We start from the raw sequence: 57,671 nt of genomic DNA on the forward strand, positions 1-57,671 counted from the left end.
CGCTGTTGGTGTTGTAGGGGATGCCCGCTTCGATATTCATGATCCGATTGTCCGGGCCGATGAAGATGATGTCGAGCGCAAGCGGCGTGTTCTTCATCCAGAATGATCGCATTTGCGGCGTATAGGAGGGGAAGAGCATTCCTTCATCATCGCCCATCTCGGTTCGGAACATCATGCCTTGGGCTTGCTGATCCTGTGTCGCGGCAAGCTCAGTCTTGAAAGTGTGAGTGGCCTCCCCGCTTCGCACCACAACCTCGATCAATTGCAGTCCGGCTTGCGATTGAGTGGGCGATTCAGCCGATGTCGTCTCAGATGCCGTAGTGTTGGGCGGCGCATCCTGAGCGACGCTCCCCGCAGGCGAGCAAGCGGCCAGCGCCAAACCGGTTATCGCAGCAAACACTCTGAGCATTACGTTTCGTTCCATTCCTCTTGGCCGTCCCATTCTTAATTGCGGCCCCAATCGGCGCCATCATCGTCCGCCTCTTCGGCTTCTTCAAGCCATTCATCCACATCGCGCGAAGAGGCTGCATCAATGATGAACCCCGCGTGGGAATAGGGGTGGCCTGCGCGCAGCATTGCGGCAACCTGTTTTTCGCGGCGTTTGTGGCGCACCTCTGGTCCCTCGTCCTCAGGTGCTCCGTCCGGAGGATGCCCAAACGGCCCAAAGCGGCGCTTCTTGGCCAGCAGGATCGCAGCGCGGCGGCTCTCGGCTTCATTCGGAGCGTGATCCTCTCGAACCTGCTCCTCCACGCCTGCCGCCCACAGCGCCTGCTCGACCCGCCGCGCGCCATAGCCGCGCGCGGTCAGGTCGCGCGATTTTGCCCGCGCATAAGCATCGTCATCTACATATCCAAGCTCAATCAGGCGCGTCACCAAGCCCGCCACATCGAGGTCTTTCGTCCGCCCATCTTCATCCTCAGCCACGCCGCGCTCGCGGATTTTGCGGGCAAGATAGGCTTCAAGCTTGGCTCCAGTCGTGGAAAACCTCGCGGCATAGGAAAGCGCCAAATCCTTGAGCATCACATCATCAAGCGGGCGTCGTTTCTTGGATTTTTGACGCGCACGCCCACCGCGAGAGCGCCCGTCGCCATCCCGCTCCTCCGAACCCGGACCGTGACCGGGTGATGATGAATTGCTTTCTCTTGAAACCATTTTGCCTTATTCGTGCCACAGTCCTTATCAAATGGGAAATCTTGGACCGAAATGGGCGTGAGCTTATCTCGGGTGGGAACACAAAGAATAACGCGCGGGGGATCGCGCAGCAAATGACAGGTATCGCTGACCATATGATCGACGCACAGCTGACGCCGACGCCGAACGATTGTGACTTGCCGCGCATCCGCGCGCAGTTCGCAACCTTCAACGAAGCCATCGATTATGCCGCCCGCAGCAAAAAGGGCCTCAACTTCCACGATATGCGTGGGGCATTGGAGCGGGTCTATCCCTATTCCGAAATGCGCGATGATGCGCTGGAGATGGCCTATCGCCTGATCGAATGGGGCATCAAACCACAGGACCGGGTTGCTCTGATCGCAGAGACGGGCGCTGACTTTGCCGCTGCCTTTTGCGCCTGTGTCTATGCTGGCGCGTGGCCCGTGCCCCTGCCGCTGCCGACCACGTTTGGTGGCAAGGACAGCTATATCGATCAGCTCGCCGTCCAGTTGAACAGTTCTGACCCCAAAATCCTGCTCTTCCCGCAAGAGATCAGCGATATGGCGAGCACTGCGGCGCAGCGTCAGGGATGTGCGGGCGAAAGCTATGAGGACTTCGCCCAGCGCGCCGCACCTCAGGTCGAGCTGCCTGAGACCACGTCACAAGACATTTGCTATCTGCAATATTCCTCCGGTTCGACCCGTTTCCCGCAAGGCGTCGCGGTCACGCATGAGGCGCTGCTGCACAACCTTTATGGTCATGCAGAGAGCATGAACCTGTCGACCGGCGACCGCTGTGTCAGCTGGCTGCCATGGTATCACGATATGGGTCTGGTTGGCTGTTTCCTGTCGTTGATTGCAAACCAGTTCTCTGTCGACCTTTTGAAGCCCGACGCGTTTGCGCGCCGTCCGCTCGCATGGCTCGATATGATCAGCCGCAATCCGGGCAACACCTGCTCTTACTCACCGACCTTTGGCTATGACATTTGCGCACGCCGCATCTCCAGCCAGACCAATGTGGCGGAGCGGTTTGACCTGTCGCGCTGGCGGATTGCGGGCAATGGCGCGGATATGATCCGCCCGGACGTGATGCAGAATTTCGTCAACGCCTTTGCCGATGCAGGCTTCAAGGCGTCCGCTTTCACGCCCTCCTATGGTTTGGCCGAGGCGGTGCTCGCTGTCACGGTCATGCCGCCCGGAGAAGGCATCCGGGTTGAACTGGTTGAGGAAGAGCGCCTGTCAGGCACCCCGCGCGACATCTCGCGCCCGGCCCGCTACCGTGCGATCGTCAATTGCGGCAAGGCCCTGCCCGACATGGACGTCGAAATACGCGGCGAAAACGGGCAGCCCAAAGGTGACCATCAGATCGGCAAGGTCTGGTGCAAGGGCCCCAGCGTCATGCACTCCTATTTCCGCAACCCCGAAGCGACCGAGGATTGTCTCGTCGATGGTTGGCTGGACACTGGCGACATGGGCTATGTCGCCGATGGCTATCTGTTCATCGTCGGCCGCGCCAAGGACATGATCATCATCAACGGCAAGAACCATTGGCCGCAGGATATTGAGTGGGCTGTCGAGCAATTACCTGGCTTCAACCACGGCGACATTGCCGCCTTTGCGGTGGAGACCGAAGGCGGTGAGGAAGCGCCCGCAGTCCTCGTCCATTGCCGCGTCGCTGACCCTGTAGAGCGCACAAAACTGCGCGAACAGATCAGCGACAAGGTGAGGTCGGTGACAGGCATGAGCTGCGTCGTCGAACTGGTCCCCCCACGCACTCTGCCGCGCACCAGCTCAGGCAAACTGAGCCGCGCGAAAGCGAAGAAGCTGTACCTGTCAGGTGAGATCGTACCGCTGGAATTGGCGGCCTGAGAGCTTCCGCCGATCAGTTCTCGCCAAAGGGTGAAGCTGGTGGCTCATCAATCGGAAGGTCGCCCGCCGGTAAGGTAATGCCGCTGGCCTCAAGAACCGCACCAGGATCATCGAAAACCAGCACTTCACGCAAGGCCGCGTGCGGGTCAGCTGCGTTTTCGACATAGGCGGCAACGATCTGCATGCCGACCCAATATCCCAGCTCAGACGGCCAACCCTCAGGAGCTTCGGAGGCATTGGCGAACCATCGGAAATAGGCTTCGTTGCGCATTTCGTTTGGCAATGTTTCGTCGCGGATGATTGCGTAGTCTCTTGCGAATGCACGCCAGACATAATCTGAATTGGCACGGGCCCATGCATCGCGGTCAGGCATCGGTACTTCGCCGGACACCAACGCGGCGATGTAATCTGCCGTCCCTTCATTAATCGTGGAACTCAGCATCGGATCAGCATCCACCAATGGTCCGCCAAAGCGCTGGAACGTGTGCACCGTTTCATGGGCATAGAAGCTGCGCAAATAGCCCGGAAAGAGGCCTCATCGGAGGATATCTGGCACAGCACCTCTAGTCCCAGCACCTGCATTGTCTCGTCAGCGGTGCCGCCGCTGTTCCCGGCCCCGAACACAACCGCAATCCGAGGCAACGGCTTCTCAGGGAAAAGGCCGCGAAAGCCAAGATAGATGGAGCGCAGATCGCGGCGAGTATCAGCCACAATCGGAAGGCAGCGTTCTATCGCGTCACGGTAAAGCTCTGAATTCTGCGCAATCTGTTCGGCCAGATACTCAGCGCTTTCGATACGATTGGGAGTAAACACCGCGATCGCATCGCTGCCGGGATCTAGGTAAAATTCCTGAATCTGCGCTGCTGTTGGCGCGCCGCCGGTGCGAGCAAACAGAGCGGCAAACCGCTCAGCATCAGCTAGCTCGATATCGGCAGCAAGAGCGTCAGTCACCTGCGCATGCGCCGGCGCAATGACAGCGAAAAGAGCAAGAGCTGCTCCAACAGCAGAGCCGCGTAGGCAGTCCATCGCTACTATCCGCCCCACTCGGCCCTTAGAGGCCCGGGGGAACGGCGTACCGTCACGCTCACACCCCGGCGGGCGAGAAGTTCAGCGGCTTGGCTTGCTTCGTCTTCGGGGCCGATCAGGACGATGGGCAGGTCGATGCGCTGGGAGGCCCATTCGATAACCGCCAGCGCCTGCGCGCCCTCTGGCGTCGGGCCATCCTCATCAAAGGCGATCTCCTGCGGTAGCTCAACAATTGGCGGAAGCAGCTCGATCACCCAATCCGGCTCGCTCGCCGAGATACGGTTTTCGAGCGCCTTGTACGCCGCCAAGGTCGCCCCATCGAGCACCTGCGCGCGCACGGTTGCGCGGCGGCGGGTGCGGTCGACTGTGACCTCATCCTCGCTCACCCCTGCGACCAGAGCCAGACGGGTCGCCAGATCCTCGGCCCGCTGAAGCGCTGCGGCTTCTTCATTTGCGCGCGCGGCGGAAAGCTGTGCTCGCTCTGCCGCGCTGGCGCTGGTGTCGACCTTCAATTGCGCCAAGGTCAGCTCAACCGGGCGTCCCAAGCGGCTTTCAAGCGCGCGCTCAATCTCCACCTCGGCATCAGGGCGCAGACTGGAAGTCAGCATCTTGGCACTGACCGCCATAGGCTCCAGCCCGAACTCAATCTGCAATTCGTCGAGGATGGAGTTTGTCTCGAATTTCTCGACGATTTCAGCCCGCACGATGCGCTGCGCATTCGTCTGGAACACGATCTGTTGCAGTGAGAGCGTCAGCGGAACGGCAAGCGCCACAAAGACACCCGCAACGGCAATGTTCTGGTATAAGCTGTTGCGCGCGCTCAGCGATGTCTCGAAGCCATAAAGGCGTGCCATGATCATCGCGGTAAGCGCGATGGTGATGAGGTTGGTCACATAAAGCAGCAATGCGCCGGAAAAGACCGTCCAGTTCCACGTCGCAAGGCCAAAGCCTACGGTCGCCAGCGGCGGCATCAAAGCGGTCGCGATGGCAACGCCGACAATCGTCCCCTCACGTCCTCGGATCATGGCGTATGCGCCTGCCAGCGCTGAGAACAGGGCGACCAGCAAGTCAAAAAGGTTGGGCTGCGTTCGCGCAGCGATTTCCGGGGTGATGGTCTGGATCGGCGAGAAAAACACCAGCGCTGCCGTAAGCCCGATCGCCATTGCCGTCCCCCAGGCAAGGCTGCGAAAAGACTTCTTCAGCCACTGATAATCGCCAATCGCCAGAGCAAAACCCAGCCCCATGATCGGGTCCATCAATGGCGAGAGCAACATCGCCCCGATCACAACCGCAGGCGAAGACAAGAGCAGGCCAAGCACGGCAATCCCGGCGCTCATGGCTGTCATAAACAGATAGCGCTCGGACAAAGCGCATTCCACACGCCGCTTTTCGATCACCTGCGCCTGATCGACTGTGCCAACGACATCATCGCGCCACCAGCCACGCAGGCTGGCCAGCACACGTTTGATGCCAAACCGGCTTTGCCTCGCCGCGGCAACAGCCTCAGCGGCGGAATCGACCTTGCCAAATACAACAGGTTTCTCGGGTCCGTAGGGGGTGGAAGGACCGTTTGACGGATTGTCTTGAGGATCTGACACGGATGCTGTGCTCTTTCACATAAGGTGCGCGCGTTTACTCGCAATCCTAGAGGAACATCAAACAAATTGCACATTGGCCTAGGCTGCCGAAACGCGCTAGCCTGCGCATCATATGCCACAAGCTTGAAGAACGTGTTTTAGATCACTAATACAGTAAGTGTATCGCCGAGGTGGGAGGCAGGAGACCCTGCCCTTAGCCCTCAGCCAGGGAGTAAAACGGACCGCATGAGCACTGAGATGACACCGGAAGCCACCCCGGAAGCCAAAATCGCCACCGCCACCAAGGAAGCGACCGATTTCACGCTGACCCCGCCTGACCCCGTCCCTGCGGTTGAGGTTGAGAAGGCAGCGGGCCTGGTCCCCGTTTCCGAAGAGGACAAGTCAAAGCTCGACACCAAGGTCGATCAGTTCGTCAACGAGCTGGTCGCGGTCGACTCCAATTCTCCCGAATTTGGCCAAAAAGTCGATCAAATCACTCGAATGGGTCAGGAGCAGATTCGCGCTGCGGCGGCGATGTCCAATCGTTTTCTCGACCGGCCAGTGCGCGCGATGGATGACGAAAGCAGCGTGGGCAAAGACCTGGCCGAACTGCGCCGCACGGTCGAAGACCTCGATCCGGGCCGCAAAGAACGCCTGCTGGAGCCGCGCAAACTGTTCGGCATCATCCCCTTTGGCAATCGGCTGAAGAATTACTTCGACAGCTATGCATCGTCACAAGATCACATCCAATCGATCCTCAAGTCATTGGAATCCGGCAAGATCGAACTGCACAAAGACAACGCCGAGATCGACGTTGAGCGGCAGAAACTGTGGGCGGCCATGGGCGAGTTGGAGCAGATGATCCACATCGCCAAGGCGCTCGATGCACGACTCGAAGCGAAAGCCATCGAGCTGGATTCGAGCGATCCGGAAAAGGCCAAGGCTCTGCGCGAATCTGCGCTGTTCTACGTCCGCCAGCGCACGCAAGACCTGCTGACGCAGATGGCAGTGACGGTGCAGGGCTATCTCGCGCTGGATCTGGTCAAGAAGAACAATGTCGAGCTGGTCAAAGGCGTCGATCGTGCTGGCACCACCACGGTCAGCGCGCTGCGCACTGCGGTAACGGTGGCGCAGGCGATGACCAATCAGCGGTTGGTGCTCGACCAGATCACTTCGTTGAATGAAACGACCAGCAACATCATCGACTCGACCAGCACTTTGCTGCGTGAGAACACCGCGACGATCCACGAACAAGCAGCAAGTTCGACCATTCCGCTGGAGACGCTGCAACGCGCTTTCCAGAACATCTACGACACGATGGACGAGGTCGACGATTTCAAACTGCGCGCACTCGATTCGATGAAGCAGACGGTCACAGTGCTCAGCGATGAGGTCGAGAAGTCGAAAGGCTATATCGCGCGGGCTGAAGGCCAGGCGCAGGCGCAGCAAAAGGTCTCCGCCGACCCGTCGCTGCTGGCGCTGGATAGCTGATGAACGATACGACCCGCGACTCCGATCAGATCATGGGCGCTGCCAAGCAGTCGCTCGTGACCAACCGCGATTACGGCGGGACGCATCGGTCAGCTGAAAGCATTGGCACGCTTTCCGCCAACGCCAAGTTCAAGAACCGGTTGAAACGCGCGGGCTATTTCGGCGTAGCGGTGCTGGCCATCTTCATGGCATTCTCGGTCGCGGGAGCTATTCTCAACGGAATCGGTTTCTGGGGCCTTGTCGCCGGTTTCTTTGCGATTGTCGGAGCAGCGGTGCTGTTTTCGCAATTCCCCAAGGTCAAAGTGCCAAAGCGCGCAGACCTCAAAATCGGCAACCCCAAACAGATGGTCGCCAAGGTTGAGCTGTGGCTCGAAAGCCAGCGCGATGCCCTTCCCCCAGCAGCAGCAGCCATTGTTGAAAAGATGGGCCTACAGCTGGACGCGCTTGGTCTCCAGCTGGAAAGCATGGATGACGATCATCCTTCGATGTCCGAAGTGCGCGAGTTGGTGGGCGAATACATCCCCGAAACAATCGACAATTACCGCAAGATCCCCGAGCATCTGCGCAAAGAAGAGCATGCTGGCGGCACCGCCGATGACCGCTTGGTCACAAGCCTGACAAAGCTCTCCGGAGAGATTGAGCGCGTGACACGGCGGCTGGCGGAAGGCGCGCTCGACGACCTTGCGATCAAGTCACGCTATCTCGATTACCGCTATGGCGGGGATGAGTTGATTGCAGACATGACCGGTACTCCAGATACCGGCGTACCGCTGCCTGATCTGACCCCCGCTACCAAGGCGCCGCGCTGATGCGGGTCTCGCTCCCCCACAATCTGGGCGCGGAAGAAGTGCGCCGCCGGATGCACAAACACGGCCACGAAATCGGCAGTTACTTCCCGCCCGGCATGGCAACGGTTGAGACCAACTGGCCGCATGAAGACCGCATGGACCTCCACATCCTCGCCGCCGGACAGACCATCGAAGGCGGGATCAATGTCGGCGAAGACACGGTTGAGATTGAGCTAGACCTGCCTGCAATGCTCGGCTTTCTGCGCGGCACTTTGGAACGCGCTGTACGCAAGCACGGCGGCAAGCTGCTCGAAAAGAGCTGAAGCGGCTCTAAACGGCGATTGCCCGCCATCACCAAAATGTGTAAAGATCAGTAGACTTCGCTTGTGTAAGTCGCGTCTGACATCCAGTGCCCGGCTGGAATAGCAGTGCGCGCATTAAGCAACTGAAAACAGGCTGATAAAGGCGCATGACACACTCCGAACAATCCTTGAGGCACCATTTGCGGGCAGCCACAGCGCGCTCGCACGATGTGCTCGACCATGCGATGCGTGATGAGGGTGGTTGGGAAAAGGCCGAGGATTATGCCCGCTTCCTGCAATTGCAGATGGCGGCCCGCATCCCGGTTGAGGCTTGGCTGGACGCTCATGCGCCTGACGCCCTTCGTCCGCCGCCACAATCCCCCATGATCGCCGAAGATCTTGCCAAGCTTGGCGTCGACACCCCTGAAAGCGCGGGTGATTTTGCCATGGACGACAAGAGCGAAGCGGCGTGTCTGGGGGCCGCTTGGGTGCTCGCCGGATCATCTTTGGGCAATCGATCCATCCTGGCTGAGCTCAAAAAGCGCGGGTCACCCGCCTCTGAATGGCCGCATGCCTTCCTTGGTGATGAAGCAATGCTGGCATTCTGGAAACAGCTTCGAGGGCAGATCGAAAGCGCTGCTTCAACCGGCACGCAAGAGGCCGCAGCGCGCGGCGCAACCGCGGTGTTTGATCACTTTATCTCCAACACAATGCGGCGCGATGCAGGCGATGAGCCCATGGTATTAGCCTCTTAAAGCAACCGCGATGAACATTGCCCAGCCCATCTCTGACCTAACCGATTGCGACCGCGAACCGATCCACCAGATCGGCTCGGTCCAAGGGTTTGGCGGCCTGATCGCGCTGGATGATGATTGGATCATCACACACCATTCGGACAATTGCCGAGCGCTGCTGGAACTCAACACCGAGGCATTGCTGAGCCACAAGCTGAGCGACTTTGTGCTCCCCTTTGCGCTTGATCGGCTACAGCAGACCGCCAAGTCGCTGGCACCCGACAACCCGGTAGAGCACGCCTTTGGCTTGCGTCTGCGCGACGGCTTGGCCGCATTCGACTGCACCTTACATCGTACGCAAGCGGGACTGATCCTGGAGTTCGAGCCCTATTCGGGCAGCAGTTTCGAAGACCATCTTGCGACCGCCGGTTCGATGCTGGCGCGGCTATCAAACGTCAGCGATGTGGACGAGCTGTGCACCAAAGCGGTGAGCGTTGTGCGCGAGGCTTTGGGCTATGATCGCGTCATGATCTACCGCTTTCGCCGCGATCACAGCGGCGAAGTCATAGCCGAGGACAAGAAGAGCGAACTCGAACCCTTCCTGGGTCTGCGCTATCCCAAAGACGATATTCCAGCCCAGGCGCGCGAGTTGTTCAAACGCAATCGCATCCGGGTCATCGGCAATATCGAAAGCGAGCCGTCGCCCATCCTCTCGCTCGATGGCAACCCGCTTGACCTTTCGATGAGCATCATGCGCTCCTCTGCCCCGGTGCATCTGCAGTATTTGCGCAATATGGGCGTCGCCGCATCGCTGACCATCGCGATCGTGCGGCAAAATGCGCTTTGGGGCCTGATCTCATGCCATCACGACACCGCGTTCCTTCCCCCCCGCTCGCTGCGCACTGTGGCGGAGATGTACAGTCAGGTCTTCTCATTGATGCTCGACAGGCTGCTGATTGAGCATTCTGAGAGGCTGCGGAGCGAGGCGCGCGAGCTGCATGAGAAGCTGCTCAAGAATTTTGCCGGCGATGCAACGCTGATCCACGACATCCCTTTGATCGAGGACACTCTGGGCGACATTATTCCGCATGACGGCCTGTCGGTCTGGATGGGCGGCAATTACCGCGCGCGCGGCACAGCACCCAGCTTGAACCAATTCCGCGCTCTTCTGCCCGAACTCAGCGCTGCGCCCACTGACTGTGTACTGGCCAGCGATACGCTGAGCGAGATTATTCCAGCCGCTCAAGAATTCGCTGATACGGTTGCTGGCGCCTTGGTACTGCCGATCTCTCGCTCCCCGCGCGAATTCCTGGTTTTGTGGCGCGTGCCGCTCAATCAGACCGTTCGATGGGGCGGCGACCCGACGAAGAATTTTGAACCGGGCACTGACCGGCTGGAGCCTCGCAGCAGCTTTGCTGCTTGGGCGCAGGAGGTTGAGGGAACGGCGGAATCCTGGAGCGATGACGAGCTTGCCATCGCAGAGGGGCTACGCGTAACGCTGCTCGAAGTTGTCCTGCGCATGACGGATGAGATCATGCGGGAACGTACCCGCGCGCAGGAGCAGCAGGACTTGCTAATCGCGGAGCTCAATCACCGGGTCCGCAACATTTTGAACCTCATCCGTAGCCTAGTCGCCCAGTCACAGGACGAAGCGATGAGCGTCGAGAATTTCTCTCAGATCATCGGCGGGCGGATCGCTGCGCTGGCCAATGCGCATGACAACATCACCCGCCAGAACTGGTCGCCTGCTCCGCTCAGCGCGCTGTTTCAGACCGAGTTGGCCGCCTATGTCAGTGGCAAAGAAGGCCGCTTCCGCCTGATCGGCGATGAAGTGCAGATCAAGCCAGAGGCTTACACTGTCATCGCTCTGGTGGTTCACGAACTGGTGACAAACTCGGTCAAATATGGCGCTTTGCGGGGCGAGGAAGGGCAGATAAATGTCCGTATCTCCAGCACCGATGACGGCGACCTTGCGCTCGCTTGGCGCGAGATTGGCGGTCCTCCGGTCAAACCTCCTACGCGGCGTGGTTTTGGCTCTACGATTATAGAACGCTCGATCCCCTATGAGCTCAAGGGCGAGGCCGATTTGCGTTTCAAACTCAATGGGCTTGAAGCGGATTTCATCATTCCAGCCCGCTACGTCCAGATCGGGGGGGACGCGAGCACAACGCAAACGCCGCTGAATGAGCTTGCTGCAAGCTTGAGCCTAAGCGATCCGAAAGAGGCAGATCGCAGGGCCAAACTGCCCAGCCAGGTCTTGGTGGTTGAGGACAATATCATCATTGCCCTTGATGCAGAGGAATGCCTCAAATCACTCGGCGTCGACGACGTCGATGTCGCAGGGGACGTGGATGCGGCCAAAGCCAACATCGCCAGCAGCCCGCCCGACTTTGCGATAGTCGACTTTAATCTGGGCCATGAAACGAGTCTGCCGGTGATCGAAGAGCTGAAGCAGAGGAAAATCCCCTTCGTGATCGCAACCGGCTATTCCGAAATGGACATGGAGATCGACCAGATCGGTGCGCTGGGTATGATCCGTAAGCCTTATGGCCGCGATGAGATTGAAAAGGCGCTCGCTCTGGCCGCCCCCGAATAGGCTCCCAGGCTCAAGCGCTCCGGGTCAACAGCGTCACGTCCGCATCACTGAAGTCCAGCGAGGACAAACTGGCGGCGAACAGACACTCGCCCGGCTTGGCTGAAACGGTGCCGTCTTCGCTGCGCACTTCCCCGCTCAATGGCAGAGCCAAGAGCGGTCCCGGATAGGCAGCGACGGCGGCTGCGCCCGGCGCACCGGTTATCCTGTCGAGCCGAAAATGCGGCCCTTCGATCAAGGCTTGGCCGCGCTCCTCCACCGTGCTGCGCAGATCAGCGGGGTATGGACCGCCATCCGCAACCGCCATGGCGCGCTCCAAATGCAATTCGCGCGGGCGGCCATAATCGTAAAGGCGGAAGGTGGTGTCCGAGTTCTGCTGCACTTCGACCAGCGACAGACCCGGCCCAATCGCATGAACCGTGCCTGCGGGCAGGTAGAAAATGTCGCCCGGCTTAGCCTCATGCCAAGTCAGCAAATCTTCGATGGAGCCGTCACGCGCGGCTGCCTCGATCGCTTGCGGGTGAAGGTTTTCATTAAACCCGATGGCAAGGCTTGCGCCCTCCTCAGCATCGAGGACCAGCCAGCACTCTTCCTTACCATCCTCTCCCGGCAGAGCTTGCGCGGTTGAGGGGTGAACCTGGACCGATAATTTCTCGCTCGTGAAGAGATATTTGACCAACAGGTCGGGCATTTCCGGTGGAGGCTCAAACCAGAATCTCACCGATCCGTGTGTCAGCGGGCGCATCGAAGGGCGCTGGCAAGGCATCGCGGCCCCAAACCTTCTCGACCATGCGGGTCGGCAGCTGGCGAAAGGGAGCGGTCATCATCTGGTTCACTGTGACGAAGCGCCGGGCAATTTGCCAACCTTTTGCGCGCCATCGCGGGTGGTGACCAGAACTTCGCCGTCGCTGACAATGATGCAGATATCGTCGAGGCCGACAGCCGAAATGCGCGGTCCGTCGCTCACCGCGAGTGTGTTGTGGCAGCCATCTAGGTCGGCGTCCCCGCGAACCGCATTGCCTGCCTCATCTTGCTCCATCGCATCGTGGAGCGCGGCCCAATTGCCAATGTCCGACCAGCCCATATCGGCGGGCACCATGGCGGCCTTGCGGGTGTTCTCCATCACCGCATAGTCAATCGAGTCCCCCTCAATCGCGCCAAAGATGTCCGCATCGGGGTGGAAGGAGTTGCCCTCTGTACGCCCCTTGGCGACCGCTTCTTGCACAGCACCAGCCATTGCAGGGCGGTGCTCAGCGAGTTCGGCTAGAAGCGCGCCTGCGCGGAAGGCAAAAATACCTCCATTCCAGCTGTATTCGCCGCTTGCGAGATAGGCCTTTGCTCGGTCCAGGTCGGGCTTCTCAACGAATTCAGCGATCGCAAAGCCACCGGGGATCGTCTCTCCGCGGCGCAGATAGCCATAGCCGGTCTCGGGCCGGTCGGGCGCAATGCCGAAGGAGACGAGGTAGTCCTGCGCTGCGAGCGCAGCCGCGGCCAAGGCAGCGCTGCGAAAGGCCGCTTCATCGGCGATGTGGTGGTCGCTGGGGCAAACCAGCATGATGTCGTCAGCGGGGAGCAGGGCAGCGGCGAGCGCGATGGCGGGCGCGGTGTTCTTGGCCGCAGGCTCAACCACGAGGCGATGCTTACCCCCGTGCATTTGCTCTGTGATGAGATCGGCGTGCTTCGGCCCCGCGACGATCATGGGCGCGCCAAAGCGCTCGTGCCCAGCAACCCGGCCCACCGCCTGTTCAAACAGAGTGGTCTCGCCAAGCAGCGGCAGAAAGGGCTTCGGGCGCGCCTTACGGCTCACCGGCCATAGCCGGGTGCCACTGCCTCCGCACAGGATAACCGGGTGGATCACCGGATCAGATGGACGCTCTTGCACCATGGCTGGCTCCTTTAGCAGCGCGGGCGTGTAATGCCAGTTAAGAGGGTGCCCAAGTGCCGCCGGTCTGGCGGATTCTCCGCGCTAACGGGCGCGAAAATCGACCCGGTAGCCATAACGCGCCTCGACCGCATCACCAGCCCTGGTGCGCGCCGGGTTAAAGCGGATCTTCTCAATCACCAGCCCGCATACCAGCGCAGTCGTCGCAGCATCTGCCGTAGTCCGCGCGACCGAGCAATCGCGTGCCCGGCCATCGCGGGTGACGGTAAAGACCACCGTGACAGAGGTTCCGAACCTAGCCGAGCGCCCCCCTTCCGGCACAGGAAAATCGCGCCGCGGGTCAAGATTGCCTGAGCGCACGCTGGGCCGGACGGCCACCCCATTGCCCTGACCAGACCCCTGATTGCCGCTGCCCGTTCCTTCGCCGTCGCCTTGCGCGCCGGTGCCCTCGCCTTCCTCACGCGCGCCAGAGCGGGTCGCGGTGCCGGTGGAAGAGACGCTGGGACGCGGTTCGGGGGAACGCTCAATCCGCGCAGTTGGCGCTGTGACGGGTTGCGGCACAGCCTCTTCCCCCGGCGCGCCTGCTGCGCCTTCGTCAGGTTCTGGCGGCGTGTCCAGCGGTGGGTCTTCAGGCGTGGTCACGATGACAGTGAAGACGCTCGCCACTTCACGCTCCACCGAAGCGGTGAGTTCAGGTGCAAACAAACGGCCCAGACCATACAGCGCAACGACGTGAAACAGCGCAATCGCGCTCAGAAGCGGCCAGCGAGGCCCCTTGGGTTTCCCCTTATAGCGCGAGGGAGCTTTGATCATTTATCCTGTGCCATGGTGAAATCGAAAGCTGTGCAGGGCTTTGACGGTTGGGTCATCAAGCATCGCCCCCATGCTCCCATACCACCTCTGCAAGCAAATGCGATGGGGCGAACAGGTATGGCGCAATGGAAGCGAATTGGTCCAATACTGGAAATAGCGCTCACCGCAACGGCGCGGGCCGTGCGACTGTGCCTGCACAGCGGGTCCGAAATCGGGCTGACCATCCGCGCCCCAAACCGCCCCTGAACCAGCGAATTCTTGCACACGCGCGAGCAGCGCCTCGCAATCTGTTCAAAATGAGGATGCAGCGCCTCGACGAGCGCAGCCTTGCGTACGGATTAGCGGCCGGCATCGGTTATTTTCTGTTGGCGTCCCTTGGGCTGGAAATGTGGTCGATCCACCCCACTCTCGCCAGCGTCTGGGTCTCCAATGCCGCAATCGTTTCGCTTTTGCTGCTGGTTCGGCTGCGCAACGAATTGCCTGTTCTGGTCGCTATCTTTGTCGCCGCATTCGGAGCGCATTACGGCGCTGGAGATGCGCTTGGGACGACCGCAATCCTTGCCGTCGCCCATGTCGTGGATGTGACCATAGTGACCTCGCTCATCCGCAGGTCGAGCGATGATGATGTGGGGAACACACAGATCACCGGGCTAAGCCCGATCTTGCAATTTGGCGGGCTGGTCGGCCCCCTATGCTTTGTCGCCATTGCGGCCACCGCCGTGGGACCGGATTGGAGCACGCTCGCCTTCTGGCTGATGGCGGACAGTATGGGCATGATCCTGATCGTGCCGGCTGCGTTGGTCTCAGCGCAGGCATGGAGGTCGAAAACGCGCCCCCACGCGTCCGTTCTGTTAGGTCGAGTGCTACTGTTGGGCGGAGGTCTGGTCTGGACCTACTTCGTCTTCAAACAGAACCTCTATGCGCTGCAGTTTCTGGTGCCGCCTGTTACCTTGCTCATTGCCTTCAGGATGGGGCCATTGGGGGCTGCCTTGTTCGTACCCGCGCTGGCAGTCGTTGCTGCGCTGATGACCTTCCACGGCATTGGCCCAATCGCGCTGATGGCGAGTGATGGGCAGATCCAGACCTATCTGCTGCAATCCTTCTTCGCGACCAATTTCCTGACCGGCCTTCCCATCGCTGCGATTCTTTCTGGCCGGGCGCAAATGACGAGCGAGCTTACCAACAAGACAAGAGAGCTCGCGCTGCTGACGGAGAGCATTACCGATGCGGTCTTGTGGATCGACCGCGATCACCTGTGCACCTATGCCTCCCCCTCGGTTGAAAGCGTCCTGGGGCTTTCCCCAAGTGACCTGGTCGGGACCCGGATTGCAGATCGGCTGACCAAGGATTCACATGATCAAGTAACCGCCGTCTTCGACAGATTGATTTTCAAGGACAGCGACAAGGAGCGGCTGACCTATCGCCGCTCGATTGATGGCGAAAAGGGCGATCCTGTGTTCATCGAAGCGGATTGCGCAGTTGTCATCGATCCCGAAGATCAGACCCGCACGGGTATCGTCATCTCCGCCCGCGACGTGACCGAGCGCGTGGAACTCGAACTCGAACTGACCCATGCACGCGGAAGCGCGGAAAAAGCCGCTCATGCAAAGAGCGAGTTTCTCGCCAATATGAGCCACGAAATTCGCACGCCCATGAACGGCATGCTCGGCTTTGCCGAGCTGATGCTGCAGGGCGATCTGGACGAGCAGAGCCGCTATCATACCGAAATGATTGTGCAGTCGGGCCGCTCGATGATGCTGCTGCTCAACGATATCCTTGACCTGTCAAAGATCGAAGCGGGCGAGATCATGATCGATCGCGAACCGGTTGATCTTTTTGGCACGATCGAAGAATGCACCGCGCTCCATCGCACCACTGCCGAAAAGAAAGGGCTTTCCCTGCGTTTCAGCGGCGCGGTGAAGCCGGAGGATGAGGAAGCGCTTGGGGCTGGCCGAGTGCCCAAGGCTCCTTGGGCGATGACCGATGGCCTAAGGCTGCGGCAGATCATCCTCAATCTGATCGGCAACGCGCTCAAATTCACCGAACAAGGCGGCGTTGAGGTCGTGTTTGAAAGCGACATGGAACGCTACACCATCGCGGTCAAAGACACTGGCATCGGGATCAGCCCAAGGCGGCAGGAGACGATCTTTGCTCCTTTCACGCAAGCTGAGAGTGACACGGCGCGCCGCTATGGGGGAACGGGCCTTGGCCTTACCATCAGCCGACAGCTAGCTGAACTGTTGGGTGGGACTTTGACCGTTGAAAGCGAGCCCGGGGTGGGATCGATCTTCCGCCTGAGCTTGCCGGCCACTTTTGTCGAGCCACGCGAAGTTCAAAGCAAGATCGACCCGGTGTTCGAACCGTCCGACTTGCCGCAATCAGCGCGGGTCCTGTTGGTCGAGGATCATGACGTGAATCGCCTGTTGGGCGTGGAGATGCTGGAGCGGTGTGGGCAAAGTGTCGCGGTCGCCCACGATGGGCACGAAGCCATCGCAATGGTGATCAATTCGGTGATGCGCGACGATCCCTATGACCTCGTCCTGATGGATATCCAGATGCCTGGCTGCGACGGCTATGCGGCAACGCGTGCGATCCGAGCCGACGGGATTGGCCCAGACCAAATCCCCATTGTCGCTCTCACCGCGAACGCTTTCCCCGAGGACATTGCAGCCGCGCGCGACGCCGGGATGCAAGCCCATTTGGCCAAGCCTCTGGTCTTCGCCGACCTCGCGCGCGCGCTTCAACGCTGGCTGCCAACGCGGATCATCGAAGATGACGCTGAGCCAATTGGCAAGGCCTTGGCATTGCTGCCAGACGAAGGTGAGCAAAGCCAATCTCGCGGTAGCGAGGACGGCACAAGTCAAGCGACGGTCCAGAGAACCGCCTCGCAGCGACCAAGGGGGCAAGCCTTCAAGACCGGCATTTTTGAAGGCAATGCGATTGGCCACTCGGCATACAATCAAGGGGAACCGGCGATTGCGGTGCCAAACATTCCGCCGCTGCGCCATTCGCCCGCCTTGCTAAACCGTTGGACCCAGCGACGCTGTGAGGCCATCGAAGCGGTGCGCGAGGCGCTGGCAAGCGGTGATCTGGTCGATGATGGTCTGGACGAGGATGCGCAGGAAACGCTCGTCCGGCTGGTGCACAAGCTGGCTGGAACGGCCGCCACCTTCGGCGAGCCAGAATTGGGCGATCAGGCAGCCGCACTCGAAAACGCGATCCGGCTGCGCCTCTCCGCTGACGTGCGAGAGGCTCTGGCGTTTGAGCTGCTCAGCGTCGCTGACGACCCTAGGGACGCTGCCCCGATGGCAAACAATTAGAGCCAAACAGAGCCAGCCCAAAAAGAAACGGCGGGACCCTAAGGCCCCGCCGCATCTTGTGTCCGGTTATCCGGCAAGCGTGACGATTAGAACTCGTAACGCGCACCGATCTGGATCCGCCATGCAGAGGCCGAGATACCGATGTCGTTGTCGTCATCAGGGCTGAAGCCGTCGAGCGCGTAGCGGCCCTGCGGGTCAACGTTGACGATCAGACGGTCATCGGGATCAGCGCTGTCCGGATCGTCGATGTTGATGCCACCGTCCACCAGATCGAGGAATTCGGTCCGGGTGCGGCGAATGTTGGCACCGCTATCGATGAAGTTGAGGAAGTTCTCAAAGTCGACAAACAGCTCAATACGATCGTCTGCAAGGCCGGTAAGGCTGCCAATGAAAGGCAGTTCCTGGCTAAAGCGCAGATCAAGGTCGTAGTGCCAGTCGTTCCGGCAAGTGTTCCGTGCCACTGACTCGCCAAGCTCAAACTCACACGCGTCACCGACTTCGCTGGTTGCGAGGTAGTCGAGAAGTGACGTCACCGCTGCATCCTGAGACGCTTGCAGCGCCGCGACCTGAGTGGCCGAGAAGCCGAGACCGCTGAAATCGGTCAGGTTCGGATCATTCACACCCGTCGGGATGTAGAGCAGCGCGTTGTCGTTGCCCGATGCACTGTCAGCAAACACACCGCCACCGTCGAAGGTCAGGCTGTAGGGCGTGCCTTCTTGCGCGCGGAACAGGATCGCAAGACCCGTGTCGAAACCTTCGAAGAACTCTTCGCGGATGAACATCGTTGCGGTGAAGTTGTGCCGCGTTTCGAAGTTCGAAGTAGAATTCGCCGGGTTCTGACGGTCAAAGGCCGCGCTGACGTCGAACGATGACGTCGCCGTCGACGAACCAACGTTACGGAAGTTGGTCGAGTCGGTGAACGCATAGCCGAAGTTCAGTGTGGTCGAGCCACCTTCGGTCAGCAGACCACCATCGAACGTCTTGTTCAGGATCGCCGAGAACACGTGGCTCTCATAGCTGCGACCATTGGTCAGCTGGATGTTGTCATCCCGGCCCGTGCCAAAGCAAGCGGCGGTTAGACCAGTGTAAACAGGAGGCGTACCACCCGTACCCTGCAGCTCAGCGTCACAACCCGCGCGGGTCGCATCGACAGCAGCATAGATCGGACGACCGTCAATCGTGAAGCCGTTAAGACCCGTACGAACATCCGGAGCCTGCGACAGATCGACGAAGTTCAGAGTGTTGTTGAACCGCGAGTAGATGTAGTCGAGGTTCATGTTCCAGTTGCTGAAGAAGCCGGTTTCCGGACCAAACGTGGTCTGGAAGCCCAGGTTCGCACGAGTCACGGTCGGAACGTCGAAGTTTGGATCGGTCGACTGGACGTCCGCAAGGCCGTTGGCAGCGTCGCTTGCACCCGCTGCGATAGCGCATTGCGGGAAGCCGGTGAATACACCGTTGTTCAGAACGTTGAAGGAACCGTCTGCGTTGGTGACTCCAGCACACTCAGCATCGAACGTGCTGCCATTGGCACTCGCAAAGCCGTCATTCGAGAAGGCATTGGAGTAGTACACAACCGGGTCACCGCCCGAGAAGATACCAATGCCGCCGGTCACACGGCTGTCGCGAATAAAGCCTTCGTTGAAGAATTCATACGTGGCCGAGATACGCGGCAGGAAGATCGGGTCAAGACCACCAAAAGAATTGGCATTGGTAAAGCCGTAGCGAGCCAGGAAGTTCGGGTTCGCACGCGGTGCGTCGCCGTCATAGATCTGTGCACGGATACCAGCGGTAATCGACAGCTGATCGGTCGCCTGCCACTCATCCTGAGCGTAGAAAGAGTAGATCGTCCGGCCAAAACGCGCAGCGGCATTGTTGATGTCGCCGTCAAGGCTAGTTGCGATGGTCGCACCACCGAGAGGCCCGCCGCCGACGAGATCATCGACATCGCCGAACACGCTCGAGAAACCGCCCGGCGCAACGTTACCCGCTTCGAAGTTGTCGAGACCGTCGAAGAAGATCGTACCGGTTGCGTTGATGGCGAACAGGTTGAAGATCTCGAGGTCGTTCACTTCGACACCGAACTTCAGGAAGTGGCCTGAGCCTGCATCCACGTTCATTTGGAAACGCGCCTGATCGATCTTCGTGTCGAGCTGGTTTGCCGAACGGAAGATGCCCGGACCGGTCGACAGGAGGCCGTTCTCGGTCGAGGTGCCATCCGGAGCCACGCCAACGGCGAGACGAACGGTCGGGTTGGCCGACTGCGCTTCGCCAAAGCCCAGCGGGCCCTGAACGTCACCAACTTCTGCACGGCTGACGCGCAGCTCAGTCGAAATCGTGTCGCTCCAGTCGGAGTAGAGACGAACCGAGTAGTAGTCGGAGAGCGTGCCTTCATCTTCGAAGCTGTTGAAGCCGGTGAGGTTCTGGCCACCGAAATCGCTTTCGATGTTGGTTTCTTCGAGACGCTGATAGGTGGCCTCAAGACGGTGATCATCGTTGATGATGGCGTCGATACGACCAAAGTAGCGGGTTGAAGCCTCTGCCAGCTGGGTCGGGTAGCCGCCAATGTCCTGACCGTACACGTCGCGCGCGATCTGCGCGAAACGGTCGAACTGAGCCTGGCTCACAAAGTCAGCTTCGTTGGTGAAGCCGCCGCCAGCCGGGCCGAAGTTGTTGCCGTCGCCAAGGTCGGTTTCTTCGTAACCGAACGAGAAGAACAGACGATCAGGAATGATCGGACCGTTTAGGGTCACACCCCAGCGCTTTTCCGAGCCGGCATTCAGCGGACGACCGTCGATCTCGTCAGCGAACAGGCCTTCGTCGAAATAGGTGTAGAAAGCCGAGCCGTGGAACTTGTTGGTACCCGACTTGGTCACAACGTTGACGAGACAGCCGGTGAATTCCGAATACTCAACGTCGAACGGAGCGAACTCAACCGAGGTCTGCTCCACTACGTCAAACGGAAGCGGCAGCGCATTACGCGCTGCAAACGGCGTGCCGTTCAGGCCGAAGACGTCAGCCTGTACGATGCCGTCAACGGTGAAGGTGTTCGAACGGTCGTTACCGCCGAGGCAGGAAACACGATCGACTTCGTTGGCGCGGTCAAGGCTGACACGCGGGTCGATACGGATGATGTCGCGAATGTCACGGGTGATCGACGGGAAAGCTTCGAGCGTTTCGGTGTCAAATGCGGTACCCGGACCAACAGCAACCTGAGTAACCTGTGCGCGGGCGCCGGTGACGACGATGGTGTTGCCGGTTGCGCCTTCGGAAAGAGTGAAGGTGAAGCCGGTGTTACCCGAAATATTGGTGAACACGTCTTCAACCGTCTGACCTTCGAAACCCGAAGCGGTGACAGTGATGGTGTATGGGCCACCGGGAGGCAGCGACTGGACGCGGAAGTTGCCGTCATTGCCAGCAGTGGCAGTGCGGGTCTGCGACGTACGCTCGTCAACGATGGTGACCGTTGCGCCGGCAATCGGACCGCCATTGGCGTCGGTTACGGTGCCTTCGACACCCGAGGTAATCTGCTGCGCTGCGGCTGGAGTGGCGATGGTCGCCGCCGCAGTCAGGCTGACTACGCTTGCTGCAAGAAGATATTTGATTTTCATGGATCAAAGCCCCTGATCGCTAGTGGAGAGAGAGTAGGATGTATTCGTACTCGCGCGGCGCTAGCTTCGCCGCACTGCACAAAAGAGACAGATTTGTGACAGTTGTGTGACTCCGCCTCAGGCTCCGACCTCAGAGCGCTTTGTCCACAGCTCCAAAGGCCCGCAAACCCCCGGTTTTCCAAGGGGCAGAGCGCTTGTGTTGCATCCAAGCCACGAAATTCGGGTTTTTTAGCGCCTCGACCGTTTGACGCGCATATTGCTCGCCTTGCCGACGAGGCCCTCTGAGTCGCTCTCAACAGCGCTTCGAGTCGCGCTTTTGGCGATCAGGCGAGATTGATCTCGCGCAGGCGTTGTTGGAGGAAATCATGCGCCGTAATCGCCGGCTGCGGCGCGGCATCATCCGCCGCCGCGCATGCCTCTAACGGGGTAATCAGGAAGTCCGGACGGAAGTGCAGGAAGAACGGCATCGAATAGCGTGAGCGCAAAGCCGCCTCGCCGCTTGGGTTCACAACGCGGTGAGTTGTTGAGCGCAAGGTGCCCGCCGTCAGCCGCTCCAGCATATCGCCGACATTGATGACCAGCGATCCTTCTTCGGCATAGACGGGGTGCCACTCGCCAGACTTAGTGAGCAGTTGAAGCCCGGCTTCCTCTGCACCCAGCAAGAGCGTGATTGTGTTGATGTCGCCATGTGCCGCTGCGCGAATCGCACCTTCGGGCGCATCAGGCCCAAGCGGCGGATAATGCAGCAGGCGCATCACTGAATTGCCGTCTTCGACCGTGGGCGCAAAGAAATTGCGCTCCAGCCCGAGATGCAGCGCGATGGCTTCAAGCACGCGCAGACCGGTCGCTTCGAAGGCGGCGTAAAGCTCGGAGAAAGTCTCCTTGAATCCCTCGACTTCGGCGGGCCAGACATTCGGGCCCATATATTCAGCAAGGTCATGGTCGGCCGGCAGGCCACGCCCTACATGCCAGAATTCCTTAAGGTCGAAGACATCGGCGTCCTTGGCCTTCTCAGTCCCGAACGGCGTATAGCCGCGCGCGCCGCCGCCACCTTCGATCTTGTAAGCGCGCTTCACATCCTCTGGCAGGGCAAAGAAGGCCTTCGAGGTCGCTTCGGCGCGCTCGATAAGCTCTTGCGGAATGCCGTGGTCGCGCACGACCGCGAAGCCGAATTCGCCAAAGCTGCGGCCAAGCTCATCGGCAATGTCTTCAAGCGGCTGAGCGAGCGATACGGAAGCAATGTTGATCTGTGTCATGGCTTCTATTTAAGCGGACCACGCTATAGCGGCAAGAAAATGCTCGCGAGCGCTGCGCTCATCAGGTTTGCCAGACTGCCGGCGGCGAGAGCCTTCAAACCTAGCTTCGCGATCACGGGACGCTGATTGGGAGCAAGGCCGCCCGTCACCGCCATCTGGATCGCGATCGAGGAGAAGTTGGCAAAGCCGCACAGCGCAAAGGTCACAATCGCGCGGCTGCGCTCGGTCAGTTGGCCATCCGTCATCGCGCCAAGGTCAATGAAGGCAACGAACTCGTTGAGCACGATCTTTGTGCCGAACAGCCCGCCAGCGATCTTCGCCTGCTCCCAATCGGCAATCCCGATCAGGAACATGACAGGCGCAAAGATATAGCCGACCAATTTCTGAAAGCTGATCGTGCTGAGCCACTCCGCCGTCTCCGGCCCGAACGGCACGCCGATCCCCGCCGCTGCTGCGACGAGCCAGCCGCCCGCCCCTGCCAGCATCCCGTTGGCAAGCGCCACCAGAGCCACAAACACCATAACCATCGCACCGACCGCAACGGCGAGCTTGACGCCGGTCTGTGTGCCTTGAGCGGCGGCTTCGATAATGTTTGCAGGGCGATGACCCTCTTCAAAGGTCTCCGCCATCAGCACTTCATCAGGCTTGCCACTCTCGGTGATGGCTGCCGGACCGCCCGCGCTGATGCGCGCTTGGGGGAGTTCAACCTCCTCGCCATTATTGCCCACCATGGTCACGCGAGTCTGCTCATCAGGAGCGACGCTTTTTGCGGTTACGCCGGCAGCGGCCACCGCGACATTGGTTTCTTCAGCCGGAGGTTCAATCCGGTCGGGCATGATGATTTTCGCCATCAGTATCCCGCCGGGCGCAGACATAAAGGCCGCGGCGAGCAGGAAGGGCACAGCTTCGCTGCCGATGAAGCTGGCATAGGCAGCAAGGATCGTACCCGCGACCCCTGCCATACCGACCGCCATTAGGGTAAAGAGCTTCTCTGGCGGAAGGGCTGCAAGATAAGGCCGCACGACCAGCGGACTTTCGGACTGGCCGACGAAGATGTTCGCCGCGCTACCCAAAGCCTCAACCTTGCTGATCCCCGTGATCCAGCCAATCGCTCCGCCGACCCAGCGCACCAGCCGCTGCATGATGCCGAGGTGGTAGAGGATCGAAACAATCGCAGCGAAGAACACGATCACCGGCAAAGCGGCGATGACAAATGCGCTGGCAAAGGGGTTAGCGTCCATCGGGCCGAATACGCTCTCAATCCCGATAATCGAGAAATCGAGCAGCGCGATCACACCGTTGGACAGCCCTTCGATGATCGCCACGCCAATATCGGTCCGCAGCACCAGCAGCGCCATGAAAGCCTGCAAGCCGAAAGCCGCGCCCACGACACGCAGATTGATGCGGTTCTTCCCATTGGAGAGCGCAAAGGCGATTCCCAGAATCGCGATGATCCCGATAAGGCTGAAGAGGATCGAAGTAACACTTTCAGACACGGCCAGCTTGTCCCGGTAGCTATCGTAAGATGTGCGTAAGGGGCGGTCGCATGCGAACCTATGCCCCGTCTGTGCCAAGGCGTGGCAGCTTGCGCGCCCGCGTGCAAGAGCGGCGTTGGGCTTGGCAGTTGACAGCTTCGACCCCGCCGCTTCCTTTTTGGCAAGCGCTCGCTTAGGCCTCCTTTATGACTGAGACCCAAGACACTCCGCCCGAGCCCAAAGCGATCAACATGCCGCTTGGCCTGTTTGTCTTCACGCTACTGTATGGCGGGATGACGATCCTTGCTGGGGTCATCGCGTTTAAGCAGGTGCAGCTATGGCCCAGCTCGCTTGCGGTGGAGAGCGGTATCTTTGCCTTCCTCTTGCTGGTGGTGATCTCCAGCACGCTCGCGCAGCTTTACGGCAAGGACGTGGCGCAAAGGATCGTTTGGTGGGGCTTCCTGCCCTTGGGTCTGTCGGCGGCGATCATCTTCCTCGTTCTGAGCTTACCGCCTTCACCTGAGATGGTGGACTTCCGCGCTGAAGATTTGGCCGCTTTTGAGCGCGTGCTGGGGCAGACACCGCGTATTATGTTGGCTGGCCCTGCTGCCTACATCGTCTCCCTCCTCCTCAACATATGGATCTTCGACAAGCTGCGCGGCGACAAAGAGAACTCCACCATGGGGCTGATGATCCGCGGCGCGATTGCCTCTGCGCTGAGTCAGGCGGTCGATTCGGTGATCTTTGTGACGCTCGCCTTCTACGGCCAGTTCGACATCACCGACCTGTTGATCGGGCAAGTGGTTGCCAAGGTCACGCTAAGCCTGGTGCTGGTGCCGTTCCTCATCACGTTCGGCGTGAAAGCAGCGCAGTGGCTCGATGCGCGAGAGGCCGCCAAGGGTGAGGCAACGGGCTAACTCAGTCGACCAAACCGCTATTCGCCTCGCTAAGCGTCACTTTTGGCGCTGGCGTCTCGCACCCCTGCGTTCTATCCCTTTTTCAAAGCCGTGCGCATGGGCAGCGGCGAGAGACGGCAAGTTACAGGGGTCAAGCACAGTGAAGCGCCTACTCGGTTGGATCAGACGCCACCCTATCATTACGGCCATCGGCCTAATTGTCTTTCTGCTCATCATCGGCTCGCTTCTCATGCCGAGCGAGCGCGACTACGAATATGTCAGCGAGGAGGTGAGCGAAGGCGAAGTGACCCGCGTGGTTTCCGCCAGCGGAACCCTGCGGGCGCTCAATACAATCAATGTTGGCGCAGAGGTTTCAGGCCAAATCACCGCCGTCTACGTTGACTTCAACTCACCCGTTCAAGCGGGACAATTGCTGGCTGAGATCGACGCCACCCGCCCCCGCGCCCGTGTGACTCAAGCCCGCGCGCAGGTCGATTTGGCCCGCGCCAGCCTTGCTCAGGCCGAAGCCTCCATCGTCCGCTCACGCACCGATGTCGAAGTCCAGCAGCGCGAGTATGATCGACGTGAGGAGCTGGCGGAGAAAGGCTTTGTCTCGACCGCTGGACTCGACCAGGCGGAGAACCTGCTGGTCGCCGCCAAAGCCTCGCTTAGCAGCGCGCAGGCTCAGGCCCAAAGCGCGCGTGCTCAGATCGCGCAAAGTCAGGCAGAACTGCGATCCGCTGAGCTAGACCTCTCCCGCACCCGCATCATCGCGCCCACCAGCGGCGTGGTGATCGACAAGCTGGTTGAGCCGGGAACAACCGTGGCCGCCAACTTCCAGACCCCCAACCTCTTCACCATCGCCGCCGACACCAGCCGGATGCAGGTGGAGGCGGCGGTGGATGAGGCGGACATTGGACAGATCCGGCAAGGGCAAACCGTGCGCTTCACGGTCGATTCCTACCCTGACGATACGTTCGAGGCCTCCGTCCAGCAGATCCGGCAATCCGCCACGCAAAGCGGCACAGCGGTGAGCTATCTGGTGATCCTTGACGTCGACAATTCCGACGGGCGCTTGCTCACCGGCATGACCGCTAATGTCGATATCATCACCGGGCTGATGGAGGACGTTCTGCGCATTCCGGTCGCCGCGACCCGCTTCATCCCGCGCGACGGCGATGGCGAGCGTGAGGCAGAAGAAGACGGCAATGCGGGGGAAGATGACAGCAAACAGGTCTATGTCTGGGTGCCGGGCGACGATCCCTACATGCCGCGCCGGGTTCCGGTTGAAACCGGCCTTCAGGGTGAGGATTACGTCGAGATCACCGGCGGCCTCGACGAAGGGCAAAGCGTCTACATTCGCTCGCGCAGCCTCAATGAGAGCGGCGGCTAGAGGCGTATATGGCCACCCCCGCCACTCGCGATCCCGGTGCAGGACAGGCCCTTGTCCAGACACGCGAGCTGGTCAAAACCTATGAGCTGGGCGGCGAAGTCATCCATGCGGTCAATGGCGTCTCGCTGACCATCAATCGCGGCGAATATGTTGCGATTATGGGCACCAGTGGCTCTGGCAAATCGACCTTCATGAACATGATCGGGTGCTTGGACAGTCCAACCAGCGGGCAGGTTCTGATCGACGGCACGCCGACCGAACATATGTCGAGTGATGAGCTCGCTTTGCTGCGCAATCGCAATATCGGTTTCGTATTTCAGCAGTTCAATCTGCTCGCCCGGACCTCCTCGATCGACAATGTCGCGGTGCCGCTGATCTACGCCGGAGTCGACACCGCCACGCGGCGAGAGCGGGCGACCGCGAAGCTGATCGACATGGGGTTAGGCGACCGGCTGCTCAACACGCCGGCCAAGCTATCCGGTGGTCAACAGCAACGCGTCGCCATTGCCCGCGCGCTGGTGACAGAGCCGCTGATGCTGCTCGCCGATGAGCCAACCGGTGCGCTCGACACTCGTACAAGCGAGGAGATCATGGCCATCTTTGAGCAGCTCAATGCGAGCGGGATCACTGTGATTGTCGTGACGCATGAGGACGACATCGCCGACCACGCCAAACGCCGCATCCTCTTTCGCGACGGCAAGGTGATCGAAGATCGTCCGGTTGAGAACCGCACCATCGCCGCAGAGGCTGAGCGGCAAGAGGTGCCATCATGAGCGCGGACGCCTCCCCTTCGCGTGTCGGCCGCTTCTTCGCCAGTTGGGGCGTCAACATTGCCATCGCGCTGACAGCTCTGCGCACCAATCTGATGCGATCAATCCTGACGATGCTGGGCGTGATGATCGGAGTGTTTGCCGTGACTCTGGCCGTTGCGGTCGGGAATGGCGCGCAGGAATCGGTGATGAATTCGATCAATTCCTTTGGCTCCAACATGGCGATTGTCATTCCGGAGCCCGACAATGAAGGGGGACGGCGAAGCTTTGACCGTGGTCGCCTGACCCAGCGCGACCTGCGCGCGATTGAGCGCGAAGTTCCCGGTATCCGCGCCACCGCGCCTCAATTGCGCAACGGGCTGGATCTGGTGGCGTCCGGCACCACCGCTTCAACCACCGGCGTCGGCACAACGCCGGGTTTCGGCATTATCACCAACCACCCGGTCGATCGCGGACGCTATATCTCAGACGCCGACGTCCGCTCGGCCGCACGCGTCATGGTGCTGGGCCGCACGACCTCAGAGACTTTGTTTGGAGAGTTCGACCCGGTCGGAGAGAATGTGCGCGTCAATGGCGTGCCGTTCCAAGTGATCGGCCTGCTGGAGGAAAAGGGATCGACCTTTGGCGATGACAATGACGACACTTTGATCATCCCCATCTCCACCATGCGCCAGCGCTTTGTTGGCGACACGTTGCCGGGGCCGGACGACCTACAGCTGGCCTTTGTCGGGTTTGAGGAAGGCGCCTCGCTCTCACAGGGCAAAGAGGATATCCTCAACGTGATGGAGGATCGCTACCGCGTGGCTGAAGGCGATATCAATCCGTTCCGGGTGCGCACGACGCAGGAATTTATGGAGGAGAGCCAAGCCATCACCGGTATCTTGCAAGCGGTGCTGGTGGCGATTGCTTCGATTTCGCTGCTGGTCGGCGGGATCGGCATCATGAACATCATGCTGGTCAGTGTGACCGAGCGCACCCGTGAAATTGGCCTCAGGATGGCTCTGGGTGCGCGCAAGAGCGATATTCGCAATCAGTTCCTGGTCGAGGCAGCGGTCCTGTGTGTTCTTGGCGGAGGGGTGGGCCTTGTCTTTGCTTGGGTGAGCGGCGCGGCGTTGACCGCCTATGCCGATTTCCCGGTGCCGATTGGCGTTGGCGTTGCGCTGGGTGCCCTCGCATTCTCGGCCTTCTTGGGGCTGCTGTTCGGCAGCTACCCAGCGGTCAGAGCTTCGCGACTGTCACCGATTGAGGCTTTGCGAACCGAGTAACTGCTTCACACCATCAGGTTCGGGCTCGCCGGGATAATCGTCGCGGCATAGAGCACGCTCGAGATGGCGACGGAGAGAACGGCGGCGAAGAGGTTTTGAGCGGTCAACATGGTTCAAGTTCCTTTGGATTTGAGCTTGTGATTTAAGCGAAGAGGCCGGGGCTGGCGGGAATGATCGCGCTGGCGAACAGGACGGCTGAGATCGACGCGGCAAAGACGGCGGCGAACAGGCTCTGAGAAGTTTGAGTAGCGAACATTTGAAAGTCTCCTTGGTTGAATTTCGTCTGCCTTCGGGGTGTTCCCGTTGGATGAATTCAACTTTGCAGGAGCTGTGCCAAACTCGCGGAATGGCGGATTTCCGGGCTTTCCCGGCTAGCGGTACTGCACCATCCGCGAGGCAATTCCACACACTTGGCGTAAAATCCCAACCCTTGGGATTGCGATTTCGCGAGGCTCTATCGCACGCGGCGAATGGTGAGCATCAACCCGCCTGCAAGCAGTGCTGCCAGAGCCATCACAGCAAAGATAACACCCAGCGCATGGGCGACCTCGTCCACGCCGAACGCCATCAGCGCAATGCCCGGAGCGATGATCGCAGGCAGAGTGTTCGACAGGTTCATCACGCCTAGCAGCGCCCCTCGCCGCGCATTGCCGCTCACCAGCTGCGCCACCAAAGCCGTATCGATCGACAGAAACGCTGCAAGCCCGATCTGAAACAGACCATAGCCGATCACGAAAAGGACCGGATGCGGGGCGAGCGCGAGCAGTCCCATTCCGCTTGCAAAGATGCAGGCAGCGATGAACAGCGGCCCTCGTCGTGAGGCCCGCAAATCGGAAAGGGTCCCGCTCAACAAAGTTGCGAAGATCGCGAATATGGCGGTGGGGGCCGTTAAAATCGCGAGCACCTCGCTCGGGCCGATATCGGACCAGACCTCGTCACCCCCTCGGGTCGCCGCGATATAGATATAGATGTAGCTGATGACGAAGGCCGCACCGGTCTGGATCAACAGCCGGGCGGTCCATGCACGCAGGAAGTCGGTCATGATCGAGGTCTGGCTTCCCTCTGCCTGCGAGCCAACCTCGACGTCCTCATCAAAGACACGTTCGAACTTCCAAGTCAGCAAGAGCGGCGTGATGCAAACAACCGCCATCGCGCCCACCCAGATAAAGGCGCGGACATCATCTTGCGGGAAGGCCCAAGCGATGGGAACGATCAACAAAGTCGATGCGGGCAAGGCCGCGTTGGCGAGCCCCCCGATCCGGCCCTTTTGTGCATTTGGGATGTGGTCGGCCATGACCGCGCTAAGCGGAGCAAAGCAGCAATTGAGCGCGATCTGGAAGAAGACGAGCGCAGCAAAGAGAGCGGCGACGGAGTGCGCCATGGCAAAGCCTATATAGCTGAGTCCGATCAATGCCGTTCCGACAGCGATCAACCCACGCCTGTTGCCAAAGCGGCTGAACCAGCGGTCACTAAGCGCCCCGCCGGCAATGTTGGAGAGCCCTGCCACCACACCTCCCGTCAGGAGCAGCGCGGAAAGAACAGTGGCTGCGTCTGGGCCCGCCAAAACCTCAACCCGGCGCGGCAGCAGCAGGACAAGCAGCGGCATGAAGGCGAGGTGCACGCCCAGGAAGGCCAGGCCATAAGTCCAAATGATTGTCGGGGAGAGCGCCCCGTCCGCTTCGCCGTTCGTCACGTTAGGGTGGCAGGAACCGGACCCGTGCTCTCACGTCGGATGAATTCGAAGGGCAGCTCAAACCGACCGCTCGACGCCTCGCCAGAACTTGCGGCAATCAGGCCTCGGCATGCCTGCGCGATCATCGCTGCTGTGGGCTGGCGGATTGCGGTCATTGGTGGGACGGAAAGCCGGACGCCGGGCGTGTCTTCAAAACTGATGATCGACAGATCTGAAGGCACTTTCAGCTTCAGACGGTCCGCTGTGTGGAGCACGGCAAAGGCCATTTGGTCGTTGTCGGCGACAATGGCAGTCGGACGTTCCTCACCCGTCAACCATTGGCGCGCGACATCTCCGGCAGCATCGAACCGGAAGTCTGCCTTGCCGATCCGATGTTCTTCAAGAGGGAGGCCCTGCGCTTGCAAAGCATCGCGATAGCCAACAAGGCGCTTTTGCGAGTTCCCGTATTCAGGCGAGCCGGCCAGATAGGCAATGCGGCGATGACCCAGATCGATCAGGTGCCGGGTCGCCGCGTGCCCCGCACCCACTTCATCCATGCAAACATCAACAAACGCGCCCTGTGTCCGGCGGCCGATGCGCGCACACTCAATCTCTTTTTCGACGAGAAGCTGTGCCAGCGCTTCGTTGTCGCTGTGCGGAGGAGTGAGGATAACGCCATCGGGGCGCAGCTCTGAAATCACCTTGAGCAATTGCTCTTCCGCCAGCGCGGTTTCCGTATCGATCAGTTCGAACACCATGTGATAGCCGTGCTTCTCACACTCGGTCATGCCGCCAAACAGCATCTGGTCAACCCAGTCATTGCCGCGCCCTGCACGCCAGTTTTCATAGGTGCGCTGGCGGTCATTGATGGCAAGGATCAGGTAAGAGCGCGCACTGCGCATCCGGCGGGCAGAGATATTAGGCACATAGCCAAGCCGATCAATCGCCTCTTCCACCTTCTCGCGTACTGCAGGCTTAACATTAGGCCCTTTGTTGAGCACGCGCGAAACGGTCTGGCGCGACACGCCAACATCGCGCGCAACGTCCCTGATTGTCACATTCTGCTTGGTCGCCATGCTAGCGGCCCTTCTCCCATCCGTGTCCATATGGACACATTATTTGTGCAAACTCAAGCACATTGTGACCGGTCACAAATTTCTCTTGTGACCGGTCACAATTGTCGATACCTACACAGGTCTAGCGCTCCATAGAGGGCGATTCAGGGGAGAGTACACATGCGTCGTTTCGCCGCCGCCCTTGCCTTTGGGGCTTCTTCAATTGCCTTGTCTGTGCCTGCTATGGCGCAGGATGCGTCAGTTTCTTCAGATGAAGAAGCAGGTGACGATCAGGACAATGCGATCATCGTCACCGCTGACCGTCGTGAACAGGATTTGCAGGATTACGCCGGGACCGCCGCCGTATTCCAGGGCGATGACCTGCGCGCTCGCGGCATTCAGGACATCACCGATTTCAACGATGAGCTGCCCGGCCTGACGGTCGCCAACAATGGCGGCAACGTCGAAATCTGGATCCGCGGCGTCGGCTCCTCCAACAACACGGAGCTGGGCGATCCAGCCGCCGCCTTCCACTATGACGGCGTCTATGTGCCGCGTCCTGCGGGGATTGGTTCAGCCTTTTTCGATATTGAACGCGTCGAGGTGAATGTCGGACCGCAGGGCACTCTGCGTGGCCGCAACGCACTGGCAGGCTCGGTCAATGTCATCGCCTGGAAACCCGGCCTTGGCGTGTGGGACGCCAATGTTGAAGTCGGCTACGGCAATTATGGTGCCTTCGAAGCGCGCGGCATGGTCAACGTGCCGGTTGGCGACAATGCAGCCATCCGCGTCGCTGGCATGTTCAACAAGAACGACAGCTATTACAACAATGTTGGCCCCGTCCAAGGCGTCGATGTGGCGGAGGCGCGCAATAATAAAGCGGTGCGCGGCCAGTTCCTTTGGGAGCCTACAGATCGCCTCTCGATCCTGATTGCGGGTGACTACATCCACGAAGAGGGCACCGGCTACACCGGCACCAACTACGCAGGGCCGCTCGGCAATGGCATCCTGCCTGAGGAGATCGAGAATCCGCGCGACGTGATCGCCAATGCCTTCACCCCGGATGAGGATATCAAGCATTGGGGCCTGCGTGCCACGATCACCTACGAAGCCGATCCCTTCACGATCGAGTTCACGTCCAGCTATCGCGATTTGCTGCGTGATTACGACGCAAACGTTCCGCTGACGCCGTTCTACCCCGGAGTAATTGAAGACCTTTCGCAGCGCGACAATATCTTCACCGCTGATCCCGATGACGTGATCACCGATCCGATCATTCTGGAAGAGAACCTCGACAATTTCTCGCGCTTTCAGTTCATCACGGACTCCGAAAGTTATTACAACGAGCTGCGGATCTTCAACTCAGACGGCCCGTTCATCTGGTCGCTGGGCGGCATGTATTTCCGCGAGAACCAATACGCCTTCCTCGCCTCCACTGGTGACCGTGGCCTGTTCTTCCAAGGGGTTGAGTTCAACAACCCGGATGTGAACTCGGAAAGCTGGTCGCTCTATGGTGACTTCACCTATGAGGTGAACGAGAATTTCCGCGTCACTGCGGGCATTCGCTACACCGATGACGAGAAGAGCCGCCAAGGTGTGGCCGCTCGCTATGGCCTTGCGCTGGGTGGCGGCAGCTTTGAGTGCTGTGGCGGCGTTCGCTACGGTACGGAAGGCTTCGAGTTTGCCGGCAAAGACCGGACGATCTTCGATCCCGACACAAATGGCGATGGCACAATCAGCCAAGAAGAAATTTTTGCCTTCCAGCTCGACGGTGTGCGCCAGTTCGGTGCGCGCGACAATCTGGGGGACATTCTGGAGGCGGGTCCACAAGGCTTTTATGTTGGAGCAAATGGTGAGTTTGTGACTTCGCCTTGCATCGACACGATCTCGTTCGACAGCTTCTTCTGCGAAGGCTTTACCAACGACGACAATTGGTTTGGCAGCGGCAACCCGGCCAACCCGGGCCTGTTCACCTTTCAGGTGCCGTTCGAAGGACAGATCTTCATCCAGGATGGAGAAATCAACGACGACTTCATCGATTGGCGTCTGCGTCTGGAATACGATCTTACGCCGGACAATCTGCTCTACGCCCTGGTCGCCAGCGGCCACAAATCGGGCACCTTCAACGACAATCTGGGCACCAACGGCTTCCTGCCAACCACCGATACAGAGAACGTAATCCTCTACGAAGTGGGCTCGAAGAACGAATTTGACATCGGCGCAATCCGTGGTCGCTTGAACGGTTCGCTGTTCTACAATGACTACAAGGACCAGGCCTTCAGCGCTCTCTTGTCGGTGGAAACGATTGCTGACTTCGAGCTTGAGCAGGGCGAAATTGTCGAAGTGGGTGACGACGTCAGCCTTGCGCTGATCGTTGGCTACACCTTCAACGCCGCGGATTCCGAAATCTACGGCGCCAATATCGAAGGCGGCCTGCAATTCCCGGGCGGCTTCAATTGGGACTTCAACCTGTTGTGGCTCGAAGCCAAGATCAACAATGCAGAGCCGATCCCTGATGGTCGCTTCCAGCCGGACGTTGAGGCCGTTGGCTTCCGCGACATCTCGGGCAAGCGCCTACCGCGTACGCCGCGCTGGCAGTTCAACACTGCGATCAGCCAAGCGATCGACGTGCCGACCGGCGTGTTCGATTGGGTTGTCTCAGCCGGTTATCGTTCGGACACGTTCCAGACGATCTTCAACTCCGAAGATTTCGACCAGCCGGACGATCCGCGCCTTCGTCTGAACGATGTGGTCGAGGGTTACTGGACCTTCGACCTGGGTGCCGGATACACCCACGGCGAAGACGGCAAGCTGCGTTTCGAAGCTTACGTCAATAACCTCACCAACCAAGAGCGCGAGGCTGCGATCATCATCACGCAGTTCGACAATACGCGCTTCTTCACTCGTCCGCGGACATACGGGGCGCGCATTCGCCTCCAGTTCTAAATGCGGACCAAATGGGGCGGCAGGCAGATGTGCTTGCCGCCCTTTTTGTCTCACTTGAGCTCCCAATTGGACGAATGAGAGATGATTAGGATCACTCTGGCGGCGCTGTTCGCCACAAGCCCCCAAGCCGCACCAGAGGCGGCTTCTCAGCAACCAACTCCGCAAGCGCAGGCGCAGGATGCTCCAGCAGTTGAGCCTCATCGCGCTCCTGATGGATATGAGCTGGTCTTTGCTGATGAGTTCAACACCGGCACGCAGCCTGATCCCGCCAAATGGTACTATGACACCCATCGCAACGCCGAAGGGTGGTACAATAACGAGCTCCAATATTACGCCGCCAACCGCAGCGAGAATGCGCGGGTGGAGAACGGCCACCTGATTATCGAAGCGCGCCGGGAGGATGTCTCGTCCGAGGGCTTCCCCGATTTCGGCGGGCAGGATTACACCTCCGCCCGCCTCACCACGCAGGAACGCGCCGCCTGGACCTATGGCTTCTTCGAAGTGCGCGCCAAGCTGCCATGCGGGCGCGGCACATGGCCCGCCATCTGGATGCTGCCTGAGGATCAGAGCGTCACTTGGCCCAATGGCGGTGAGATCGATATTATGGAGCATGTCGGATACGAGCCGGGCGTGATCCACCACTCGGTTCACACCAAGGCGTTCAACTTCAGCCGTGGCACGCAAAAGACGACGGCCCACGAAGTGCCCACCGCCTGTGATCAGTTCCACCGCTATCAACTGCTGTGGCGCGAGGATCTGCTGGTCTTTGCAGTAGACGACGCGCCCCGCTTTGCCTTCCGCAAGGAGCGTGACGGCAATTCGCGCTGGCCCTTCGACCACGACATGCATCTACTGCTCAACATCGCCGTTGGCGGCGATTGGGGCGGGCGCGAGGGTGTCGCCGAGGATGCCTTTCCGCAGACCATGATTATCGACCATGTGCGCGTCTATCAGCGCCAAGAGGAGAGTGAGTAATGAAGCGCCTGACTGCGACCCTGCTTTGTGCGAGCATGCTCGCCGGCTGCACGGCGGCGTCGAACACCGCGCCGCAAAGCGTTTCCTCGACGCCCGTTGAGAGCGTTTCCCTAACCGGAGAAGCGCAGCTTGAAGCCTTGCTCGCGCAGATGAGCCTTGAGCGCAAAGTTGCGCAGTTGATCATGCCCGATATTGGCTCGATCACGCCGGAGGATGTCGCGCGGTATCGCTTCGGAACCGTTCTGAATGGCGGCAATTCGGGTCCGAACAACAATGACCTCGCGCCTGCCGAGGAGTGGTTGGAACTGTCCGATGCCTATTGGGATGCCTCGCTGGAGCCGCTGCCTGATGGCGAAATTCCGATCCCCGTCCTGTGGGGGACGGACGCGGTGCACGGCCACTCGAACATCATCGGCGCGACAATCTTTCCGCACAATATCGGCCTTGGCGCGACACGCGATCCGAACCTGATCCGCCGCATCGGCCAAGCCACTGCGGTTGAGATCGAAGTCACCGGCATCGACTGGACTTTCGCGCCCACCGTGGCCGTCGCGCGCGATGACCGCTGGGGCCGCACTTACGAGAGCTATTCCGAAGACCCTGCCCTCGTCTCCCAAATGGGCGCAGCGATGGTTGAAGGGTTGCAAGGTGCTCCCGGCTCAGGCGATCACCTCGGCGAAGGCCGCGTCGCAGCGACCGCAAAGCACTTTTTCGGTGATGGCGGGACCGAGCAAGGCGTCGACCAGGGCGATGTGAACGGTGATCTGCAAGAGTTGATGGCGATCCACGCCGCGCCCTACCCCGCTGCCATCGAAGCGGGTGTCGCCTCGATCATGGCGAGCTTCAACTCGATCAACGGGCGCAAGATGCACGGCAACGGTCCGCTGTTGACCGGGGAGCTGCGCGGCAATCTGGGCTTTGACGGGCTGGTTGTCGGCGACTGGAACGGCCACGGCCAGATCCAGGGCTGCACCAATTCCGATTGTCCGCAGGCGCTGCTCGCCGGCCTCGACGTCTATATGGTGCCAGAGGAGTGGAAGCCGCTTTATGAGAACCTGATTGCGCAGGTTAAGGACGGCACAATTCCGATGGAGCGCCTCGACGAAGCGGTCATGCGCGTTTTGCGAATGAAGCAGCAGCTCGGCATGTTGGACGATAGCGCACAGCGTCCTTCTGAGCGCGTCAATGCAGGCCAATGGCAGATGCTGGCCTCGGACGAACATCGCGCCATTGCGCGCGAGGCCGTAGCGAAATCGCTGGTATTGCTTAAGAACGACGGGGTGCTTCCGCTGAAGCCCGGCGCGAATATCGTCGTCGCAGGCTCAGCGGCTGACAACATTCCGCAGCAAGCCGGTGGCTGGTCAATCACTTGGCAGGGTGGCGGTGACCTCACCGAAGAGCACTTCCCCAACGCAACCTCGATCTATGACGGGATCGCAGCGGCTGCGGATGCGTCTGGCTCCACGGCATCGCTTGCGGTCGATGGTGAAGTCATCACAGCGGGCGCCCCAGATGTCGCTATCGTCGTCTTCGGCGAAGAACCCTACGCAGAATTCGTCGGCGACCGCAAAGACATGGTCTTCCGCGATGAGGAAGGTCTCGAATTGTTGCGCCAATATCGCGCCGACGGGGTCAAGACCGTCGCTGTGTTCCTCTCAGGCCGCCCGCTCTGGATGAACCGCGAGATCAACGCGGCCGATGCCTTTGTCGCGGCTTGGCTACCCGGAAGCGAAGGCGCGGGCGTTGCCGACGTGCTGTTTGGCGAGCGAGAGGCGACCGGCAAGCTCTCCTTCAGCTGGCCCATGACCTGCGAAGGCAATCCGCTCAACAACCCGCAAGGCGCGCTCTTCCCGTTCGGCTTCGGCCTGACATACGGCGCGGCGAGCGAGATCGCGACTTTGAGCGAGGAATGCGATGCGTTGAATGTAGAGGCAGGCGCGGCGTGGTTCACCGCCGGGCGTCTGGGTCCGCTCATCCAAGCGGTGGCGGACAATGCTGTCCTTCCCGACCTGCGCGGCGCAGGCAACGGCATCACCGCCATCGGCCTTGATCGCAATGCGCAAGAGGACGCGCGCGCCATCACCTTTGCGCCGGGGTCGAGCCTGACTTTGAGCGGCCCCGACAGCGAGGCAGGCTGGCGCATCGCCTATGCCATTCAAGCCCGTCCACAGGGCCGTGTCACCGTCACCGCCGGCGGAGAAGCGCTTGATATTACGCAAGAGCTGTCTGTCGCAGAGGGTAAAGGCTGGCGTGAAATGGTGCTGACATCGGCGTGTCTGGGGGAAACGGGGTCAGCCCTGACCTTTACCTCTGATAACGTTGTCACTATCCAGATCAGCCAAATCCAGCGTGAAGAGGGCGCTGGCACAATCGCGTGCTCCTTCTAAGGTAGCACCACATAAAAACGGGATCGGGGGAGAAGCCGCGTGGCTTTGGAGACAATTGATATCATCATCATCGCGGGCTACGCACTCGCGCTGCTCGGCATTGCGCTGTTCGTCAGCCGTGAGCCAAAGGGCCACGAGAAGAACACCGAGGATTACTTCCTCGCCGGGCGCGCTTTGCCATGGTGGGCCATCGGCGCCTCGCTGATTGCCTCCAACATTTCCGCTGAGCAGATCATCGGCCAATCGGGACAAGGCTTTGCCGTCGGCGTCGCGATTGCGGCTTACGAGTGGCAAGCGGCCATCGTCCTGCTGATTGTCGCCAAATACTTCCTTCCGATCTTCCTCAAACGCCGCATCTACACGATGCCGCAGTTCTTGGAGCAGCGTTACGGCGGCGGGGTCAAAAACCTGATGAGCGTCTTCTGGGTCGCACTCTACACGGCTGTGAACCTGACGACGGTCCTGTGGCTCGGCGGGTTGGCCGTCCAATCGCTGACCGGTTGGGGGATCATGTATTGCATGATGGCGCTGGCCGGCTTTGCCGCGCTCTATTCGCTTTATGGCGGGCTTAAAGCCGTGGCGCTCACCGACATTATTCAGGTCGTGATCTTGGTACTGGGCGGCCTTGCCATCACATGGTTTGCATTGGACGCGCTGCCTGCTGACGGGGCGCTCGGCGGATTCTCCTATCTGATGCAAGAGATGCCCGGTCACTTCGAGATGATCCTTGAGCCTGAGCATCCCGCTTACAGCGACCTTCCAGGCATCTGGACGCTGCTGGGCGGACTGTGGGTGCTGCATTTCAGCTATTGGGGTTTCAACCAATACATCATCCAGCGCGCGCTGGGCGCCGAGAATCTGGGTGAGGCGCAGAAGGGTCTGGCCTTTGCCGCTTTCCTCAAGATCCTCGTGCCCTTCATCGTGGTGATCCCAGGCATTGCGGCGGTGATCCTTGCCCAGCAAGGCATGCTCGATGGCGGCGCACTCGCAGAGAAATCGGACCGCACCTATGGCGAGCTGATGAGCTTTGCGCCTGCTGGCCTGCGCGGGCTTGTCTTCGCAGCTTTGATCGCGGCGGTCGTTTCGAGCCTTGCTTCGATGATGAACTCGATCTCGACCATCTTCACGATGGACCTCTACCGCGCGGCCAAGCCGAACGAGGCGGAGCAGCACTATGTGACGGTCGGACGCGTCGCGGCGTTCGCGGCGATGGGCATCGCGCTGGTCCTCGCCCGCCCCTTCATCGGCGGGTTCGAGAGCGGCTTTCAGACGGTGCAGGAATATACCGGCTTCATCGCGCCGGGGATCGTGGTCGTCTTCCTGCTCGGCTTCTTTGACCGCAAAGCAAACACCGCAGGCGCCTTTGTCGCGCTGCTGGGTTCGCTTGCGGTCAATATCGCGCTCAAGTTCGGCATGCCCGATGTGCCCTTCATCATCCGCATCTGGTTCGTCTTTGTCGGCGCCCTGATTGCGGCGATCGTCGTCTCCCGCATGACCGGAGAGCCGGAAGAAGAGCGCACTGTGAAGCTGTCAGACATCGCCTTTGCGACCAGCACTCTGTTCAACACGATGGCCGCTCTGACAGTTGCGATCTTTGTTGGGCTGTATGTCTGGCTTTGGTGATCTGAGCCTGACGAACGCGAGCACACGAGAGGGGGCGTCCTTGCGAAAGGGCGCCCCTTCTTCGTGAAGGCTGCCTAGCCGCGCAATTGATGCAGCTTGAGAGATTCTCGCACCCGCTCCAGCGCGCTGCCAACCGGATCGGTCTCACCCAGCAATGCAAAGCTGCCACTGACGGCATAGCTGCAATGGCCGTGCACGGAGGCGATCAGCGACCGAGCGTAGCGGGGAATGTCGAGATCGGTGTCGGCGGGGAGAGCACGCGCAACCTCTTGCTCGACAATCTGAGTCAGAATTCCGCGCCCTTCCATGTCCACCTCTGACAGGCCCTCGCCCTCAAGCACGCGGTGCTCATAGATCGCCGACCAGGTGAGTGGATTGTCGAGCGCAAAGGCGAAATAGCCTTCGACAAGGCAGGCGATGCGATCCTCTCCGCTGTGGTCAAGACGGCGCTGCAGTTCTTCCGCCCAAAACAGGAATGTCCGAGTGTTGATCGCGGCGAGCAAGCCGTCAAGCGAGCCGAAAACGTTGTAGATCGTGCCGACCGAATAGCCCGCACGCCGCGCCGCTTCGCGCCCTGAAAACTGCGCATAGCCGACCTCAGCCATCAGCTCATGGCCCTTGTGAACCAGCAATTCGCGCAATTCCGCGCGGGTGTGATCGGATCTCCTTCCCATGGGCATGCTCTCTCGCAAATAAATTGAACGCTGTCTATTTTTTATATTGAACAGTGTTCATTTAAGCGGTAAAGCGCCCGCCACCAAGATTGGGAAGGATCTGATGTGAGTTACCTGCTGACCCTTATCGTTGCCGGCGCGCTCATCTATCTGTGGGACAGGCACACTGCTCTGGAACGCCAGCTCAACCGGCTGGATGAGACGGTCGATGCTTTGCAGCTTCGGCTTGCAGGCGGTGGGACTGTGCAGGCACCTGTTCCAGAAGCTCCTGCCTCACAAGCTCCAGCCCCCCAATCCGCACCCGCTCAGCCGTCTGAAGCTGAAGCGCCAGTAGACGCGCCTGCGGTGGAAGAAGACGCGCGCGCCGAGCCCTTGGCGATCCCAGCAAGGCGCAAGGAAGCGCCTGAACCTGCAATCTCCGCGCCCGTATCGCCCCAGCCAGAGGGCGCGCCTGAACTTGAGGCCTCACCGGAGACCCCCGAAGACGTCCAAGCCAAGGAAGACATGGAATTTGAGGAGCCCACCCCCTCTGGTTTCTCCTTTGACTTTGAAGATTTCTTTGGCCGCTTGCTCCCAATCTGGGCGGGCGGCATTGCGCTTGCGGTCGCGGGCTTCTTCCTCGTGCGCTATTCGATCGAGCAGGGCCTGCTTGGCCCTCAAGTCCGTGTTGCGCTGGGCTTCCTGTTTGGCGTCGCTCTTTTGGGCGGCGCTGAGCTTGCCTATCGTCAGGAACACCGCATTTCCGACCCGCGCGTGCGCCAAGCTTTGGCCGGCGCTGGCCTCGCCACGCTCTATGCCAGCTTCTACTTCGCGGGCAGCCAATATGGCCTGATCGCAAGTGCCATCGCGTTTCTGGGCCTGGCCGGCGTAACGGGCGCCGCGATCCTGCTGTCGTTCCGATTTGGCTTGCCAAGCGCGATACTTGGCCTGGTCGGCGGATTTGCCGCGCCGATGCTGGTCGCGAGCGAGAACCCCAACCTGCCCCTTCTCGCGCTCTATCTGGCTCTGGTAACCGGCGGCCTGACCTATGCGGGCAACCGGCAAGGGCGCAGCTGGCTGGCGCTTGCGGCGCTGGCAGGAGGCCTTGGCTGGGGTGTGCTGATGCTGTTTTCGGGTGTCACAGGATACACCGATGTCCTCGCCTTTGGCGGCTACATCGTGGTGTTGGGCGCAATCCTGCCGACCTTTGTCCGGGTTGGCGAGACGGAAGGGCTGGCCGGATCCAAGCTGTTGCGGATCGGCGCAGGCACGCTCGCCGCGATCCAGATGGGGATCATGGTGGAAGGAGCCGGTTTCAGCCTGCTCGCATGGGGCCTCTACGCCCTGCTGGCTGCCGCACTGACCTTCTTTGCATGGAGCGAACCGCGCATGCGTGAAGCGAGCGGGTTTGCCGCTGTGCTTGGTCTTGTCTTGCTTGGGATGTGGCCGAGCCCATCCTTGCAAGACTTCAGCCTTATTAGCGCGATCTTGCTTGTAATCTTCACCGGCGTGCCGCTGGCCCAAATCTGGCGCGGGGCGCAGCGCGGCCTCGACGCGTACCAGATCGCAGGCTTCACGCTAGGCATGATCCCGATTGTCGGAATGAAGCTTCATTGGGTCATCAGCGACACGGCTATGGCGGGCGTGTGTTTGGGGCTCGCTATTCTGCCTGCTCTGGCAAGCTGGAAGCTGTGGCCGAACGCTGAGCAACCGGTGCGACTGCCAACGCTCTCCACCGTGACATCCGCCGCGATCAGCATCACGATTGCCGGTCTGATTGTCACGCCGTGGTGGGCCGCGCCTATGGTCATCAGCGCGGTCGCCCTCGGCCTAGTCGCGCTGGGGTGGCGACGTGATGAGAGGGGCCTTGCGGCGATTGGCTGGGTCGCCTCTGGCCTTTCGCTTCTGTCCATGGTCGCAGCCCGAGGATTTGAAGCGGAGCTTGGCCTGCTCTTTGGCCTAGAGGGCGAGACGGATATCCTTCGCGCCATCCTGCGCTGGACGGCTGTTGCCGCGCCTTTCATCGCCATGTCGTTCAAGCGGGTGGACTCGCTAGGAAGCATTATGGCGCAGGTCGTCGCTTCGCTGCTTGTGTACGGCATCGCGGCGCAGATTGTCCCCGGCACGATGCTCGCTTGGACGGCTGCGGGCCTTGCGATCCTCGCTGCATTCGCGTCGCTGAAGGCCCTGAGCGCGCGGATCACTTTGGGTCTGGTAACTTTTGGATGGGCGATGGAGCCGCTGGTCATCTGGGCGTTTAACGCGGGCGCAGCGGCAACGGCCGCACAGCCGATGTTGATCGCAGACGACATCACGCTGAGCCAAATTGGCCTGCGCATTCTCCCGGCGTTCGCAGTCGCCGCGTCGCTGTTCGTGCGACCCAATGACGCCATGCGGAACAATTTCCCGGCCATTGCCGCGCCCGCTGGCCTGCTGGCGGCGATCACAGCGCATATGGGCTTCAAGCACATCTTCGCGCTGGAGACGGCTGAGCAATTCGTGAGCCTCGGCTTGGCAGAGCGCACTGTGTGGCAGGGCCTCTTGCTGGGCGCTGGATTGTTGGTGACACACTTCGCGGCCTCAAAGAGCTGGTCCAAACCCGCCAGCATCGCTCTGTTTGCTTTGGCGCTCGCCCACTTCGCGCTGTTCACCCTGATCTGGCACAACCCGCTTTGGGCTGAGCAGGCTGTCGGAGGCCTACCGATCGCCAATTGGCTGCTCCCCGCATACGCCGCAGCGATTGGGACGACCATAATGCTCAAGCGGGCGCTCAGCTCGCTTAAGGAGGCTCCCGGCTGGCTGTTCGACACGGTGCTGATGGCGTTGATCTCACTATTGGCGCTGTCAGAGCTGAGGCACCTGTTTGCAGGTTCCATTCTAACGGGTGGCGCAGTGGGATCGACCGAGGACCTTCTGCGGTCCGTGCTCGGAATTGTGCTTGCTCTAGGGTTCCTCTTGTGGGGTGCCCGTACAGGGAGCCGCAGTTGGAGGATCGGATCACTAGTCCTCATGCTCGCCGCCGTGCTCAAGGTCTTCATCTTTGACGCGGGTGCGCTGGACGGCCTGCTGCGCGTTGCCTCCTTCATCGCGCTGGGCCTCAGCCTGATCGGCATTGGCTGGTTCTATACGCGCCAATTGGCCGGACTGAGAAACACGGCATAGGGTGTAGAGCAACACATTTCCTGATATTTGAATGTTTTAGTAAGAGGCTCCAGTTGTGGTGACTCGTAGGTCACACTTGGACCATGCCTTTGACCAGTCGGAAATTTGCAACAAAATTCAAGGCGTGATCGGCATCACGCGCGCGCATTTTTTCGGAGGATACAGTCATCGCTCCAACAACAGGGGTGATTTCAATGACAACTATAACGGTCACGATCGAACATGATGCAGGATTGATCTTTGCTCAATTGCATGTGCCGCCGGCAGACGGGCATGCACTTAGCCTCGCATGCCCGGGAGAGACGACGCATCCCAACCAACCTGATGGCGTCTTTCACGTCAACTTGTCCGGCTCCGCGCTTAAAGCAGGGGAGAAGGTCAAGGTTACCTTCGCGACTCCAAACGCGTCGAACAGCAAAAATCGCAAGGTCAGCCAATCATCGACCATCGGCGCCATGGTGCCCTTCACCGTCGCTCAAGGAGAAGTGCTTTGACCGCCACAAAAACAGCATGGGTCCTGCGGGGTGCGTTGGCCTCTTTGGTGGTCAGCAGCCCTGCAATCGCCCAAGATGCAGCAAGCCTTGATCCTGAAGAAGCGGCCGCCATGGAAGCGACCTCAAAAGCGGCCGTGGAAATTCTAGCGGACGAAGGCGCGAGTCTGCTCGGCGAAGGCAGCCCAGCCAATCGTTCTTTGGCTGGATTCAGCAGACCATCCATAAACTTCGAAACGGAACAGGAAGAGACATCGCTCTCGTTTGCCTTTGCCTTTGATCTTGAGGATCATGACCCGGTCGCCTTGCCTCGCTCAGCTGGTGACGAATACAGCCGCTTCCGGGTCACCAGAACAAGGCTTGGCGTTGTTGCCACTGCCCCTATTGAAGAGGGAGACGACCTTGGCGGACTGTTTCAAGGCGATAGCCTCGTAACGGGGACAAGGCTTCGCGTGAGCGTGTCCCGGATGACCAACACGCTTGGCAACGGAGCGGGCACGTTGGGCTCTATCGAGGAGGCCTATGTAACTTGCATCAATAATGCGGAGGGTGAGTGGATCCGCAAAAACCGAAATGGCGACCCGCTTACAGCAGTGGCAGCATTCCGCGATGATTTGGGCCGAGAACTGGCGCGATATCTGGGCAACTACGAAGACCCGTTGCGTAATCTCAGCAATGCCGGAGGTGCGAATTCGCTTGCGCAGGCAGTCTACTTCGCCTGTGCGCCCACTGGCGAACCTGGACATACATACTCAGATGAAACCCAGCTCGTTCTTGGGGTCTTGGGTAAGGATATCAGCGCAGCATTCTACGATCAGAATTCCGTCTTCCGCTTCATGGGCATCGAAGCGACTGCGGGGGTGGACTCCTACTCCTTCCTCGACAGCGATGCCTTTGAGATCACCGAAACCAATCGCACATCATGGGAAGTGTCAGGCTTCTATGGCTTCATCACGCCCAATGGCAATCATTCGGTCCGGGCCAAGGCTGTCTATGGCAAGACCTGGGAGCTGCCGGACGAAACCGAGCTGTGCCGCACTTTCGTCGAGACGATGGAAGAGAAGTGCCTGATGGGCGCAGCCGACGTGCCGATTTCGGATCAAACCGGGGTTTTCTCGCTCGAAACGCGCCATCGTCTCAACCTCATTGATGGACAGCAAATCGCGCTGGCACCGCAAGCAACCTACCGTTTGGACGACGACAGTTTCGGCTTTGAGCTGCCGGTCTATCTGACCGCGGATGAAGACGGCAATCTGAGCGGCGGGATCAAGGTGGGGTACAACACCAAGGACGATGATGTGGCAATCGGCGTCTTTATCGGTGTCCCTTTCAACGTGAACTTCTAGCCCGCTCTGATCCTAGGATCAGCCGGTCCTCTCCCCCGGCGGCCGGACCAATCCTCCGGTCGCCGGGCGACAGAAAGGAGACATATCATGGCAGACGCATCATCAACCGGTTTTATTACGACTTGCAGGACACTTTTCGCGAACACAGTCGAACATTCCAACGCGCTCTATGATCTGGGTGTCGCGTTTCTCATTGCCGGACTGTTCCTGATAATCTTGCGGATGTTCTTCATCCATTTCGCACCAGAGCCACAGCCAACCCCGCGACCATTGCCTCGCTCATCTGCGGCGGCCGCTGTCGGTGTGATCAAGGCCGGGACCGAGTTTGCCAAAGCCCTCACAAATACGCCCGCGCCGGTGGTGGTCTTGCTGTTCGGCCTCCTGCTGGTTTGGATGCCCTATTCCGCCCCGAGCCCAGCCTGCGAGGCTGCGGAAAAGGCGCAGATCGAGGCCGACGCTGCTGCACAGAAGGGCAAGGCGCTTTCTGCCGAAGTGCCAACCGGCACGCCCGCCTCAATCCAGCAGACCGTCTCTGGCGGGCAGACCAAGACAACTGTGACTTGGACGCAGGCATCCTAAGCTAAGCGTCAAGTAGCGGGAACTGGCAGGTGCACGCTTGCCCCAACACAACAAAGGGGTAGCGCAAATGGGGCCAGTTCACGCGGGGGCGGGGGTTCGGTCTGATCCTCCGCCCCTTGTGCTGTTATGGCCTATTCGGTTTGCCTGAGCGTGACGCCGATCACGTGTTTCTTGAGCGGCAATCCATAGCCTTGATTGACCACCAACACAGGAGGAATTCATGGCTGGCTATTCACTTCACATCGGACTGAACCTGGTTCACCCGGACTATTACGATGGCTGGGACGGGGCGCTTAATGCATGCGAGCTGGACGCTGAATCGATGGCACTACTGGCTGAGACAGCCGGTTTCGAAAATCAAGGCATGCTGATGACGGAGAGCGCGACGCGCGACAGCGTCCTGACGGCGATTCAGCACGCCGCTAAGAAATGTGTCCCAGGGGACATCTTCTTGGTCACATATTCTGGTCACGGAGGCCAAGTCCCGGATCTGCGAGAAAAAGGGGATGGCGGGACCGACGAGACCTGGTGCCTGTTCGATGGACAGTTACTTGATGACGAATTGGTGCTCGCATGGCTCAATTTTGCCGAAGGCGTTCGCATCTTGATCATTTCGGACAGTTGTCACAGCGGAGGGATCGAAAAGTATTCGCTCCCAGGCAGCGGGATCGATCCCGGTATCACACCAGGCCTGATGGTACGCCAAGCGCCTGCAAGAGCGCTGCAACGCACCTATTTCACAAATCGCGAGTTTTATGACGGTCTGCAGCAAAAAATCGAAAAGCGCCGAGCAGGCCGTTCCGATCGCGATATCCAAAGCCAGACTACAGCTTCGGTTGCGTTGTTCGCCGCATGTCTTGACCACCAATATTCCTATGAGAAACCGTTTGGCGGGATGTTCACGTCTTCGTTGCTTTCGATCTGGAACTTTGGCCAATTCGATGGAACGTATGACGACATACGGGCTCGCATCACTCCGCAACTGTACAGCGATCAAACGCCCATCATTAAAACGTTCGGAAAGCCCATGCAGGGGTGGCCTGAACAGCAGGCGTTCTCAATCTGATATCTGCAAGTAGCCGATCATCTGACCGCAACGCGTCCAACGTGCACAGAAGCCCACAGTTCTTAGACTGTGGGCTTCCTTCTTTGTCTCGGTGAACGTAAAAAGGTTCAGCCTTGAAGAGAATTCGGCCGATCAAACAGCGAATTTATTTTAACTCTGATAAGACCACCATTGCGATGCGTCTAAAAGAGACCCTATTGTTCTGACTAACGGGAAAGGCTGCCAGTTTGATGCTAAACTGAGCCTAGTGTGGGGAACAGGGGTGAGCTCGAACTACATAGCCTTTTTGAGCTATAGTCATCGTGACGCAGCTAAAGTGCGCAAGCTCCATTCTCAGTTGGAGGCGTATCGACTTCCGCGCAGTTTAGGCGAAGACACAACCGTCCGGCAATCCGACCGCCGCCTCGGCAAAGTGTTCAGAGACAAAGAGGATCTCTCCGCTGCGAGCGATTTGACTGATGCAATTCGCCAAGCGTTAGACAATTCCCAAGTCTTGATTGTGGGTTGTTCACCTTCTGCCAAATCCTCTCATTGGGTTGGTTTGGAGATTGACTACTTCAAGACCAATCATCCTGATCGCCCAATTCTGGTGGCGGTGCTGGATGGCACCCCCCGGGACGTCTTGCCAGAGGCGTTGACCCGCAGCGGGACAGAGCCCTTGGCCGCCGACTTACGACGTAAAGGAGATGGTTGGAGGCTAGGCTTTCTAAAACTGGTCTCTGGCATCGCCGGGGTGCCACTCGACGCACTCATCCAGCGCGACAGCCAACGCCAATTGCGCCGCGTGATGGCGGTCACGGGTATGCTGGGCGTTCTGGCCTTAATCATGGGCTTTATGACGACAATCGCCATCCAGGCCCAAAGCGAAGCCGAGTTTCAGCGTGATCAAGCCGATGGGCTTGTGACCTATATGCTGGATGACTTGCGTGATGAGCTCGAAGGCGTTGGGCGGCTGGACGTGATGGAAGGGGTCAACGAAAGAGCCCTGATCTATTTCCAGAACCAAGGCGAGTTGGATGACTTGCCGCCGAAGAGCCTCCAAACTTGGGCAAGAACGCTCCACCGCATGGGAGAAGACGCCGAGGATCGCGGTCAGCTGGACGACGCCTTCGCAAATTTCGAGCAAGCACACCGCACAACGCTCGAATTGCTGGAACGCGAGCCAGACAACCCCGAAAGGGTCTATGCCCACGCGCAGAGCGCCTATTGGGTTGGCTACATTGCATGGGAGCGGCGCCGTAACGAGGCCGCCTTGGTCTATTGGCAATCTTACCGCGATCTATCGGGCACCTTGTTTGAGCTTGAGCCCAAACGTGCCCGTTCCTTTCTCGAACTGGGCTATTCGGAAGGAAACCTTTGCACCTTCTTCTTGCGCGATGACCGCGATCCAGACCGCGCCGAGAGCCACTGCCTAACAGCCATCGCATTTTTGGAAGACGGGTTAAAAGTCGATCCGGCGGGCAAAGATCTGCTCAAGACACTTGCCAATCGGACCGGATGGCTAGCTCGGCACTATTCAAAACAGGGCAAACACGAAGACGCCTTGGCTTTGCGCCGCAAAGAGGGCGATCTGATGGGAAATCTGCTGGCAGGCGATCCTCAGAACCTGGAATTTATGATGCGCCAGGCATGGGCAATTGCGGGTGAGGCAGAGCAATTGTCGCTGCTGGCAAGGCATGCCGAAGCCACGGCGAAGATCGACCAAGCCAGATCGCTGGGCAAGCGGCTGCTCCAAGTCGAGCCGGGATCGGTCGAATACCTCTCCAGCAAGTTCCGGATTCTTGTGCAAGCGGCGGAGATATCCCGCCGATCCAATGATGGCGGCACAAACGCAGTCGCTCAAGAGGCGCGTGCAGTCCTGAACCGCATCCGCCAAATCGACGAAAGCGAGGTCGAGGAGCTGGCGACACATATCGAAAGATTGAGTTCAACAAGGGGAAGCAAGCAATGAAGATTTTGAAACTGAGCCACGTATCAATCGTCGCCATCGCTCTGGTCAGTCTAACCGCTGGCCAAGGCCAGGCGGGAGGCAGCGGAACAGAAAATGAGTGGGATGATGACGGCATCTCTATTCTGGGACCATTCGGTGTCGGCTACGATTGGGGTGACAATGCAAACTGCGCTCCCACGGGATGTGATGGGACCGGTCCTAGCGGGGGAGAGCAAGAAAATCGGGAGCAGCAAGGGTCAAACATCACGTTCGCCCCGAAGTATCTCAACGTCGTTTTCCTTAGCATGGGCGACAATGGGTCTGTGTCTTCAGCCTATGCGTTCTATCCGCTCCAAGAGTGCACGGTTGCCCATAATGGCAAAGCGCATGAGATCATTCTCAACAGTTATGAAACATCATTTCCACGCACGTGGCTGACCAAAGGTGGGTGCGCCCCGATAACTACAGGGGAGAATTTCGAAGATTGGACCTTCATTGGCCAGACGAAGATCTACATGGATATCGAAGGATTTAACTCGACGTTCAACGAAGACCACCCGATTGTTTTCACGCGATACAGCGTGGGCCGAGAGGTCCGGACGTCCCGCAATTTTTCATTCTACAACGCCGATGTGGTCGATAACACCACACAAAGAGGCGACAAACTGCTGGTGCTCGACAACTACTTCGCCCATCTGAAGCGCGATGGGACCTGGCACCCCCTGCGGAATTCCAGCACCAATGGTGGCTGGAACAAGCGCAGACAGTATTCGATGAACATCCACTTCTTCGCTGGCGATGCTGAAGTCCCGCTCATTTTCGACCCGGACACTGGCAATGGCAGTGACGACTGATAGTGTGTTCTACACCGTATGCCCGTGATCAATTACTCACAGATCCTGCGAACAGCCCGCGCTGGGAATCCGGCGCGGGCTTTGCAGATGTTTGCAGAGCAAGGCTTGGACAGTTCTACGTCCGACCCGAAAGCCCTCACACTCAAAGGCCGCCTGCTCAAGGATCAGGCCAAACGGCAGTCAGGGCAAGCGCGCCGAGAATTGCTCTTGCAGGCAAGCCGCGCCTACGGCGCCGCGTTTGAGCTTGAAGCATCGAGCTACCCTCTCATCAACGCCGCAACGCTTGCCTTCCTTGCCGGCCAACACGAAAGCGCGAAGAAGCTGGCGGCGCAAACGCTGACAATGATAGAGCGGGATCTCAATGAGGGCGAAACGCCCTATTGGCGCGAGGCAACCCGAGCTGAGGCTTTGCTGATACTCGAGCGTCGCCAAGAAGCCGAAAAGGCTCTGGGTGAGGCGACGGCGCAACTTCCCCACGCGTATGAGGATCGCGCAGCGACGCTTGGTCAGTTTGAATTGATCGAAGCGGAGCGGGGAAGCGGCTCGCAATGGCTTGAAGCGTATCGCCCGCCATCATCGGTCTACTTCAGCGGCCTGATCCATATGGAAAAGAATGAGCTACGCCTCAGGCAGAAGATCGAGGAAGCAATTGCTGCGGATCCTCCGGGCTTTGCATTTGGCGCGCTTGCAGCTGGCGCAGACATTATCTTGGCCGAGATGTTGGTCGAACGTGGCGCGCTGCTCCATATACACTTGCCTTGCGATGCCGGCGAGTTTCGCGCGGCATCAGTCGAACCATTTGGCGAAGATTGGGGGGCACGGTTTGACCAGCTAATTGCGATCGCGGAGACAATAGACATTCTTGCGCCCTGCTCGAACGATTTCCCCCGCGCATTCGAAGATATGATAAGTCTATGCGCTCTCACCACTATGGGGGCCACCCTTCGTCAGGCTACAACACTGCGCAGCCGCGCCTTTGCATTGACCATCAGCGCGAGCGGAGAGGCTTTGCGCCCCGACCTGCAATTGTGGCGCGATGCTGGTCAAACAGAATTGACGCTCGACGCCAAGCGAGAAGAGGACGATTCCTGCGCAAAGCAATCCGGCAGACGTCCCCGCTTAAAGCTGCACTCCGCTCTCGCCTTCTCGAATCTGGCAGCAGAAGCAGCACTGCGTGAGGCCAGTAACGACTTGTCTTTGAACGTTTTCGAGGCTGGCGAGACGATACTCTTTCTGGGCGCACCGTCAGGCACTCTTGCGCTCCTTGATCGATGCAAAGGGTCTCTAGGCGATGGATCTGGCGCCGGATTCCTTTTGGACACCGACCCAATTGCCTCTGGCTCGTCCGACGCGACAATAGAGCGCGCTGCGCAATTGTGCGCCGCTGCAGCTCCTGAAACTTGCCTGACTGATCGCGACTCAGCACTGGTCGCAAGCGTTGTTTCGCCTACCGCCATCATCGAGGAGATCGGGGAGATGCGGACGCTTCAAGGACCGATGTCGCTTTGGTCTGTCCAAAGCTGACCCCTCCCTTACATGATCATCTCTTCCAGCATTCGGCGAGAGACAATGGTAAGGTGTTCGTCCGTACGCTGAATGACGCCGCGCCGTTCAAGCCTGCTCATAGCGCGCGACCCTGTTTCGCGCGTCGTCTGTGCCGAAAGGGCAAGGACAGAGACAATCGGAGGCGGCATGATGCGGCCTTCCTCGCCCGCCTCTTTGAGCAGCTCCTGATAGAACCGACCTGTAGCTGATAGCGTGACCCGGTTCGCCAGACGTTCCAATACCATCGAAAGCTGGCCCGAAAAGATGCGCGCGAGACCCCTTGCCAAGTCAGGATGTTCCGCAAGGATGTGACTGAGGCGCACAGCACTGATGCTCAGCGCGCGGACCGGGGTGTAAGCAAACGTGTCGAATGAAGCGTCGCGCTCCATATCGTAAGCGCCAATCAGCTCTCCCGCGCCGCAAGCCGAAATCACTGTTACTTGACCTTCGGGTGAATTCGCTCGCAACTGCACTGTACCGTCAAGGATGATCCAAAACTCGTTGCAGATCTCCCCTTGATGCGCGAGGAAAGTGCGCGGGCGATAGGTCTTGTGCTGGACCATCTCAGCCAGAGCGCGAGCTGAGCTGTCGGAACAGGTCAACAACCGTGCGATGATCGCTGAACGCTCTGCGAAATCCATGCCGGCATTAAACGGTCAAGACACGCAAGTTGCAAGTGGCCAACGCGCCCCTCGCCAAGCTCGACCGTCAAAACTTGCAAAAACTCCCATGAAAAGAAACCGGTGCGCGACGCAGCCCGGAGCGAACTGAGCAACTAAGCCGCTGCCCTATTGTTGCAGAGAATCTGCACGAGGATATGGCCAGCGAACCTTTGCCCATCAGTGTTCCAGGCTCCTTCGACATCACGGCCTTATCGGCCACATGCTCTAAAGACAGCCTCTACGTATCCGTAATTCGACAAAGCGGTTTGAGGGTAAGCCAGCAATTCGCTTGGCTTGGTCGGGAAGACTGCGATAAGACAGTGTCTCCCGCCCCCTTTTAGATGCCGCAAGGACATGAGTGACACATCAATCCCCCAGCCAGGCTAAGGCGCCGCAGTCACAGGACTGCGACGCTGTTTCTACTGAATCAGAGACGAATATCGACATCAATCAGTTGGCGAGGAGCCTTGTCGCTTATCGCAACCCGAGTGCTTCGCGCAGCTGGTACGAGCTTGCAGTGACACTCTTGCCGCTTTTGGCCGTGCTGACGATCATGATTTTTTTCGTGTCGGCGGGCCATAACGTTGCGCTTCTTCTTACGCCGCTCTCTGGCCTGCTCCTCCTTCGCATGTTCATTATTCAGCACGATTGCGGACATGGCGCATTCATGCCGGGAAAGAAACGAAATGACTGGATCGGACGGGCAATCGGCGTGCTCACGCTTACTCCATACGATTGCTGGAGAAAATCACATGAGTTGCATCATGCGGGGACTGGGAACCTTGACGCGCGAGGGTTTGGCGATGTCGATACTCTCACGGTTCGGGAATATCGCTCGCTGTCGCCGCTGAAACGATTTGGATACCGTTTGTATCGGCACCCTGTGACTATTTTGGGCATCGGCCCAGCTTATCTATTCCTGCTCCGGCACCGTCTTCCGATTGGTCTGATGAGGTCTGGTTCACGCTATTGGATCAATGCGATGGCCACGAATGTAGTGGCAGGAGTGCTGCTTGCCGTTCTTGCATGGCAGTTCGGTCTTAGTGCGACCTTGCTGACCTTCCTGCCAACCCTTATTTTCGCGGCGACGGTTGGTGTTTGGCTATTCTACATTCAGCACCAATTTGAAGGCACGCACTGGGATGCCCGCGAGGAATGGTCTTTCAAGGAGGCCGCGCTGCATGGGAGCTCGTATCTGGATCTCCCGGCGCCATTGCGTTGGTTTACGGGCGGCATTGGCATCCACCACATCCACCACCTGATGAGCCGCATACCCTTTTATCGCCTCTATGAGGCGCTCGGCGCCCATCCCCAGCTTGCGAACGTTAATCGCATCACCCCAAGCCAGACGGTCCAGCCGTTTCTGTTGGTGCTATGGGATGAAGAGCAAAGGAAAATGGTGCGGTTTCGCGACATTTAGCCGAGCGGGTGGGCCGGTGATGCAACGCCCGTTGTTGAGGGCACGCCGCTGAGTTGCGGACACATTGCCTCCATGCAGCTGAGCGACTGCCTCGCTAGCCGTCTCAAAGGCTAAAAATTGATCCGCGCGAGTGTCACATCGGGGTCCAATGCCGGTCCCGGCATAAAGCGCTGTCTTACCTCGCCCGTTCCATCGCAAGCATAATCGACGCGCTCACCGTCGCGGAATTGCCATTGCGAAACGGCAAATGTGCTGCCTGTATTTACGCAGTAGAGCGGATTACAATCTGCGATATATTCGCGCGCACTTCATCATGATCAGTCGATTGTTGTAGAGGCATATTTTGCGTTCCTACAGAGTGCCGTTAACAATCAACACCTCTCCCTCTGGCCGTTCTTGGGCGCTTGCCTGGTCGGTGAGGCCAAGCGTGAGCAGCCCCGCCACGGTCAAGGTCAGCAGTCTTGGCGCTATCGGCATCACATAGTTCTCCAAACCGAAGCGTGTCTTCGTCATCTTGAACATCCTCTATCCCCCATATGGGCTATACCAGCCACATCAGCTGCAACGTTCGCCGGTCCATTGGCCTGCAAACTGCCCGCGAGCGCAACGGCTTTGTCCGTAGATCTGTTCAATCCGCCAGCCATCCTCGCCCCGGCGCACTTCGATGAAGTAACGGGCTCCCGAAACGGAGTCATCGCGAAAGCCTTCCTGCGTCATTGAGATCGCGACAAATGGCTCAGTGCTCCAGGGCTTTCCTCTGATCGGAAAGCGGTTTCCCCAGATGCGCTTGTCGATCGTAAGCTGCGTGGTCTGAACGCCCGTATCCGTTTCCGGGTGCCCGGCGAGCAAGGGTTGGATCAGACCAATCACATCTTCATTGCGCCATTCCCGCCAGCCTTCAAAGGGGTCCGCGGACCACTCAGCAAAGTCACTGCGATTGACCCGTGTCACTCGCGGATCAATGTCATGGCGGCGATGCGCGATGCAGTTGGGTTCAGGGTTCTCGACAAGGTCGACAACACCTAGCGAGCGATCATTGAAAACCACGGAATATTGCCGCGCCTCGATATCATCGACCGTCAAGCTGATACGCTGCGCGCCCCCACAATCAGCGGTCACCACTGGGCTTGTAATGGGATGGAAATTGATCGCGCCGCTCAGCGAGATTGTCGCGTAGTGCTGATCGACGAACACTTCCAGATTGTGATCCTTCAAACGCGCCATGCCAGTCTTGCATCCGGTGTCGAATGTGACGGTTAGCTCATTCGAGGTGGTGTTGAGCGTCGGGCAAATGAAAGCAACATTGGATTGCGCCATTGCTGATTGGGCCGAAAGCGCGAAGACGCCTGCCGAAAACAAGGCCATGGAAACTCTCTGTTTCATTGCTTAAACTCCTCACAATGACGGTCTGAATGATGATGCTATACTGCTTCTCATCAGGCCGCACTGAAATGGGGTTGATCCCCCATCGCAAGCAGGGGGAGCCGCGTGATTGGGGGATCAGCCCCATTCGGACCGCGGCATTGGTTGGATAGGTAAATACCCATCCACCAAGTGAAAGGAACGGGGACAATGCTTAAGACGCGCATCGCACTGGCGATCGGAGCAACCGCAATGACCGGCGCTGCGATTTATGCCGCTGACCAGTATATCGGGCAGGCTCCCGACGGAAGCGAGCCGATCACTCTGGCGGTTTCCACGCAATCGTTCGAAGATACGATCAACACCGAATGCGGCATCAGCAACGGGGATTCCGCAGCGGAGCAAAAGCAGGCGGTCGTCAATGAAAGCGTGACGCGAGCGCGGGTATTGGTCGGACGCAGTGTCGGCGTATCGGAAAACACGGCGGAGCTGATCGCAGCGGGGGATTGTCGCTTTCGCTTGGACGGTGTGTGGGTCGAGGATCTTGTCCTCGCGCTGGACAAAAGCGTCACTGCTGAAGGTTTCTCTGGCGAGGATGGCCGTCGCGGCGATCCTGATCTGACCCATGCAACCTACCTCACACCGGAATCGCTGCTGATCGACGCGAGCGAGGATGGGCAGGTTCTAAACATTCGCAATGCGATGGGCGATGGCGATGTGATGGTTGCAACCGCGCTTGATGCAAAACCAATGGCCCAGATTTTTGAGGAGCGCGGCGAGACAAAAACCTATCGGATCCCTTCACCGCAAGACGATGAAGAGGAAACGCAGATCAGGGTCGATGTCGACCGCGTTGGCCGGATGCGCGTGCGGATCGGCGATACCACCTTTTATCGCCCGCAGCCCACGGTTTCGCAGGCAGCTGATCTCAGCGAGGTGAACCCGTTCATGATCGGGTTCAACCTGCTCAACCTGCAAGCCACCCGCAAAGGCTATGACATCTACTCGCAAGATATGTGGGAGCTTGCCGACAACGGCAAGGCAGAGGTCTTCGCCGCCGCCGCACCGAATGAATATGCGGTGATGGAGCAGCGCACTGTTCCGCTAGGCTACAAATTGGTCCCCGAAACGGCTCAAGGCACTCTCATCACCAGCACGCTGATCCGGACCGAACAGCAGTTTCAGAATACGCTGTCCTGGAATGTCGGGGGTAAAGCCAAAACGGGCTTTGATCCAAGCAAGATGGATTACGCCAACTCGGTCGGGGCAAGCTATGCCCGCAGCGAAACCGAGGGCATGCGCAGCAGTCAGGCGACGAGCATCATGCACTCGATGAGCCGGCACAAGCTCTACACGATCGTCCTCGATCAGCCCTTTGTTCGCCTATCAGACGACTTTGTCGTCGCGGTCGATGATGCGCGGCGAGAGGGGCGGTACGATCTGCTGATTGAAAAGTTCGGCACGCATTACCCCTATGCTGTCACCTATGGGTCAGCCGGGCTTGCGACTGCGGAATTCAACGAAGAAACGCTGAGCAATTGGAGCGCTCAGAACGAGAGCGTCGACGTCAATGCAACCTTCGCGATCAAACAGGTCAATTTTGAGCTGGGCGGGGGGATCGGCAACAGCTCAGAGGAAGGCGACAGTTTCATGTCGCAGACCAGCTTCAAAGAATGGCGCGCGATTGGCGGCACAGGCAGTTTCACCGAAGACAGCCACAGCACCGGAACGCCAGCGCCAATTCTGGCTGATCTGCGACCCCTGCACTTGCTGCTGAACCCGCTCAACTTTCCTGACGAGCCAGAGGTTTACACCCGGGTGCGCGAAGAGCTGCGCGTCGCGATTGAGGATTACCTGGCGGCCAATGCTCTCAATAGCGACACAGGGCTGCGCTATATGGACCGCAAGTTCGAAGTCACGCCTGGCGAAATCTATTGCACCAGCAGCGGCTCTGAAAAGCGGGTCGAGATTTATGGCTGGATTGACTTCAAATTCTACGACACCGCCAACGTCCTGCCGGCAAAGAACGCAAACGTCGCCGATTGGAACGACAAAGCGCGTCAGCGGTTCAAGATGAATTGCGGGGACGGCCAGTCTGGCGCGAAGAATATCTCCCAATATGGCGAGAAGATCACGGTTCAAGCTTCGCTTCAACAGCTGGCCAGCACCTATTTCCGCTACAAAGCCAATCTGTCCGAAAATGACGTTGGCTCAAGGGATGATGTGATCCTCGACCGAGCGTTTTTTGGACAGTTCCAGCTTCCGCTGTCCACTCTGGCCACCTGCCAGACCCGGACCATCACGCGGCAGTTCACCCATGCGAAGAACCGGAACACATTCTACGTTACGACCAATGTGCGACGCCTGCCGCTTGAAGGTACATGCGATTGATAGGCTATCGAACCGCAGCCTTAATGGTGGGCCGGAGACTGTGAAATAGCTTCCTTGCCCCACCGCTAAACAGTGCTTCGCTCCCGGCCCCTTCCTTACCATAGGAAGGGGCCGCCTCCCTTGCATGGACAAGTGTTTGCCAGTGTCGCATTGAGCTTTGTATGGATCCCACACCCGACATCTCGGGCTGGGCAGTTACAAGCGAGGGGCAAAGGCTATGGCCAAATATCGTGCGATCATTGCTGACGATCACGCGATAGTCCGTCGCTCCTTGGCCGAGATTCTGGCTGAGATCGGCACAGTGGAGATCGTCGCTGAAGCCGATAATGGGCTCGACACGATCTCCCTGGTCAAACAGCACAAGCCAGACCTCTTGCTGCTGGACGCGGCCATGCCGCTGGCGCGCGGCGTGCAAGTCTATTCCGAAGCACGGCGCTGGTCGCCTGACACCAAAGTCGCCGTGGTCACAGGTTTCACTGCAACTGGAATGCTTGCCGACTGGCTGGCCGCAGGGGTGGATGGATTGTTCCTCAAAAGCGCAGAGCCGGATGAATTCAAGCAAGGTTTCACCGAGATACTGGCTGGCGGGAAATTCGTCGCTCAGGAAGTGGCGGACAAGCTCGCCGCAGAACCCGATCGAGAGGCCATGACAGACCGCGAAAGGGAAGTGCTCAGCCTGATTGCTGCGGGATATCAAAACGTCGCGATTGGCGAAAAGCTGTTCATCAGCCCCAAAACGGTTGAAAAACATCGCGCCAGTTTGATGGCTAAACTGGGAGTGAATTCCGTGTCTGGCCTGTTGGTGCACGCATTGCGCGAAGGCCTGTTGGACGAACATAAGCAATTGTGACTTGGGGCCCGTCAGCCAGAATAGGGTATCTAACCCATCGAGAGCGCCAACGCTCTGCAATAGAGCGGTTTTCATGATCTCTCAGTCCAAGGCTTACACCAGCAATCGCAGCACCTTTTGGGGGTTCGTCTGGCTGTTATGCGCCTCGCTCGTCCTCGCTCCGGCGCTCTCAGCGCAAGGGCCGGATGACCGCTTGGACGGACTCGAGCCAGTCGAGTTACCGGTCGGCAACAACCACTCTCAGCCCTTTGGCAAGATGCAATTCTGGCTCGATCAAAGCGGTTCGATGGACCCAGATGGAGCGCTTGCAAACCGGGAGAAGTTTGCGCCCGTATCAAACCCGTGGATCGACTTTGGCCAGGCTGATGCAACGGTCTGGCTGCTGTTCCGCGTCTCAAACTCCACAGATCGGTCGGGCGATTGGATGTTGGATATCCAGCGGCCCTTTGTTGATGATCTCATCGTCGCAAAGGTCGAAAGGCAGTTGGTCAGC

46 protein-coding genes (2 of these 46 cut by a window edge) are annotated in these 57,671 nt (G+C 59.2%); 27 read left to right on the forward strand and 19 right to left on the reverse strand.

The window, feature by feature from the left end:
* Window positions 1-424, reverse strand: the 5' portion of a protein-coding gene (locus tag AC0V6X_RS10930; protein ID WP_486184573.1) for a DUF192 domain-containing protein. Its footprint begins 119 nt before the window's first position; the window shows 424 of its 543 coding nt (coding positions 1-424); its start codon is at window positions 422-424; its stop codon lies beyond the left edge, outside the window.
* Window positions 425-444: 20 nt separating this feature from the next.
* Window positions 445-1,152 (reverse strand): regulatory protein RecX, encoded by a 708-nt coding sequence (locus tag AC0V6X_RS10935; protein ID WP_486184574.1) that lies wholly within the window; start codon window positions 1,150-1,152, stop codon window positions 445-447.
* 134 nt (window positions 1,153-1,286) lie between these two features.
* Here AC0V6X_RS10935 and AC0V6X_RS10940 point away from each other — a divergent pair, with 134 nt between their 5' ends.
* Complete coding sequence (locus AC0V6X_RS10940) at window positions 1,287-3,020, forward strand: fatty acyl-AMP ligase (RefSeq protein WP_486185572.1); 1,734 nt, start codon at window positions 1,287-1,289, stop codon at window positions 3,018-3,020.
* A 13-nt stretch (window positions 3,021-3,033) separates the two neighbouring features.
* Here AC0V6X_RS10940 and AC0V6X_RS10945 read toward each other — a convergent pair whose 3' ends face one another.
* Genes AC0V6X_RS10945 through AC0V6X_RS10955 form a run of 3 tightly spaced genes read right to left on the reverse strand, consistent with a single transcriptional unit; the run spans window position 3,034 to window position 5,644 of the window.
* On the reverse strand, window positions 3,034-3,462 hold the full coding sequence (locus AC0V6X_RS10945; RefSeq protein WP_486184575.1) for a gliding motility protein GldB-related protein: 429 nt from the start codon (window positions 3,460-3,462) through the stop codon (window positions 3,034-3,036).
* Window positions 3,456-4,046, reverse strand: a complete 591-nt coding sequence (locus tag AC0V6X_RS10950) for a hypothetical protein (protein WP_486184576.1) — start codon at window positions 4,044-4,046, stop codon at window positions 3,456-3,458. The genes AC0V6X_RS10945 and AC0V6X_RS10950 overlap by 7 nt, the downstream gene beginning before the upstream one ends.
* 5 nt (window positions 4,047-4,051) lie before the next feature.
* Window positions 4,052-5,644, reverse strand: a complete 1,593-nt coding sequence (locus AC0V6X_RS10955) for a DUF389 domain-containing protein (protein ID WP_486184577.1) — start codon at window positions 5,642-5,644, stop codon at window positions 4,052-4,054.
* 237 nt (window positions 5,645-5,881) lie between these two features.
* Here AC0V6X_RS10955 and AC0V6X_RS10960 point away from each other — a divergent pair, with 237 nt between their 5' ends.
* From AC0V6X_RS10960 to AC0V6X_RS10980, 5 genes are all read left to right on the forward strand, one after another.
* Window positions 5,882-7,114, forward strand: coding sequence for a toxic anion resistance protein (locus AC0V6X_RS10960; RefSeq protein WP_486185573.1), 1,233 nt, complete (start codon window positions 5,882-5,884; stop codon window positions 7,112-7,114).
* Complete coding sequence (locus tag AC0V6X_RS10965) at window positions 7,114-7,923, forward strand: hypothetical protein (RefSeq protein WP_486184578.1); 810 nt, start codon at window positions 7,114-7,116, stop codon at window positions 7,921-7,923. The genes AC0V6X_RS10960 and AC0V6X_RS10965 overlap by 1 nt, the downstream gene beginning before the upstream one ends.
* Complete coding sequence (locus tag AC0V6X_RS10970) at window positions 7,923-8,225, forward strand: polyhydroxyalkanoic acid system family protein (protein ID WP_486184579.1); 303 nt, start codon at window positions 7,923-7,925, stop codon at window positions 8,223-8,225. Before AC0V6X_RS10965 ends, AC0V6X_RS10970 begins: the two co-directional genes overlap by 1 nt.
* Window positions 8,226-8,371: 146 nt before the next feature.
* Window positions 8,372-8,959 carry a biliverdin-producing heme oxygenase gene (locus tag AC0V6X_RS10975; RefSeq protein ID WP_486184580.1) on the forward strand — a complete coding sequence of 196 codons (588 nt, stop codon included), beginning with the start codon at window positions 8,372-8,374 and terminating at the stop codon, window positions 8,957-8,959.
* A gap of 10 nt (window positions 8,960-8,969) precedes the next feature.
* Window positions 8,970-11,534: an HWE histidine kinase domain-containing protein gene (locus AC0V6X_RS10980; protein ID WP_486184581.1), complete on the forward strand. Its 2,565-nt coding sequence runs from the start codon at window positions 8,970-8,972 to the stop codon at window positions 11,532-11,534.
* A 10-nt stretch (window positions 11,535-11,544) separates the two neighbouring features.
* Here the strand turns inward: AC0V6X_RS10980 and AC0V6X_RS10985 are convergent, their stop codons facing one another.
* The 3 genes from AC0V6X_RS10985 to AC0V6X_RS10995 all read right to left on the reverse strand — a co-directional run bounded on the left by AC0V6X_RS10985 (window position 11,545) and on the right by AC0V6X_RS10995 (window position 14,226).
* The gene (locus AC0V6X_RS10985) at window positions 11,545-12,222 is read right to left on the reverse strand and encodes a class I mannose-6-phosphate isomerase (RefSeq protein WP_486184582.1); all 678 of its coding nucleotides are present in this window, start codon (window positions 12,220-12,222) and stop codon (window positions 11,545-11,547) included.
* Between the two features lie 141 nt (window positions 12,223-12,363).
* Complete coding sequence (locus AC0V6X_RS10990) at window positions 12,364-13,416, reverse strand: mannose-1-phosphate guanylyltransferase (protein ID WP_486184583.1); 1,053 nt, start codon at window positions 13,414-13,416, stop codon at window positions 12,364-12,366.
* 81 nt (window positions 13,417-13,497) lie between these two features.
* Window positions 13,498-14,226 carry a hypothetical protein gene (locus AC0V6X_RS10995; RefSeq protein ID WP_486184584.1) on the reverse strand — a complete coding sequence of 243 codons (729 nt, stop codon included), beginning with the start codon at window positions 14,224-14,226 and terminating at the stop codon, window positions 13,498-13,500.
* 302 nt (window positions 14,227-14,528) lie between these two features.
* Between AC0V6X_RS10995 and AC0V6X_RS11000 the strand changes: the two genes are divergently transcribed.
* On the forward strand, window positions 14,529-17,546 hold the full coding sequence (locus AC0V6X_RS11000; RefSeq protein WP_486184585.1) for an ATP-binding protein: 3,018 nt from the start codon (window positions 14,529-14,531) through the stop codon (window positions 17,544-17,546).
* Window positions 17,547-17,632: 86 nt separating this feature from the next.
* Here AC0V6X_RS11000 and AC0V6X_RS11005 read toward each other — a convergent pair whose 3' ends face one another.
* From AC0V6X_RS11005 to AC0V6X_RS11015, 3 genes are all read right to left on the reverse strand, one after another.
* Complete coding sequence (locus AC0V6X_RS11005) at window positions 17,633-21,154, reverse strand: TonB-dependent receptor (RefSeq protein ID WP_486184586.1); 3,522 nt, start codon at window positions 21,152-21,154, stop codon at window positions 17,633-17,635.
* Window positions 21,155-21,477: 323 nt separating this feature from the next.
* Window positions 21,478-22,410 carry an isopenicillin N synthase family dioxygenase gene (locus tag AC0V6X_RS11010; RefSeq protein WP_486184587.1) on the reverse strand — a complete coding sequence of 311 codons (933 nt, stop codon included), beginning with the start codon at window positions 22,408-22,410 and terminating at the stop codon, window positions 21,478-21,480.
* A gap of 23 nt (window positions 22,411-22,433) precedes the next feature.
* Window positions 22,434-23,906, reverse strand: a complete 1,473-nt coding sequence (locus tag AC0V6X_RS11015) for a NupC/NupG family nucleoside CNT transporter (RefSeq protein WP_486184588.1) — start codon at window positions 23,904-23,906, stop codon at window positions 22,434-22,436.
* 185 nt (window positions 23,907-24,091) lie between these two features.
* Here AC0V6X_RS11015 and AC0V6X_RS11020 point away from each other — a divergent pair, with 185 nt between their 5' ends.
* From AC0V6X_RS11020 to AC0V6X_RS11035, 4 genes are all read left to right on the forward strand, one after another.
* Window positions 24,092-24,802, forward strand: a complete 711-nt coding sequence (locus AC0V6X_RS11020) for a queuosine precursor transporter (protein ID WP_486184589.1) — start codon at window positions 24,092-24,094, stop codon at window positions 24,800-24,802.
* Window positions 24,803-24,941: 139 nt separating this feature from the next.
* Window positions 24,942-26,174: an efflux RND transporter periplasmic adaptor subunit gene (locus tag AC0V6X_RS11025; RefSeq protein ID WP_486184590.1), complete on the forward strand. Its 1,233-nt coding sequence runs from the start codon at window positions 24,942-24,944 to the stop codon at window positions 26,172-26,174.
* 8 nt (window positions 26,175-26,182) lie between these two features.
* Window positions 26,183-26,947 (forward strand): ABC transporter ATP-binding protein, encoded by a 765-nt coding sequence (locus tag AC0V6X_RS11030; protein ID WP_486184591.1) that lies wholly within the window; start codon window positions 26,183-26,185, stop codon window positions 26,945-26,947.
* Window positions 26,944-28,209 carry an ABC transporter permease gene (locus AC0V6X_RS11035; RefSeq protein WP_486184592.1) on the forward strand — a complete coding sequence of 422 codons (1,266 nt, stop codon included), beginning with the start codon at window positions 26,944-26,946 and terminating at the stop codon, window positions 28,207-28,209. Before AC0V6X_RS11030 ends, AC0V6X_RS11035 begins: the two co-directional genes overlap by 4 nt.
* 5 nt (window positions 28,210-28,214) lie before the next feature.
* Here AC0V6X_RS11035 and AC0V6X_RS11040 read toward each other — a convergent pair whose 3' ends face one another.
* From AC0V6X_RS11040 to AC0V6X_RS11055, 4 genes are all read right to left on the reverse strand, one after another.
* The gene (locus AC0V6X_RS11040) at window positions 28,215-28,319 is read right to left on the reverse strand and encodes an enoyl-CoA hydratase (RefSeq protein ID WP_486184593.1); all 105 of its coding nucleotides are present in this window, start codon (window positions 28,317-28,319) and stop codon (window positions 28,215-28,217) included.
* A 32-nt stretch (window positions 28,320-28,351) separates the two neighbouring features.
* Window positions 28,352-28,465, reverse strand: a complete 114-nt coding sequence (locus AC0V6X_RS11045) for an enoyl-CoA hydratase (RefSeq protein ID WP_486184594.1) — start codon at window positions 28,463-28,465, stop codon at window positions 28,352-28,354.
* A gap of 198 nt (window positions 28,466-28,663) precedes the next feature.
* Complete coding sequence (locus AC0V6X_RS11050; protein WP_486184595.1) at window positions 28,664-29,902, reverse strand: MFS transporter; 1,239 nt, start codon at window positions 29,900-29,902, stop codon at window positions 28,664-28,666.
* A complete protein-coding gene (locus tag AC0V6X_RS11055) occupies window positions 29,899-30,957 on the reverse strand; it encodes a LacI family DNA-binding transcriptional regulator (RefSeq protein WP_486184596.1) in 1,059 nt (352 codons plus the stop codon). The genes AC0V6X_RS11050 and AC0V6X_RS11055 overlap by 4 nt, the downstream gene beginning before the upstream one ends.
* A 159-nt stretch (window positions 30,958-31,116) precedes the next feature.
* On the opposite strand from AC0V6X_RS11055, the gene AC0V6X_RS11060 reads away from it, so the two are divergent.
* The 4 genes from AC0V6X_RS11060 to AC0V6X_RS11075 all read left to right on the forward strand — a co-directional run bounded on the left by AC0V6X_RS11060 (window position 31,117) and on the right by AC0V6X_RS11075 (window position 38,867).
* Entirely contained in the window at window positions 31,117-33,882 is a 2,766-nt protein-coding gene (locus AC0V6X_RS11060; protein ID WP_486184597.1) for a TonB-dependent receptor, read from the forward strand.
* Between the two features lie 81 nt (window positions 33,883-33,963).
* Window positions 33,964-34,857, forward strand: coding sequence for a glycoside hydrolase family 16 protein (locus AC0V6X_RS11065; protein WP_486184598.1), 894 nt, complete (start codon window positions 33,964-33,966; stop codon window positions 34,855-34,857).
* Window positions 34,857-37,244: a glycoside hydrolase family 3 protein gene (locus tag AC0V6X_RS11070; protein WP_486184599.1), complete on the forward strand. Its 2,388-nt coding sequence runs from the start codon at window positions 34,857-34,859 to the stop codon at window positions 37,242-37,244. The genes AC0V6X_RS11065 and AC0V6X_RS11070 overlap by 1 nt, the downstream gene beginning before the upstream one ends.
* Before the next feature lie 39 nt (window positions 37,245-37,283).
* A complete protein-coding gene (locus AC0V6X_RS11075; RefSeq protein ID WP_486184600.1) occupies window positions 37,284-38,867 on the forward strand; it encodes a sodium/sugar symporter in 1,584 nt (527 codons plus the stop codon).
* 74 nt (window positions 38,868-38,941) lie between these two features.
* Here AC0V6X_RS11075 and AC0V6X_RS11080 read toward each other — a convergent pair whose 3' ends face one another.
* Window positions 38,942-39,541 carry a TetR/AcrR family transcriptional regulator gene (locus AC0V6X_RS11080; protein WP_486184601.1) on the reverse strand — a complete coding sequence of 200 codons (600 nt, stop codon included), beginning with the start codon at window positions 39,539-39,541 and terminating at the stop codon, window positions 38,942-38,944.
* Window positions 39,542-39,646: 105 nt separating this feature from the next.
* Here AC0V6X_RS11080 and AC0V6X_RS11085 point away from each other — a divergent pair, with 105 nt between their 5' ends.
* The 8 genes from AC0V6X_RS11085 (at window position 39,647) to AC0V6X_RS11120 (ending at window position 50,472) form a co-directional block, all read left to right on the forward strand.
* Complete coding sequence (locus AC0V6X_RS11085; protein WP_486184602.1) at window positions 39,647-42,682, forward strand: DUF2339 domain-containing protein; 3,036 nt, start codon at window positions 39,647-39,649, stop codon at window positions 42,680-42,682.
* 194 nt (window positions 42,683-42,876) lie between these two features.
* Complete coding sequence (locus AC0V6X_RS11090; RefSeq protein WP_486184603.1) at window positions 42,877-43,176, forward strand: hypothetical protein; 300 nt, start codon at window positions 42,877-42,879, stop codon at window positions 43,174-43,176.
* Window positions 43,173-44,519, forward strand: a complete 1,347-nt coding sequence (locus AC0V6X_RS11095) for a hypothetical protein (RefSeq protein WP_486184604.1) — start codon at window positions 43,173-43,175, stop codon at window positions 44,517-44,519. The genes AC0V6X_RS11090 and AC0V6X_RS11095 overlap by 4 nt, the downstream gene beginning before the upstream one ends.
* A gap of 87 nt (window positions 44,520-44,606) precedes the next feature.
* Window positions 44,607-45,098, forward strand: a complete 492-nt coding sequence (locus AC0V6X_RS11100) for a hypothetical protein (protein WP_486184605.1) — start codon at window positions 44,607-44,609, stop codon at window positions 45,096-45,098.
* 220 nt (window positions 45,099-45,318) lie between these two features.
* A complete protein-coding gene (locus tag AC0V6X_RS11105; RefSeq protein ID WP_486184606.1) occupies window positions 45,319-46,164 on the forward strand; it encodes a caspase family protein in 846 nt (281 codons plus the stop codon).
* Between the two features lie 262 nt (window positions 46,165-46,426).
* On the forward strand, window positions 46,427-48,115 hold the full coding sequence (locus tag AC0V6X_RS11110) for a TIR domain-containing protein (RefSeq protein WP_486184607.1): 1,689 nt from the start codon (window positions 46,427-46,429) through the stop codon (window positions 48,113-48,115).
* Complete coding sequence (locus AC0V6X_RS11115) at window positions 48,112-48,948, forward strand: hypothetical protein (RefSeq protein ID WP_486184608.1); 837 nt, start codon at window positions 48,112-48,114, stop codon at window positions 48,946-48,948. The genes AC0V6X_RS11110 and AC0V6X_RS11115 overlap by 4 nt, the downstream gene beginning before the upstream one ends.
* Before the next feature lie 24 nt (window positions 48,949-48,972).
* Window positions 48,973-50,472: a TRAFs-binding domain-containing protein gene (locus AC0V6X_RS11120; RefSeq protein ID WP_486184609.1), complete on the forward strand. Its 1,500-nt coding sequence runs from the start codon at window positions 48,973-48,975 to the stop codon at window positions 50,470-50,472.
* Window positions 50,473-50,480: 8 nt separating this feature from the next.
* Here the strand turns inward: AC0V6X_RS11120 and AC0V6X_RS11125 are convergent, their stop codons facing one another.
* Complete coding sequence (locus tag AC0V6X_RS11125) at window positions 50,481-51,134, reverse strand: Crp/Fnr family transcriptional regulator (RefSeq protein WP_486184610.1); 654 nt, start codon at window positions 51,132-51,134, stop codon at window positions 50,481-50,483.
* 379 nt (window positions 51,135-51,513) lie between these two features.
* Between AC0V6X_RS11125 and AC0V6X_RS11130 the strand changes: the two genes are divergently transcribed.
* Window positions 51,514-52,575, forward strand: coding sequence for a fatty acid desaturase (locus AC0V6X_RS11130; protein ID WP_486184611.1), 1,062 nt, complete (start codon window positions 51,514-51,516; stop codon window positions 52,573-52,575).
* A gap of 351 nt (window positions 52,576-52,926) precedes the next feature.
* On the opposite strand, the gene AC0V6X_RS11135 is transcribed toward AC0V6X_RS11130, so the two are convergent.
* Entirely contained in the window at window positions 52,927-53,088 is a 162-nt protein-coding gene (locus tag AC0V6X_RS11135; protein ID WP_486184612.1) for a hypothetical protein, read from the reverse strand.
* Between the two features lie 42 nt (window positions 53,089-53,130).
* The gene (locus AC0V6X_RS11140; protein ID WP_486184613.1) at window positions 53,131-53,958 is read right to left on the reverse strand and encodes a hypothetical protein; all 828 of its coding nucleotides are present in this window, start codon (window positions 53,956-53,958) and stop codon (window positions 53,131-53,133) included.
* A 189-nt stretch (window positions 53,959-54,147) separates the two neighbouring features.
* Between AC0V6X_RS11140 and AC0V6X_RS11145 the strand changes: the two genes are divergently transcribed.
* From AC0V6X_RS11145 to AC0V6X_RS11155, 3 genes are all read left to right on the forward strand, one after another.
* Window positions 54,148-56,328 carry an MAC/perforin domain-containing protein gene (locus AC0V6X_RS11145; RefSeq protein WP_486184614.1) on the forward strand — a complete coding sequence of 727 codons (2,181 nt, stop codon included), beginning with the start codon at window positions 54,148-54,150 and terminating at the stop codon, window positions 56,326-56,328.
* Between the two features lie 217 nt (window positions 56,329-56,545).
* Window positions 56,546-57,178: a response regulator gene (locus tag AC0V6X_RS11150; RefSeq protein ID WP_486184615.1), complete on the forward strand. Its 633-nt coding sequence runs from the start codon at window positions 56,546-56,548 to the stop codon at window positions 57,176-57,178.
* Window positions 57,179-57,251: 73 nt separating this feature from the next.
* Window positions 57,252-57,671 carry the start of a sensor histidine kinase gene (locus AC0V6X_RS11155; protein WP_486184616.1) on the forward strand. Its footprint extends 1,614 nt past the window's final position, so the window shows 420 of its 2,034 coding nt (coding positions 1-420); the start codon lies at window positions 57,252-57,254; its stop codon lies beyond the right edge, outside the window.

It is taken from the genome of Erythrobacter sp. S267 (assembly GCF_057365045.1).

What these genes read in the sequence shown, in the direction of transcription:
- AC0V6X_RS10935 (WP_486184574.1), bottom strand. Translation starts at nt 1,152, where the DNA reads ATGGTTTCAAGAGAAAGCAATTCATCATCACCCGGTCACGGTCCGGGT.
- AC0V6X_RS10940 (WP_486185572.1), top strand. Translation starts at nt 1,287, where the DNA reads ATGATCGACGCACAGCTGACGCCGACGCCGAACGATTGTGACTTGCCG.
- AC0V6X_RS10945 (WP_486184575.1), bottom strand. Translation starts at nt 3,462, where the DNA reads ATGCTGAGTTCCACGATTAATGAAGGGACGGCAGATTACATCGCCGCG.
- AC0V6X_RS10950 (WP_486184576.1), bottom strand. Translation starts at nt 4,046, where the DNA reads ATGGACTGCCTACGCGGCTCTGCTGTTGGAGCAGCTCTTGCTCTTTTC.
- AC0V6X_RS10960 (WP_486185573.1), top strand. Translation starts at nt 5,882, where the DNA reads ATGACACCGGAAGCCACCCCGGAAGCCAAAATCGCCACCGCCACCAAG.
- AC0V6X_RS10965 (WP_486184578.1), top strand. Translation starts at nt 7,114, where the DNA reads ATGAACGATACGACCCGCGACTCCGATCAGATCATGGGCGCTGCCAAG.
- AC0V6X_RS10970 (WP_486184579.1), top strand. Translation starts at nt 7,923, where the DNA reads ATGCGGGTCTCGCTCCCCCACAATCTGGGCGCGGAAGAAGTGCGCCGC.
- AC0V6X_RS10975 (WP_486184580.1), top strand. Translation starts at nt 8,372, where the DNA reads ATGACACACTCCGAACAATCCTTGAGGCACCATTTGCGGGCAGCCACA.
- AC0V6X_RS10980 (WP_486184581.1), top strand. Translation starts at nt 8,970, where the DNA reads ATGAACATTGCCCAGCCCATCTCTGACCTAACCGATTGCGACCGCGAA.
- AC0V6X_RS10985 (WP_486184582.1), bottom strand. Translation starts at nt 12,222, where the DNA reads ATGCCCGACCTGTTGGTCAAATATCTCTTCACGAGCGAGAAATTATCG.
- AC0V6X_RS10990 (WP_486184583.1), bottom strand. Translation starts at nt 13,416, where the DNA reads ATGGTGCAAGAGCGTCCATCTGATCCGGTGATCCACCCGGTTATCCTG.
- AC0V6X_RS10995 (WP_486184584.1), bottom strand. Translation starts at nt 14,226, where the DNA reads ATGATCAAAGCTCCCTCGCGCTATAAGGGGAAACCCAAGGGGCCTCGC.
- AC0V6X_RS11000 (WP_486184585.1), top strand. Translation starts at nt 14,529, where the DNA reads ATGCAGCGCCTCGACGAGCGCAGCCTTGCGTACGGATTAGCGGCCGGC.
- AC0V6X_RS11005 (WP_486184586.1), bottom strand. Translation starts at nt 21,154, where the DNA reads ATGAAAATCAAATATCTTCTTGCAGCAAGCGTAGTCAGCCTGACTGCG.
- AC0V6X_RS11010 (WP_486184587.1), bottom strand. Translation starts at nt 22,410, where the DNA reads ATGACACAGATCAACATTGCTTCCGTATCGCTCGCTCAGCCGCTTGAA.
- AC0V6X_RS11020 (WP_486184589.1), top strand. Translation starts at nt 24,092, where the DNA reads ATGACTGAGACCCAAGACACTCCGCCCGAGCCCAAAGCGATCAACATG.
- AC0V6X_RS11030 (WP_486184591.1), top strand. Translation starts at nt 26,183, where the DNA reads ATGGCCACCCCCGCCACTCGCGATCCCGGTGCAGGACAGGCCCTTGTC.
- AC0V6X_RS11035 (WP_486184592.1), top strand. Translation starts at nt 26,944, where the DNA reads ATGAGCGCGGACGCCTCCCCTTCGCGTGTCGGCCGCTTCTTCGCCAGT.
- AC0V6X_RS11040 (WP_486184593.1), bottom strand. Translation starts at nt 28,319, where the DNA reads ATGTTGACCGCTCAAAACCTCTTCGCCGCCGTTCTCTCCGTCGCCATC.
- AC0V6X_RS11045 (WP_486184594.1), bottom strand. Translation starts at nt 28,465, where the DNA reads ATGTTCGCTACTCAAACTTCTCAGAGCCTGTTCGCCGCCGTCTTTGCC.
- AC0V6X_RS11055 (WP_486184596.1), bottom strand. Translation starts at nt 30,957, where the DNA reads ATGGCGACCAAGCAGAATGTGACAATCAGGGACGTTGCGCGCGATGTT.
- AC0V6X_RS11060 (WP_486184597.1), top strand. Translation starts at nt 31,117, where the DNA reads ATGCGTCGTTTCGCCGCCGCCCTTGCCTTTGGGGCTTCTTCAATTGCC.
- AC0V6X_RS11065 (WP_486184598.1), top strand. Translation starts at nt 33,964, where the DNA reads ATGATTAGGATCACTCTGGCGGCGCTGTTCGCCACAAGCCCCCAAGCC.
- AC0V6X_RS11070 (WP_486184599.1), top strand. Translation starts at nt 34,857, where the DNA reads ATGAAGCGCCTGACTGCGACCCTGCTTTGTGCGAGCATGCTCGCCGGC.
- AC0V6X_RS11080 (WP_486184601.1), bottom strand. Translation starts at nt 39,541, where the DNA reads ATGGGAAGGAGATCCGATCACACCCGCGCGGAATTGCGCGAATTGCTG.
- AC0V6X_RS11090 (WP_486184603.1), top strand. Translation starts at nt 42,877, where the DNA reads ATGACAACTATAACGGTCACGATCGAACATGATGCAGGATTGATCTTT.
- AC0V6X_RS11100 (WP_486184605.1), top strand. Translation starts at nt 44,607, where the DNA reads ATGGCAGACGCATCATCAACCGGTTTTATTACGACTTGCAGGACACTT.
- AC0V6X_RS11105 (WP_486184606.1), top strand. Translation starts at nt 45,319, where the DNA reads ATGGCTGGCTATTCACTTCACATCGGACTGAACCTGGTTCACCCGGAC.
- AC0V6X_RS11115 (WP_486184608.1), top strand. Translation starts at nt 48,112, where the DNA reads ATGAAGATTTTGAAACTGAGCCACGTATCAATCGTCGCCATCGCTCTG.
- AC0V6X_RS11125 (WP_486184610.1), bottom strand. Translation starts at nt 51,134, where the DNA reads ATGGATTTCGCAGAGCGTTCAGCGATCATCGCACGGTTGTTGACCTGT.
- AC0V6X_RS11135 (WP_486184612.1), bottom strand. Translation starts at nt 53,088, where the DNA reads ATGACGAAGACACGCTTCGGTTTGGAGAACTATGTGATGCCGATAGCG.
- AC0V6X_RS11140 (WP_486184613.1), bottom strand. Translation starts at nt 53,958, where the DNA reads ATGAAACAGAGAGTTTCCATGGCCTTGTTTTCGGCAGGCGTCTTCGCG.
- AC0V6X_RS11145 (WP_486184614.1), top strand. Translation starts at nt 54,148, where the DNA reads ATGCTTAAGACGCGCATCGCACTGGCGATCGGAGCAACCGCAATGACC.
- AC0V6X_RS11150 (WP_486184615.1), top strand. Translation starts at nt 56,546, where the DNA reads ATGGCCAAATATCGTGCGATCATTGCTGACGATCACGCGATAGTCCGT.